Genomic DNA, 56,075 nt, shown 5'->3' on the forward strand with positions numbered 1-56,075 from the left:
GGGATTGCGGCATCCCGCTCTTGCCGGGGATCATGCCCCTGGTCAGCGAACGCAATGCCCTCTACCTGCACAACGAGGTGCCGGGCATCACCGTCCCGGACGCGATCCGCGCCCGCATGAAGGGTCTGGAGAAGGAGGCCGGCGCCCGGGAAGGGCTGGCCATTGCCAAGGAGTTCATCGACGCCACCTTCACCGCCGCCGGAGGCTACTACCTGATCCCCCCCTTCGGAAAATGCGAACTGGCCCTGGAGTTGATCGATTACATTCACGCACGGGAAAGGGAACAGGGATGATACACATGTTCAAGGCGGGGCTGCTCCTGGTGTACTGCCTGATGATAGCGGCCTGCAGCGTACCGAACGCGACCATCCGCGAGGAGTTCGAAAAAAGCATGAAGGCTTACAACAAGATGCTGCGCTGGCATGAGATCGAGGGGGCCGGCATGGTCTACATGGCGCCCGAGTTGCGTGATGGCTTCATGAAAGCCGCCGCCGACATCAAAAAACGGGACGTCACCATCACCGATTTCCGCATCCTGACCTCCGAATGCCTCCCGGACAAGGGAACCGGCGAGGTCGTGGCCGAATTCGACTACTACATCCTCCCCTCCAACCGCATCAAGACCCAGAGCTACCGGCAGGATTGGGCCTATCGCGACATCAACAAGCAGAAGAGCTGGAAGGTGAAGAGCGGCCTGCCGCCTTTTGAGTGAGAGACGATTTTCGCTGTTGTACCCCGGTGATGCCATGGGACGCCTTGCCGCACAAATAAGCGCTTTCTGCGCCTACCTGGAAACGGAGCGCAACGTTTCGCCCCATACCCTGGCCGCCTATCGCCGCGACCTGGAGCAGTTGGCGGCCTTTGCGGCCAAGGAACGGGGCGACGACGTCTCCGCCGGGGAGGTGGACCATCTGTTGCTGCGGCGCTACCTGGCCCTGCTCGGCAAAACGGCCAAGAAGAGTTCCATCGGCAGGAAGCTGGCCGCCGTGCGGACCTTTTTCCGCTTCCTGCTGCGCCGGGGGGAGATCGACAAGAATCCGGCCGAATTGACCGCCACGCCCAAGAGGGAACAACGCCTGCCGTTTCATCTGGATATCGACCAGGCCACCGCCCTGATGGAGGCCCCCACGGCAGACGAGAAGTACGTCCTCCGGGACCGGGCCATCCTGGAGCTGCTCTATTCCAGCGGCTTGCGCGTTTCCGAGCTGACCGGCCTGGACATCGGCGATCTCGACCAGGCCTCCGGCATGGTACGGGTGATGGGCAAGGGGGGCAAGGAGCGCATCGTGCCGGTGGGAAGCCGCGCCATTCAGGCCATCGGGGAGTATCTGGCCCAGCGCGGGGAACTGGCCGGAAGCGGGGCGCTCTTCCTCAACACCCGCGGCCAGCGCATCAACCGCCGCAGCGTGACGCGCATCGTCGATACCCACGTCGGGCGCGTGGCCGCCTTCAAACACATCTCGCCCCACACCCTGCGGCACACCTTCGCCACCCACATGCTTGAGGGAGGAGCCGACCTCAGGGCGATCCAGGAACTTTTGGGCCACGCCTCCCTCTCCACCACCCAGAAATATACCCACGTCGGCATCGACCGCCTGATGGAGGTCTACGACAAGGCTCATCCCAAAGCAAAGAGCCCCGGCTAACCTCCGCCTGGCGGCGGTACGCCCTTCGAGCTCCCCGCACGACAAAAAAACGGGGGGCGAAATCCCGCCCCCCGCTACTGTTTCAGTGCTGCCCGGCAACCGTTAGCCGAGCGCCACCTCGATCCGGTCCCCTTCCCCCACCTTCAGCTTCTTTTCGATGCCCGGCCCGACGATGATCGCCCCGTCGTACTGTTGGCCCATGTCGCTCATGACCATGACCGGGAAGGTCCCGCTTGTGCCTGCAGCCTCATTAACCAGCTTCAGTTTTTTGAACGATGCCTTGTAGAAATCGCCGATATATTTGGAGGTAGGCTGACTGATGGCGATCATGCCGAGCGAATCGAAACTGCTGCTGGCCTCCTTGCTTGCAAGGTGGCTGACGCGCAGCTTGAGGATATCGGCGGCGGCGCCCTGATCCACCGGGCTCCCGTTCTGCCGTCCCGGCGCCCCGGCCTCCTTCTGCTCCGGCAGGAGCGATTCCAGTTTCTTGGCAGCAAGGTTGAGGGTGATGAGCAGGACCTGGAGATTGATATTCTTGGCGCACAAAAGGCAGAGCATGGCACCGGGGGAGCCCTTCACCAGTATGCGGCCATCGGCGTAGCGCAGGTCAATGATATCGAGGGTCTGCTCGACCTGTAGTCCGTAGGTGCACTCCACCGCCAGGGTTCCTGCCTTTTTGAGGGAGTCGGCATCGATCAATGAGGGAAAAGCGTGCGCAAGGACCTCGCCCCTGTTGCTGAAGACGGCGCTGCCGATAACCCCTTCGACGCTGTTGATATACTGCAAAATATCCTGCATGATGCCAAACTCCTACTTGCCGGGGATCAATACCGCTTTGATTTCTCTCTCCACACCGTCCAGGTTGGATTCCGGTTTGACGGCGATGCTGAGATAGTGTTGCTTGGAATCGTACATCAGCAGGTGATATTGTTTGGTTTGGACGGCCGCTGCCTTGATCTCTCCCAGCCCCATGAGTTCGCCGAAACGGTTGCCGGCGGTGGCCAGAAAGAGCCCCTTGGCGGCCAGGGCCACGGCTTCGATGCTGTTGTCCTGGAGCGGGTTGCCGTCTTTGTCCAGCAACACCGCGTAGGTCACCGCCTCGATATCCTGGAGCCGTGCCGCGACCTTGCTCATGGTCCGCCGCGGCGCCACGGCCGGGGCGGATTCACCGCTGGATTCGGGTGCTCCGGCGTTTTCTTCATCCATGCGGCGCAGGGCTTCAAGAAGCAGGAAATCGGTGCGGTAGTGGATCGTGCAGACGTTGGAGGTCATTTCGGGGCGGATGTTGAAGGTGCCGCCGGGCCACTTGATGATCCGGTAGATGGCTTCTTCGCCGCTCTCTGCCCCCAATTCGGCATGGATGATCTCACCATCCGCAAAATAGATGGCCCCTTTTTGCTCGCCATATTCGACCGTGATGCAGCCGGTGTACTTGTTGTGCCCCTTGAGCTGGATGACGTCCGTGAGGGAAAGACCCGCCACGGAGCCCTGGAAACCGTTTATCGTATCAGCCATCGCTACCGCCCCGGGAGTGAAATTATTTCATGGTGGTGACAGGCAGGTAAATCGGGTTATTTAAAACATAACTGCGTGACAAGTTCAAGCAGCAAATAGCCGGGAAACATGAAAAAACCCCGCCGGCTGTGCCGGCGGGGTCGTTTGCGGGAATGGAGTCGCTGCTATTCGCAGAGATCGACCTTCATGTCCCAGTTCTTGATTTTCATGGTGCCGTTCTTTTCCAGATTGAGATGCATCTTGAAGGCGCGATCCCACAACTGGGGCTCATGCCCGACTTTGCGCCTGAGGCAGTCGGCCTTGGCCATTTCAAAGTACTCGGTGAGGATCGGCTTGTAATCCGGATGGGCGCACTTGTCGATGATGACCTTGGCCCGGTCCCGCGGGCAGAGGCCGCGCAGGTCGGCCAGTCCCTGTTCGGTAACCACGCAGTCCAGGTCATGTTCCGTATGGTCGATGTGGGAGCAGTGCGGCACCACGCAGGAAATGCCGGTCGGATCGGTCTTGCTCGGACGGCTCGACGGGGTATGCATCATCTTGAGGAAACCGTTGCGCAGGAAGTCGCCGGAACCGCCCAGGCCGTTGATCATGCGGGTACCGCCGACCAGGGTCGAGTTGGCATGGGCATAGATGTCGATCTCCACCGGCGTGTTCATGGCGATGACCCCCAGGCGCCGGATCGGCTCCGGTGCGTTGGAGATGGAGAGCGGCCGCAGGGTGATCTTGTCGAAATACTTGTCCATGTTCTCGAAGAACTTCGGGAACCCGGGTGTTGCCGAGAGGGAGAGCGAACAGGAGGAGGCGTGGTCCAGCTTGCCCGAATCGAACAGGTCGAGCATGGTATCCTGGAGAACCTCGGTATAGACGGACAGGTTATAGAAAGGACCCTTGGCCAAGCCGCCGATTACGGCGTTGGCGATGGAACCGACACCCGACTGGATCGGCAGCAGGTTGTCCGGCAGACGCCCCATCTTGACCTCGTGGGTGAAGAAATCGATGATGTGGTTGGCGATGGCCTCGGAGGTATCGTCCTGCTCGGCAAAGGCGCGCCCCTGGTCGCGGAGTTTCGATTCCACCACGGCCACGACCTTCTTCGGATCGCAGGGGATCGAGGTGGCGCCGATACGGGAGCCGGCCTTGGTGATGTTCAGCACCTGGCGGTTCGGGGGAGTGCCGCAGGAAACCAGGTCGTGAATCCCTTCGAATGAGGGCTCTCCGGTGTTGACCTCGATGATGATCTTGTCGCAGATCATCAGGATCTCCGGGATGACGCCGCAGGAGGAGGTGGGAACCAGGCTGCCGTCCTCGGTGATGGCCGAGACCTCGATGATGGCCAGGTCGAGCTTGCCGCTCTCGGTGTCCTTGGTGTAGAAGCCGTATCCCAAGTCCTGGGCAAACAGGGAGAGGTGCTTGTCGCCCATGCGGATGCGCCCCTCGTTGATGCCGGCGGCGATGTTCTTGCCGGTCTGATACGGCCAGCGGCGGTCGATCATGTCGAGGGAAGCCCAGCGGTCCTCGGTTTCAGCCCCTACCGAGGCGCCGATGAACAGGTTGAATTTCCATTTTCCCTGGAGATTGTTCTTTTCCACATGGTCGGCCACGGCAATGGGGACCACCTTCGGGTAGCCTGCGGGGGTAAAGCCGGACCACCCCAGGTTCATGCCCGGCTTGAAGAACTGAATGGTCTCTTCGGCCGTCATGACCTTGCTCAGAAGCGACTTGTGACGCACGCGATCTTGTAAAGTACCGTACTCGGACATTTTTACCTCCTGTTTGCATTTAGTGTCTACAGCCCCATAGCGTTCTGAAAAATACCACCACCAACGTCATGCGGTAATCTTATTAAAAATAATGATTATAGGCAATTGCAGCAAAAACAGCAGTGTTAGTCTGAGTAGAACTGGATTTTACTATTGCAAGAATGTTTAGTCAAGTTAAAATGTATACAACTTTCCCGACGCCACTGCGCAATGGCCGCGCAACCCCGGCACGACACACGGATCGGGAGGTTGCGCGACCGGTCAATCCTGGTAGTCGACGGCGACGATGGAGGAGCACACCGATCTCATATGGGGGAGCACTTCTCCGGCATGGTAGGGGTGGATCTGGTAGGCCTGCATGTCGTCCAGGGAATCGAACTTCGTCACGAGGGCGATGTCATAGGAGCGTTCCGAACGAATGATATCGATGCCGGCCTCCAGGTGGCGCAATTGGGGGATTTTGCCCCGCATGCTGAGCAGCTTTGCCTGGGTAACGGCAAGATTCTCGGGGCTCGCATCGGACAGTTTGAAAAAAATGATATGGGTGATCATGGCTCGGCAGCTCCTTGGCTGATGGCTGGTGGTGGCCTCGAAGGAATGTTATCCGTATACCGCGCCGCGCTTCCCGTGTCAATGGCGCCATCGCACGCATCCGCGCCGCAGTTGCGGATCGCCGGTGCTGTGCTACAGTTGATGCCAGACAGACCATTTCGAGGCTGCGGAGGTCGCCATGCCGGAAAAACTCTTGATACCATCCGTGGAAATGAGGCTCGGCTCTTTGCTTGAGTTCAACCGCAAGCGTGACATGGAGGCATCGTCCCCCGCCAGGCACAAAGTGCGGCAGACCATTACCATCTCGCGGGAATTCGGCTGCGAGGCATACCCCATGGCGGAACGCCTGCGGGAGATCATGGAGAAGAAACAGGGTGAGCCGTGGGTGTTGCTGGACAAAGGGCTGCTCGACGAGGTTGCCCGGGACCATAACCTGTCCGCCAGCGTGTTGAGCAGCCTGGGGGAGAAGAGTCGATTCCTGGACGAAATCCTGGCCACGTTCTCTTCACGCTGGAAAAGCGAGAAGGACCATTTCCGGGTGCTGTGCCGCCATGTGCTTTCCCTGGCGGAGCAGGGCAACATGATTATCGTCGGCCGGGGCAGTTCGATTGTCACCCAGCCGCTGAAGAACTGTTTCCATTTCCGCCTGTTCGCCTCCCCGGGGTTCAAGGTGCGCTCCATAACGCGCCGGATGGGGGTTGAAGCCGAAGAGGCCGAAAGGATCATCGCCAAACAGCAGAGACAGCGGGATAACTTCATCCGCGATTTTCTGGACCGGGATGCCCACGACCTGGGCTTTTACCACCTGGTGTTCAATAACGACAAGAACAACGTGGAAACCATGGCCCGCACCATTGCGGAGTATCTGGCGGCCCAGTAGCGGCACCAAGGTGGAGAGGGGTGGCGCAAGAAATGACGAGGGGTGCCGGAAAGCACCCCTCGTCGCACGTGCGGGTTGTTGAGAGGAACGCCACTTCGGGGAGAACGGTCCAGGGGGACGGGTCACGCCGCGGCGGGAGCTTCCGGCAGGGGGCGGAGAAAGACCACAAAGGCACCGCTTCCGCCCATCTCGCGCGGTGCTGGCGCAAATTCAAGAACCGTCTCGCGCCCGGCGTCCCGCAGCCAGGATGCGACCGCCTGCTGGAGCACCGGTTCGGCCGGTGAGTTGTTCCCCTTGCCGGTAATGACCAGGGCGGCTTTCTGCCCCTTGCGGCGCGCCGTGTTCAAAAAACGGGGCAGCGCCGCCAGGGCCTCTTCGCGGGTCAGCCCGTGCAGATCGAGTTGATGGGTTACGGCAATAACCCCTTGTTTCACCTGGCGCAGACGATTGCCCGATAACGGCTTCAACTCTTCATCCGCGGGCAGGGAATCGGCAAATTTCGTTTCCAGCTTCAAACGGCCGATCTCTTGCAAAAACAGTTCGGCTGCTTCCCGGTCGGCGCCGGAGGTGCGGGGGGGTGGCGGCGGGACCTGCGTGCGGGCGCCGGTCCGGGCCGTCGCGGGCGTTGCCGCGTCCACCGGCGGCGCGGCCAGCGTCTTCACGCCGGCCATGGCACGCCGGAACAACTCAGCCTCCCCATCGTCGGCCGGGACGGCGGAGACCGGGCGTTCGCGCCCCGTCCCGGCTTTGGCGGGACCGCCTCCCCGGGTGCGCACAACCTTTACATCGGCCATGGCCCGCAGGAACAGCTCGTCCGCCTCCTCGACCGACTGCGCTTCATGGTGGGTCGGCTGGGGAGGAGGCACCACGGCAGGGGCAGGCTCCTTCGGGGAGAGAGCCACCTCTTTCAAGGCAGCAAACGGGGTGGCGCGAAACTGGGCGACCGCTGCCGGTTTTTCGTGGCGCCGCTTCTTGCCCATCAGTCCCTCGCCACCAGGGTGATTTCTATGCGACGGTTCTTGGCGCGCCCCTCCCTGGTCGCGTTGTCGGCCACCGGCTTATACTCGGAAAAGGCTGCCGCGGAGAGGCTGGCCGGGTCGAGGCCCTGCTGCTGCAGGTATTTGGCGACGTTGATGGCGCGGGCCGCGGAGAGTTCCCAGTTCGAGGGAAACTGGGCCGACCGGATCGGCACGTTGTCGGTATGCCCCTCGATGCGGATCGACTTGTCCTTGACCTCTTTCAGGGTCGGGATCATCTTGAGCAGAATGGTGATGCCGTCCGGCTTGACATCGGCCCTGCCGGAATCGAACAGGATGGCGGCCTCCATGTTGACGGTCAATTTCCCCTTCAATTCCGAGATGGTCACCTGCCCCTGGGCGATCTCGCTCTTCATGTTCTCCAGCAGATGCTCGTAGGTGCTGCTGACCTCCTTGACCTTCTCCTCCTTGGCCTTCTGAAGGGTGGCGATCTCGCCCTTGAGCCGCCCGTTTTCCCCTTCCAGATCGGCTATCTTCTGACGCAGGTCGCTGATATTCCTGGAAAGGGTGTCGGATTTGGCTTTGAGCACCTGTTCCAGTTCATGCTTGTCCTTGGTGAGCGCCTGCCGCTCCTGCGCAAGCCCGGCAGCCTCGGCCTTCAGTTTGTCGAACTCGGCCTTCAACGTGCTGTTGTCCGAACTGAGCTGCCCGTATTTTTGTTTCAGGTCGCCAAGCTCGCCCGCCAGCCCCTTGGCCTCGTTTTCCTTCAGTTGATACGTGCCTTGGGAAACACAGCCATTCAACACCAGGGCCATCAGACCTGCCACTGCCAGATAGATGATTCGTCTCAGCACACGCGACCTCCTTGGGGTGTTTCTGCGCCGCCCCACTGTTTTGGGCGGAGCTTTTCTCGATTTTATACTTCTCGGCAGGTTTTGCAATTATGATTTTGCGCGGAGGATCGCACAGGAAGCGGGAGTATGCAGGGATTATCGGCGCTACCGGCCGGCGGTTTTTTTGCTGAGAGAGTTGAAGATCATGTCCAGCACCGTTTTCTGCCGGGCCTCGAACTTGTTGAGCACCGCCAGGCAGGTACCCATGGGGCAGAGGTCGTGAAGAAAGTCGGCATCACGTCCGGAGAGGATCACCACCCGATTTTTGTCCATCCCCGCCTGGGTGGCGAACGAAAGCAGTTTCAAGCCGTCCATGGCCGGCATTTCCAGGTCGATCAGCAACAGGTCATACCCGCCGGCCCTGATGGAGTTCAGGGCCGTTACCGGGCTGTTGCAGATATCCACCCGCAAAAGAGGATAGGCGCCATGTATGTACCCGGCCAGGAACTCGGTGAAGGCCTGGTCGTCATCGATCAGTAATATTCTACCCATAGTTTTACAATATAGTCGATTTTACCGTGCCCATGAAGTAAAAAAACGCGGGGGCCGCAGGACGCTACTTGATGACGCGCGTGGCATTGCTCAAGACCGTGAAGGGGAGATTGATCCCCAAATCCTGAGCAGCGCGCATGTTGATGAGCAGCTCGATACGGCGGGGCGAGATCAGGGAAAGATGGCTCTGCCGGGCACCCTCCAGAATACGGGTGGCGATATCGGCCGCCAGGTGCCCCTGCTCTTCCGGGTGGATTTCCAGGGAGATGAGTGCGCCCCTCTCGGCGGCGCCGGGCATGGTGGAGAGCACCGGGATGTTGCGTGCCCTGGCACGGGCGACGATCTTGCCGAACTGGCGGGAAACGATGCCGCTTTCCGTGGCGAAGATGACATCGGAATGGTCGAGCAGGGAAGGAAGGGCCGCTTCCAACGCAGCGGATGAGCCAACGTTCGCCTCCGCCACGACCATGTCGTACTGGGGCGCAATTCTCCTGATTTCCTCAAACTGCCTCTGCGAGCCGTTCTCACGAGAGTTGTAGACGACGCCTACCCGCCGGTACGGCTTGATGTGTTCCCGGCTGTCCTTGAGGGTCTTTATCAGCGTGACCAGCGGCACCCGCGAACTGACGCCGCACATCCCCCGATGCGGTCCGTCGGAGACGAATATATCGACGGAAACCACCGGAATCCCGTCCGATTCCCTCATGGCCACGAATGCCGCCGGCGCCCCGTACGCTACGATCAAATCGGGACGGTAGGCATTGAATTTCCTGATCGTATTGGACCAGGAGAGCGGATCGGGGTTCGGCACCTGCAGAATGATCTCCACGTTGGCCGAGGTATAGCCCAAAGAGGCCAGGGATTTGATAAACGCCTGGTGCGCCTCGCGATAACGGGGTTGGTCGCTGCTCATGATAGCGGCGATGACCTTGCCGGCGGCGCGGCAATCCGGAGGCCAGCACCAGCACGACAGAAAGAGGATCATCAGCGTTATGGAGAGAATTCGTTGACGCATACCGTCCGCTACCACCGTGAAGTCAACGACACCATGGTCGTATGGACCGAGCCGTCGTAGAGAGCGTCGCCGGAGTTGTAATTCCGGTAACTGTAGTTCATCGAGCAACCGACATGCTTGCCGATGCGCCAGTCGGCCCGGGCCGTTACGCCGGTTTCCACCGTATCCAGCCGGGTCAGGGCGCCGATGCCCGCGGTATTGTAGCTGCCCGTCACGTTTGCGAGGGTGAATGTCCTGACCGGGACATCGAATCGGGACGCCGAACGTACCTGCTGAATGCCAACGGAGAGATCCAGCGGCTCCGCCACGGCATACACGGCGTCGATGCCGTACACATGCGCCGTTGACCGGTAGGTGGCCGCCACGAACGGGTCCGGGTCCACAACGATATTGGAAAACAGCATCGACTGGTCCGTCACGGCTTCCAAGTATGAATAGTTGGCGGTGATGGTCAGGCGCTCCACAGGGGTGAACCACAGACTCGTATTCGCCGAATAGGAGCGCTTCTCCCGGGGGAGGGTATAGCTGGCGACCGGTGCCGGCGTCGCGGTGGAGGCAGCGCTTTCGCTCTCTTCATAGGTGGTGATGAAGCTGGCGGTGGCCCCCCAGGCGCCGTTCTTCGTATAGGTGGCAAACAACTCGCCCTTGTGGCTTTCCGACGCGGAGACCTTCCATTCCGGGTTATCCGCCGTGCGGTAGGTGTAGGTGGCATTCATCCTGAACCCGGGGAGCGGCCTCCAGGAGACCGTGGCCAGGGCGGTATGGGTCTGGCGGTATTCGTTGTGGACTGCCGCCGGATCGCTGGGCGAGAGGTCGCTGTTGGGCACGTTGTCGCGGGATTCCAGCACGGCGCGGTACTCCAGGCGGTACGTCACCTGCTGGTTGGGCCGGAATGTGCCGGAAAGGATAACGGTATCCTTGGCCGAGTCGATGCCGGGCCGCACCGCCAGCGCCCCCGATGCGGTCGAATAGGGGTAGGAAACCGTCGAGGGCGATTGCCGGTCGTTTTGCAGCCGCCGGTATTTCAGGGCGAAGGACAACTCCTTGAACGGCGTGTAGGTCAGGTCTCCCGCCACCGAATGGAGTGTTTGGGACGGTTTCGACGCGGGGCGCGCATCCCCCCGGTCGGCATCGTTTTCCCGCTGGGTCAGGACATAGGCGGCCGTCCCCACCAGGCCGCCGCTCATGTCGGTATAGAGCCTGACCGTGTGGGACGTCACCCGGCTGTCGGAGACGACGTTGGTCGCCTGGGTGCCCGGCGTGAGCGCCCCGTTACCGGTTACGGCAAAGGGATAGCGGGTGTCCGGGGCCTGGTTCGAAAAGTCCCGGATGCGGAATCCGTAGGCTATGTCGAAGAACCCCAGGTGGGCGTCGGCGCCGACGCTCCCCTCCCGCGTGATCTGGTTGACCTGCCGATTGAGGGAGACGACCCTGTTCTGCGGATCGCTGAAATAGTAGTCGGCAAAACGGAGTTGATCGGTTCCCCAGCGGCTCAACTCCCAGTACCCCAGGTTGATGTGGATGGGGTTGTTGCCCAGCTTGATGCGGTTTTCCACCTGGGAAATGCCGGTGCGCATGCCATAGCCGTCGGCGGGGGGGGACGCCTGGGCTGTCGCGTATTGGCCGGTGGCTGACCGGGGAAGCTGTTCCGTCAGCAGGTTATGCCAGAAGGCCTCGGTTTCCAGGTGCAGGCGATAATAGCCGCCATAGTCGAGAAACAGGTTGGCGCGATAATCGTCCTCGTGGAGCATGAGGGCCTCTCCCGACAACTTGAGGCTGGAGCCGAGCGTACCGGCGGAGAGCCCGCCCGCTACGCCGGATTTCAGACGTGTGTAGGGAGCCGCCGCGGCGCCTGCGCCGTCGGGGGTGATAAACTGGTATCCCGCCTGGAGGTGGGCGAAACGATGGGCTTCGGTTTCCTGCTCCGGCAGGGGTTCATGATTTTCCGCCCCGGCATCGGAGGTGGCGCCGTCGGAGGCAAAGGCCGGCAGCGCCAGAAACATCAGGCCCGAACAGACAATCAGCGGTGCAAACAGCATCGTTTGGCGAGAGCGGCTCGACATGGCTTACTTCCTCAATGTTCCGTACCCGCGGTTGTCGGGGGTATCGGAGCCGTGGACAGCTGAATGACAGTCGGTGCACCGGTTGGAAAAGAGCGATTTCATGGATGAGTCGCCGTTCATGACGCTGCGGTGGCCCGGATTGTGACACTGAATGCAGAGAAACGGCATGGCCGCCGAGAGCAGCCGGCGATTGACCGAACCGTGGGGCACATGGCAATTGGTGCAGGTCTCGGTGACATCCCCATGTTCGTAGACGAACGGGCCGCTCTTCTCCATGTGGCAGCGGGTGCAGAGGTCGCGCTGCGTGCTTCCCTTCAACAACTTGGGTTGGCTCGAACCGTGGGGGTCGTGGCAGTCGAAGCAGCCCATCTTCTTTTCCCGCACCGGGTGGTGCGAAAACAGGCTGAATTGGGCCTTCACGTCGGGATGACAGCCGTAGCAGAGTTCGGCCATTTTATCGTGGCTGACCTTCTGCTGCGGTCCCTCATGCAACTGATGGCAGGAAAAGCAACTCAGATCGTTCAGGGCATGGGTGCTGGAATGCCAGTGGGCCAAGGCCGGGGTCGAGGCGGCGGAGTGGCATTTCAGGCAGATCAGGGACTGGGCTTGGGGGGGGAGCTTTTTCAGGTCGAGCAGGGTGGAAACGTCGCATTTGTCCCCCTTTTCGCCGTGGAGTCGCTTGGTTTCCTCGATGTTGGCGATGGCCAGGCTCCCCGGCCCGTGACACGACTCGCAGTTGACCAGGGGCAATCCGGTTTCAGGCTTGATCTGCTCACCGTGCACGCTCCGCTTGAAATCGCTGGTAATCTTGTCATGCTTGTGGCACTTGGCGACGCAGTTATCCGTCCCCACGTAGTCGGCATCCAGGCGGCCGACGATCATCTTCTCATACTCGGCGACCGGCAGGAGCGGATGTGACTGTTTCATCCCGGCGCAGCCGGCACCCAGCAACGACGCCAGGATCAGGGCTGCCGGGACGATGCCCGCACGCACAACAACTCTGCCGCAAGGTATGTTCATCAATGGTCTCCTTCGCACTTCCGGACGGCAATCACCCCCCCTGAATACCCTTGGTGGTGGTACGGATGAAACGCTGCACGATCGGATTAGCGCTGTTCCGTATCTGGTCCGGCACGCCGATTTCAATGATCTCGCCCCGGTGCATCATGGCGATGCGGTCGGACAGGTACAAGGCGAAATTCAGGTCATGAGTGACGATAATTGTCGTATTACCGGTCTTTTTTCTCAGGGAGAGGATCGTCTCCGCCAACTCGTCGGTCGTCACCGGGTCCAACTCGGCGGTCGGTTCATCGTAGAGGACCAGATCCGGCTCCATTGCCAGAGAACGCGCGATGGCGACCCTCTTCCGCATGCCGCCCGACAACTCCGAGGTATTCAGCCCTTCCGTGCCTTCCAGCCCCACAATGGCCAGTTTCTCGGTAATAAGCTCACGGATGCGGGCCTCGGGGCAGATACGGTGCTCACGCAGCCAGAGCCCCACATTCTCGGCAACGGTCAGCGAGTTGAACAGGGCCGACGACTGGAACACCATGCTGCTGCGAAACGTCTGGGGCAGCGGCCGGCCATTGTCGAACACCGGCTGGTCGTTGAAGTAGATTTGGCCGCTGTCGGGCGTTTCCAGGCGTATAATGTGCCTCAGCAGGATACTCTTGCCGGTGCCGGAGGGACCGATAATCGAGAAGGTCTCTCCCGGCGCGATATCGAGATCGATATCCTTAAGGACATGATTGCTGCCAAAGGACTTATTCAGCTTTTCAATTCGAACGGCGATGCCGTGTATGGACATGGAGGACTCTCAAAAAAATTTAAATGCAGTATACGTGCCCACCGGATCAGAACAGGTACTTCGACCGGTTGGTAAAATACCCTCGATGCTTATAAATAAAGGCTGTCAGCAGTAGTATGGCCACCATGACCGACAGATTGTCAACCGCCACTCCACGTGTATCGATCGGTCGACCGAGCGCCTTTTCCAGTTCTCCCGCGGAAATACCCACCAGATTGATCAGCGTATTCACCACTTCGAACGTGTTGTATCCGATCAGCAGGTACCAGGTCAGGGTCTGCCGCTTCATCAGACCGAGGAAGAGATAGAGGCAGATCAGGCTGTCCGCGAATACCAGCACTTCCGCCGCACGCCCCCGGTAGATGGTCCCCAGCAGCGGAAAGGGCTGCCCGAAGGTGGACACGGTCAACATGAAGAAGAACAGATACAGCCCCCCCAGGAGGACAATACCCAGGGGGCGCCGTTCTTCGCTATCGTTGTCGATCTCTTCCATGAACACCTCGGCAAGCTGCCGCTATGTGGCCTTGTCCCGCTTATTGCTCCGCCGCATGTCGCTCAAGACCACGCAGACGAAGATGACAATCAGGATAAATCCTATGAAAATCCAATCGGCGATGCTGAATCCGAATAACATTACGCGCTCCTCCTGAATGCCTCTGCCGCCTCGTTCATCATGCCCATCTCCTGGTAACAGGTTCCCAGCAGGTAATAGACCTCGCCCATGGGGAACTGCTCGACAAACGAGGGGTCTGCCAGCACATCTTCAATAATGGCGGCCGCCTCCTCAGTGCGCCCGGCTTGGCGCTCCTCCAATGCCGCCGACAGGGCCGTCAGATAATCCAGAGGCGGGACCAGCGGGAGCTTGCCGGCCAGAATCCCGGCGATACGCGCCTCAAGCCGCGCCCGTTCAGCCGCCGCCAACCCGGCCAGCGCCTCGCCCCAGACTTCGGCCGCCTGATCGTAGCGCCCGAGGATGTAGAGCGCCTCGCCGTATTCATAAGCGATATGGCCGTCGGAGGGGGCCAGCGCCATGGCCTTCTTCAGATGTTTTTCCGCCCCGTACCAACTATCCACGGCCTGACGCAGCGCGGCCAGGCGCGATCCCTTGTCGGCGTAGGTCCGGGCGATCTCCGCCTGCAGGCCGGCATTGGTGGAGTCGAGCAGGGCAAGAATCTTGAGGGACGTGATCTTGCGATCCAGATAGGGGGTATCCACCTCCTTGGCGTCCAGCATGACGACCTGCCCCCCCAGCTCGGAAACGATATGGGGATAGGCCTCCTTCAGTACGGCGGCATACTCGGCCGCATGGACGCATTCCGGGTCGAGTCGCAGCGCCTGGTAGATGCCCCGGCCCACCATGTCATAGTCGGGCGCCCGTTCCCGTACCGCTGCAAGATCCTCGTCCAGAAGCGGGATAGGGGGCTTGCCGTCCCAAGGAATAGCCACCCGGCCGTCGCGCCCCCTGAGCGTATAACCGGCAGGAGGCGTAACGTAGCCGATGCCCGAGAGGGATGTGGTTGTTGAAACTTCCGCGCTGTTCATCTGACTCCTCGCTCCCTCCCGGGAAAGGTATCTATGCCGGCATCAACGCCGATCACCTTGTAGATCTGCACCTCATCCCACGGCTCGTCCAGAACGCCGTCGTGGATGGCCCAACTCCGTCCCCGCACCGTGCGCTCCATGCCCGGCATGCGGAAGGGGGTGGAACCGTCCATCCGGGCATGATAGCGACCGCCGGGTTGAAACTCCCGGTCGATCTCCAACATCAGGCGTGTGCCCCGCAGATAGTCGAAACCGTATTTTTCATAGCGGATGGCATTGTCGTAGCTCAGCGGTTCGGCCACGATCATCTCCATCCCCAGGGCATCGGTGAACCGCTCCAGGAGCGGAAAGAACTCGGCGAACAGGCGCAGCCCGCGGCGGGTCTGGTTGGGAAACAGCCCGTCCTCCATGGCGCGCAACTCTTCGGGCAGATTCCGTCCGCGGGAGGCAAACCAGTTCCTCCTGCCGCTTTCGTCCACATCCACATCATATCGGGGCGCTGCCGGATCGCAGATGATACAGAAGGAGAGCTCCATCTGGTGGTACTGGGTATCGGCCAGTTCGAGGAAGAATGTTGTATCCGCATCATCCGGCCGGGCGCGGACCTCGATACGCAGGAGCGCAAGCCCAGCGGGCGCAATGATGGTGGTCAGGCGCTCCCCTGCCGTGGTATGGAGCCCATCGGCGGCCAATCCCAACAGCCCGCGCAGGCGCAACGGCACCAGCGAAGCGTACAACACCTCTTTTTCCAGGTCGTCCAGCCGGTTGATGGCCAGCAGCGACCGCAACGGCCGACCGGCTGCATCCAGCAACTGGCTATTTCCCGGAAGTTTTGCCATAGGTTCCAATTATACCAGGAAAGATGGCCGCCCTGATCCGCGCAATGCTCTTTTCCACCGCATCCAGGGCCAAGTTGCGCTCATACTCCTCGGACCAGTGCATGGCGTCCAGCAGGACCCGGTGGGGATACCCCAGCGGCTCGATCTTTCGCACAAAGGCCGCCGGCAGGCGGGGGTTGAGCTCGACGCCGTTCATAACCGCCCAGGCGATGGTCCAGGCCCGGGCCGTGTTCATCAGGTCGTAGCCGCCTCCGCCCAGTGCAACCCAGGGAATCCTGAGCGCCTTGAGCTTGCGCATGATATAGCCGTAGCTGTGGGTCGTGATCTCAAGCTGGGTCAGCGGATCGGTGCGAAACGCGTCGGCGCCGATCTGGGTGACGATGACATCCGGGTCATAGGCGGCCATCAGCGGATAGGCCACTTCATCGAAGGCCTTCATGTAGAGGGCATCGTCGGTGTGGGCAAGCAGCGGCACGTTCACCGAATAGCCCCGCCCCCGCCCCGTGCCGGTTTCGTTCTCGAAGCCGGTCCCGGGAAAGAAATAGATGCCGCTCTCGTGCAGCGAGATGGTAAGGACCCGGTCGCTGTCGTAGAACCCTTCCTGCACCCCGTCGCCGTGGTGGGCGTCGATATCCAGATAGACAACCCGCCGTCCCCGGGCCACCAGCCAGTTGATGGCGAGCACGGCATCGTTCACGTAGGAGAAGCCCGAGGCCTTGGCCCGATGGGCGTGGTGCCAGCCGCCGGCCAGGTTGAAGGCGATGTCGAACCCCTCTTCCTCCACCAGGCGGGCCGCCTCGAAGGTCGCACCGGCCCCCAATGCCGCGCAATCGTACAGCCCCTTGAAGACGGGACAGTCGGCATCGCCCAGGCCGAAGCGGAAATCGGCCCGCGGTTCGTCGGAGGTACTGAACTCCTTGAGGCGCGCCAGGTATTCGGGGGCGTGGAAGCTCAACGCCAGTTCATCGTCGATCGGCCCGCAGCCGCGGATTTCCATGCCCGGCAGTTTCAGCAGACCGTAAGACTCCATCAGGTCCCGTACGACACGGTAGCGCTGCAACTTGAACGGATGGTCATCCCCGTAGCTGAAGTTTCCGAACAGCGGCGAATATATCAGGGCGGTGCGGGTGGCCGACACGGCGTCTCCTCTGCGACATGACACGCAAGACCCCGGTATAATGCCCTATTTTTTAGCATTCGTCTATGGGGAAAGCCGAATAAATCCGGCTTAATCTGGATACCTCTGCAACGCGGCCCCGCTGACGCGCGTCAGCCCACAAGCCTCGCGCACCTCGCGGCAAAGGAATCACAAAAAAAGCCGCACTGGGAATGGCGGCTCGTAATGGCTGTAGAGATTGTGCGCTGTCGGACGCCTAGAAGTGAAACGTGATCTTGGTTTTGGGGACCACACCGCGCTCGCGTTTGAACATGCAGGTTGGAGAGCAATAGAGGAGTGCATCGGGGAGAATCTCTCCGGCCATTATCTCCGTCAGATAGCCTTTGCTGTCTACCCTGACGGAATAAATGCCATTGCCGTCGGCTTTGACGGTACTTCCGCAATGGCTGCAGTGTTCCTCTGTGAACGCCATGGTGGCGTAAATTATGTCACCAATCAAAACCGTGTGTCAAGCACGTAATACAGTAAAAAATAGCACTAATTTCAATGCGCCTTCATCCAGAAACGTCTCATCTCGAGCCACACCGGCACCATAGGACGCCAGCCCGACCATGCCCGCACGTTGACCATAAACAGCCCCACGGCCCCCAACCCCATGACCCCGGCGGCGTAGAACACGGCCGTCAGCCCCAGGGTGGTCTGTAACCCCGCACCCAAGAGCGGGCCCGAGACGAAGCCCAGGTTCAGCACCGCGTTGCAGGTCCCCACCGTTACCCCCATGCCGTGGCGGCTCCCCTCCTCCACCAACAGCGCCGTGCTGGCAGGCTGGGACAGGACGCTGAACAGGCCGATACCCAAACCCAGGGCCATGATCTGGGAGAACCCCGCCGCCACCGGGATCAGGAAGTAGAGGAACGAAACGACGGTGCCCCCGGCAACCACCAGGGAGGTGCGCGGCGCCCGGTCCGAGAGCATCCCCATGGGGCGCAGCAGCAGGGTCATCACCAGGGTGGAGGAAGCCATGACCATGCCGGCACGGGTGCCGTTCAGCCCAAGCCGGGACGTGAGCATGATGGGGAGGAAGGCGCCCAGGAGCGAGATGCCGCAGGCCCGGCCGAAGATGAAGGCCAGAAGCCCCCGCAGGGAGTTGTGGCGGGTGACGTTCAGGAGGTCCCTGAGGCGTTCCGTTTCATACTGTTTCGCTTGCCCGGAAACATTCTTGTGGCCGGGGATGCAGACTAATGCCACGGCCAGGGCCAGGAGGCACAGGAACGTGAGGGTAACGAAGATCCCCCGGAAGCCCCATTGGTCCTTGAGCATGCCCCCCACGATGGGGCCAGCGCTCAGGGCGCCGTAGAAGGAGATGTCGAAGGTCCCCATGACCGTGGCCCGTTTCTTGTCCGAGGCGCATTCGCTCACCAGGGAGACCACCACCGGGCGGAACATGGCGCAGCCGATCCCCTGGAGCAGACGCAGGAGGGTGATGAGGGGGAGGCTGGCGGTGAAGAGGTAGCAGACCGAGACGAAGAGGTAGAGGCCGATGCTGACGGCGGCGATCCTCCTGCGGCCGATGCGGTCGGCCCAGGCGCCCATGAAGGGGCTGAGGATGATCTTGGAGAGGGAGTAGAAGACGAGCGGCAGGCCCAGGAGCAGGCCCCTTGCCCCCAGGCTGAAGACGTAGAGGGAGAAGAAGGCGTCGGCGATGCCGAAGCCCAGGGTGATGGCGAAGTTGATCAGGAACAGCCCCCGGAACAGGGTGCGGGTTTCCATGGTTTCTCCTTTAGGCAGCCAGGTATGCCTCGAAGGCCCGGTCCTGGACATGGATATGCTCCAGCCAGAGCAGACGGATATCCGCCAACTCGCCGGGCAGCACATTCAGACCCGTACCGTAGCGGCGGGCCAACTCGGCGGTGTTGCCGCAGAGAAACTGGTGGTGCAGGCGATGCCGGGTGGTCTGGGGGAAGCCCACCAATTCCATGTAGCCGTTCTCCGAGCCGATGTGCTCCATCACGACCTCCTGGAGCCGGTCCAACGCCCGGGTGAGGTCGACGCCCGGTTTCTCCCGAACCAGCGCGATCATGGCGTCCAGCTGGCCGATGATGCTCCGGTAGCGGCTGTCGCAGGCGAGTCTTCTCTCGGTGGAGCCGTGCGGGACGACCGGCATGTCGTGCCCGATGGTGGTGCATTGTCCGTAGGTATGCAGTTCCATACTTCGTGTCCTTTGGTTGCAAGGGTGGAAAGAAGGCCCGTGGAGGAAGGAGGGAGAACTCCACGGGCTTCCAAACCATCCCCAAAGTCCGTCGGATCTTTGGGGACGGTCATATTGACCGGCTCGTCCCGGCTCAGAAGTAATAGTAGAGCGCCAGACGGTAGATGTTGGCTTTGCCCAGTTCACTGTTGGCCCCGGTCGGCTTGACATTGTACCGGGTGGAGGCGAACTCGTACTCCGTAGCCACCCTGACCGCCGCATTCAGGTCATAGGCGAGGTTGGCGTAGATGAGCTGATTATATCTTTCCCCCGCGGCGCTGGCGGTTTTACCCAGACTGTCGTAGTCCATGGACTGGCGTCGGCCATAACCGGCCGTTACCCCCATATCCTGCAACGGATAGAAGATCAACTGGCCATAGACACCGAAACCACGGGCGGCGCTCATGTTCGGCAGGGTGCCGGTGGTCGAGGCTCCGGTTGCCTGCTGATCCCCCAAACCTGCGGCTATATAGGCTTGTGTCTCGAGGGATAGGGTCATGGCCCGGTTCTTACCGTTTGCCGACTTGAGAAGCGGCACAAAGCCGTAAATGCCGTAGCCGTAAACATTGATCGCCTTATTGCCTGTCACCTTCTGGGTGCCGGCTTCACCGAAAAGTGTAACCTGCAACGGCTGTAGCGCCTTGCCGCCGATGCCCGGGGCAACCCCCAACGCCTTGCTTTCGTAAATGAGGCGGCCAGCGGCGTTCACGGCAGGTCCATAACTATTAGGCGTTAATGTGCTGTATTCCTGTTGCGGATTTTGCAGCCCCAACATCAGGCTTAGCTTGTTATCCTGGTTCTTGGCAAGGTCCTGAGTTACGCGAAGTTGGGCGACCCGCGGGCAGTTCGGCGTGCCGGTGAAACCATTGACTGAAAAATCCACCGTATTAGCCGCGGCAGGCCCAAAGATGTCCCAGGTCTGGCCGAACAGGATGTGGGTGGTGTCCCAGTCCAGGGTGCCGTAGGCGTGGCGGATGCGTAGCGTACCGGTTTCGTTGTTTACCGATGAGCCGCCGCCATAAAAATCCACCTCCACGAGCGACCCGGTCTTTGCGCCGAAGGCGTCGGGCCCTTTAGCCCTGAACCACAGTCTGGACTCACGGGCGGTAAAGGTCGATTCATCCTTTTGGGCGCTGGCCGTCCCGCCTGCCGGCATTTGCGGGATCAGCTTTGGGGAGTTCAATTTTACCGAGTTATAGGCGTAATCGAGTTTGACGTAACCGCCGATGGAGAGGTCGAACTTGCTCTTGACCGGCTCGTCGGCCATAGCGGGAGAAGCCAGAAGAAGCGCCACGGCGCTCAGTCCCCAGAAAATCTTCATATGTTTTTCTCCTTTGAATAGGTATGTAACGCTTGGGAAAACAGACAACCTGCCACACGATGCCACGGAGGGCCGCCGAATGCGGTGAACGGCCGCACTACTGGTGAGGGACCTGTTCCGCCCCCTGTTTTAGTGACCGACTGAGACCGTCCGCAACCTCCCCCGCCACCTTTTTCAACAGCTCACCGCCCCGGGCTGGCCCATCCTCCACATACCTTTTTGGCACCCATATGGTGGCCGGGGCGTTGGCGTACCTGGTATAATCCGGGTTGCTGATCTCCACGTAATCGCCGGAGGCCACGTCAGTCTGCCGGTTGACGGCGCAGGCTGCCAAGAAGACACTAAGACACACTACGGGCACGAAGAAACGCATCTGCCGTTACCTACCTTGTTTGTGGGGTGTTGGAACAAAAGTCACGGGGCGTGATGCAGGGGCGGTATCCCACCCCTGCCTGAAAGAAACCATCACGCAGCGTGGTGCAAATTTCGACGATCGGCTTTGCCTAAGGCGTCTTCACATCGATTTTATGGCACCAGTTGCAATGCATCTTTTCTGCGGGTTTTTTATGTACACTATGGCAAATGGTACAGCGCACCGGGCCCTGGTGTGAGTCATGAATAGACATTTTCCTGATACGTCCGCTTTCCCGGTACTCTTTTTCCACGCTTTCCCCATGGGCATCAAGCTTGCCGCGATACGTGCCGTCGCCGGAGTCGTGACAACGGAGACAGGCGCTCGACGGTACAAACGCCGAGGGGGCGGCTGTACCGTGGCAATCCGCGCAGGTCAGGTTGTTTTCCTTATGCTTCAGCGTGGCTACGATCTCCTTTGCGGAAGCAGTTATCCAGGTCCCGGTGAGCAGGGCGGCCACTACAACCAATATCATCGATGCGGTAATAGTCTTTTTCATATATATTCTCCGTTATTTAGATAGCTTGGTTTTCACGATATGTTCCGCAGCCAGTTTTCCGGAAACAAGGGCGAAGCCGCTCGCCGATCCCTCCAACAGGAGGTCGTAGCTACTGTCGTACAGGCCGCCCATATCCTGACCCGTTACGTAGAGGCCCGGTATCACCGCCCCATTCGTATTTATCGCCTGCATGTTGTCGTTGATTTTCACGCCGCCCAGAGTCAGGAAGAACGCCCGTATCCCCTTGAGCGCATAGTACGGACCGGTGGAACTGAACTTGAAAAGGTGCTCCGGCTTGCGGCCGAAATCGGGGTCCTTTTTCAGGCCGGCATAACTATTGATCTTGCTCACGGTGGCCTTCAAAGCCTCCGGGTCAACCTTTATCTTGGCGGCCAACTCTTCCAGCGTGTCGGCTTTGAATGCGTAACCTTCCTTAATTCCTTTTTCCAAACCTTCATTCAGCGCCGTCATCTTCTGCCCAACCTGGACTATCGCGTTGAATGGCGTATAAGGCCCCTCGCTCACCAAACGATTTTTCATATGCTCGTCGAAGATGTTGTACATCAAGCCGCCGTTAGCCGTCATTGCGTTATAGACATCGGTAAAAGCCGACCCGGCAGACTCATTGTAAAAACGCTGTCCCGACTTGTTGATCCAGAGAAAGGGCTGGGACAGGGCACATCTCATTTGTTTCAGGTGGTCGGCGCCATTAAACTGATAGATCGGAGGTTCGTTATCCAGATAGGGGCTGTTCCCGGCAAGTGTGCCCATGCCGTCCAGCTTGGCTCCAACCTGGACGGCCATATTGATGCCGTCTCCGGTACGGCCGTCGATGAGCGGTCCGCGATACATCACACGCTCCAGCATTCCCTCCGCGTTGATATCGGCCACATACTTCTTCAACATCTCCTTGTTGCTTTCGAATCCGCCGGTCGCCAGAATGACTCCGCCTTTTGCGTTGACGACATAAGTCTTGCCGTCCACAGACTGTGCGACAACGCCGGTGACTTTCCCGCTATTGTCCGTCAGGAGGTTTTTTACCGTCGTTTCGGTGTAAAGCGTTCCACCCTTGGCGACAAAATTCTTATAAAGCTTCTTCACAACCGCCGCCGCGCCGCCGGTGTACAGGTGCCATGTGCCGAGGCTCTTTTCCGGCGGATACATGGTTTTGATCCCTCTGAAAGTGATGCCCTGATCTTCGATCCAGTCGATGGTCCGCCCCGAGTTGGCAATCAGGGTATGCAAGACAGAGGCGTTTACACGCCAATGGTGAAACTCCACACCTTTAGCAAACACCTCATCCACGGTCTTGGTATAGCCCAGCTTTTTTTGCAGGCGGGTGCCCACCCCAAGCGAACCTTCCGGGTAGTTCCCCGCACCGCCTACCCCTGGGAGCTTTTCAAAGATCACTACCTTCGCACCCTTTTCTACTGCCGTCAGCCCGGCAGACAGGCCCGAAAGGCCGCCACCGACGACAACGATATCCGTGTCCAGAACCTCAGTTGCCTTGGCGTTTGACGCAAATAGTATTGCTATCGCCGACAGCACAAACCACTTACACGACCATCTCATAAGCTACCCCCATTCCATATTAGTAGTAACTGCGTATATTATTATCTTTAAATTTTGTAATTAACATTGTCATTGTTTATTTTTCATTTAATATATCTTGTGATACATGCTTACATAAATAAATTAGGACTATATATCCTGTGATATATGTAATTACTATTTTAATTATTTTATTACTAGTAATATAGTGTATATAACATGCGTATATATCGCGTGATATATACGAGACTGTATTTGACATACTTATCTCCGTGTTATATTATAATTTACACATGATTTAGAGGGACAAGCGTTCGCGACATGCCACAACAGGAGGCAGTTTTTAGGGAGAGAGCATGAGAATCAGGCATACAGCATTCCCGTGGATACGCTCCAAGGCGGACCGCGAGATCCAGCAGATTTTTTTGGATCAGGGCAAACCAAGACGTTTCAGCAAGGGCGCCTGCATCATCCCCGCCGGTGAATTCTATCCTCATATCGCCATCGTCATGAGCGGCATGTTGAGCAAATCATTCGAGGTGCGGGAAAGTTCCAAGGATCAGGCCATGAGCATCATCCTGCCTGGGGCTACACTGGGGGACTCGTTCTTCATGTCGTGCAGAGCCTCCAACTTGGCGGTGCACGCCCTGCGCGAGTCTGCAATTGTCGAACTCAGTCACGAGTTCATAGAAAAGAAGATGGGCTCCGATCCGGCTTTCTTTAGAAAGATGATGAACCACCTTATGCTGGACATGGAATCGGACCTGGAAGGCTTGGCCACGCTCATCGCCCGCAGCCACGAGGAGTGTCTCAAGGTCCTGATGAAAATTCTTGTGGTCCGCGATATGGTCCAACCGGACGGAGAGTGGTATCAACTGCCGATATACTTAAGCCATAGTGAAATGAGCAGAATCATCTACACCACGCCGCTCACCGTGAACCGTTTTCTTCTTGCGTGGAAAAAGGAGGGGCTTTACTTCAGGAGGGGCAACCACCGATTTTTCAACTATCGATTGTTTGAAAATATCTACGACTGGAAGCATGGTGAAGTGACATGACGAACCTAAGCCGGCATCGGCTTTTACCACAGGCACACACCGGTTGCGCCCCATCCGCTTCATGTAACTACGACCGTGAAGCCGACATCGGGATTTCCAACGAGGCCGCAGGCCTTCCGTAGTCTACCCATCGCCCGAACAACAGGAACGGTCACCCATGTTACTCGCTTTTGCCGGCATTGCAGTTCTCATGCTGTTACTCATGATTACGCTGCTCAAGGTCAACCCGTTTATCACCCTTATAATCGTATCCACTTTTCTCGGTTTGGCGACCGGCATGCCTTTGAACAAGGTTGCCTGCTCCATTCAGACCGGAATGGGCTCGACGCTCGGCTTTATTGCCATTGTTTTAGGGCTTGGAACGATGCTGGGTAAAATGCTGGAGGAGTCCGGGGGGGCGGAAAGGATTGCGAATACCCTGATCAAGGTATTTGGCGAGAGCAACGTACATTGGGCGATGGTATTTGTCGCATTTATCGTCGGCATCCCGGTATTCTTTCAGGTGGGGTTCGTTCTCCTTATCCCGATTGTCTTCACCATCGCCAAGGAGACCAAGCTGTCACTGTTGAAGGTCGGTCTTCCGCTGGTGGCCGGCCTGTCGGTTGTACACGGGCTGATTCCGCCGCACCCGGCCGTCATGGCAACAGTGGATATCTGCAAGGCAAATGTGGGCAAGACGATTTTATACGGGGTGGTGGTGGGGCTACCGACAGCAATTATCGGCGGGCCGCTGTTTGCAAATTTCATTTCAGGCAGAATGCCCCATTTGGGGGTGCCGAAACAATTTGCCAGCCAGGTGAGGACCAACCGGGCCGATTATGAAATGCCGGGATTCGGGGTCACCCTATTCACTATACTGCTGCCGGTATTTCTGATGCTCGTGGGAACCTATGCAACTCTGCTGTTGGACAAAGCAGCGCCCTGGTATGCTTTCTGCTTATTTGTCGGCAACCCTTTCATAGCGCTCCTGCTGACCCTTTTGCTATCATTCTTCACCTTCGGCCTCAACCGCAACTTTACACTGAAACGGATCGGGAAGTTCTGCGACCAAGCCATGCCGCCCATGGCCGGCATACTGCTGGTTATCGGCGGCGGCGGCGCCTTCAACAGGGTGATGCTGGACAGCGGCGTCAACGCCGAGATTGCCAAGACGGCCTCGGCACTGCACCTGAGCCCCATTGTGCTGGCCTGGAGCGTTGCGGCGATCATCCGGGTCGCCACCGGGTCGCCCACCGTATCCATGATGGCGGCCGCCGGTATTGTGGCGCCCATGCTCTCGAATCACCCTGCTGTTGCGCCGGAAACGATCGTTTTGGCGCTCGGGTCCGGCGCATTAATACTTTCACATGTCAATTGTGCAGGTTTTTGGATCGTCAAAGAATACTTCGGCATGTCCGTGACGGAGACATTGAAAACATGGACTGTTTTGGAAACAATTCTTGGCGTTTGCGGGTTGCTGTTCACCTTGCTTCTTGCCAATGTCGTATAGATGATTTCATATATCTGCGTCATGAACCTGCAGGCCGGGCTGGTATTGCGGCTTAGCCTGTTTAGTGCATGCCCTCCCTTGCCGAAACCTGTGCCATAAACAGCCCCACGGCCCCCAACCCCATGACCTCGGCCACAGCTTTCGTGAGTTCCACGTTATAGCCTGCCGGCTTGCCGTCCTTGTCGATGAATTCGTACGGGGGCAGGTCCCACCCGCCGCCGACGATAATGACCGAGGCCTTCCGTTTACCGACATCGGCACCGGCGGAAAAGGGAGCACAGATGGCAAGGATCACCCCCGCAACGGCAAAGAGCGCCCACAACCGGATCAGGGCCGGCATAGGGCGGCTGCGGCGTTCATGATGTCCTTCGGAATGTCGCATCATAGAGGGTTTTCTCAACGAGAGATTTGGACTGCGCCCGACAGGTAACGACATAGTCCGGCAATCAACAACTTCTAATTATTTTGGAATAATCGTCTCTAAAAGGCAAGCGCTCTCATTGCATCGAGTAATGGGCAGTTGATATATGGCGTGGACAGCTTTGAGGAGCGGGATGATCCGTCTCGGCGGCAGGGAAAACGGCCTGAAAAACACGAGGGCCTACGAACCATATCGTATGCCCTCGGTATATCTGGTGGAGCTGAACGGGATCGAACCGTCGACCTATGCGTTGCGAACGCATCGCTCTCCCAACTGAGCTACAGCCCCAGATTGCATGAATTTATTGTGCTTCCACCTGCGGCAGGGTGACGGTGAACACCGCGCCCTTGCCTTCGTTTCTCGCTTCGATACTACCGCCGTGATTCTGCAGGATGCGGTTGACTATGGCAAGTCCCAAGCCCGTGCCATGGGGTTTGGTGGTAAAAAACGGAGTGAAAATCTTCGGCAGCATGTCGGCCGGCATGCCTCCACCCGAGTCCTGTATGCTAACCAATATGCATTTTTTGTCAAGGGATACTTTTTTGAGCGTCACCTGGAGCGAGCCTCCGTCAGGCATCGCTTCGCAGGCGTTCAGCATGAGATTCAGAAAAACCTGCTTGAGTTGATGCGCATCGCCAAGGATCGGCCAGGGGCCGTCTTCAAAGGAAGTGGCGAGCGAGACGCACTGGTCCTCAAGGGTCGTGGTGCAGCCGGCAAAACAATCCCTCAGGATATCGCCCGCATCGCAGACGCTGTAGCAGATGGTCGGCTTGCGGGAGAAAGCCAGGATGTCGGCCAGCATCCGCTCCAGCCGGCCGATCTCCTTCACGATGGTGTCGGCGTAGCGATGTTCGCGGGAAGTGCCGGGAAGCCCCTTGACCAGCCGCCCGGCAAAGCCGCCGATGGTTATGAGCGGATTTTTGAGTTCGTGGGCCAAGTTGGCCGCCATCTCGCCGATGGCCGCCAGGCGTTCGCCGTGGACGAGCCGTTCCCGGGCATCACGCAGGTTGGAGTGGGCCGCCTCGATGCGGTTATAGAGCATGGAATTCTCAACCGCCATGCCGGCCTGGTTGGCGATGAGTTGCAGAAAATGCAGGTCGTCGCGGCCGATCTCCTTGTTTGAAGAGGGGTTGTCCACGACGATGATCCCCAGGGCTTTGTCCCGGGCGATGAGGGGGGCGACGGCAAAGGCCGCGATGCCGAGACGGTGGACGAAATCGCAGGTTTCGCAGACCGGACAGTCATCCTCCCCCAGGGCGTAGAGGCGGTGTTCGTGGATGACGCGCCGGATAATGGTGCAATTCGCGTTGGCCTCGATGCGGGTGGAGCGGACATGTTGCGAAAAGGCGTCGTCACGCTGGTGGATAATGGCGTCATCGTCGATATCCCAGCGGCTGCTGAGGGCATCTTTCCCTCCAACCACCCTCAGCCCCTCGGCGGTATCCCGGGTGACGCCGAGCATCCCCTGCAACACACCCGATTTCTCGTTGCGCAGGAACAGCATCGCCCGCTCGAAGAGCCTGGTGCTGTCGGAGGTGAGAGCGGTGAGGATGAGATGGGTCAGTTTGTTGAGGCGAATGGTGGACAGCATGGTATTGCTGAACTGATAGAGGATCGTCAGTTCGACGAGTTGCTTGTGGGATGCTGCCTGTTTGGGAGGGGTGCGGGCTTCCATATCGTACACCTGCCGCAGGGTATGCGGGGATTGCCGAGAGCCTATTGACGCCGTTCTTTTTCTTCCTCTTCCATTTTGCAGTTGATGCAGAGCGTTGTCACCGGTCGCGCCTTGAGACGCGCTTCGCTGATTTCTTCGCCGCACTCCTCGCAGATGCCGAATTCGCCGGCATCGATGCGCTCCAGGGCGTCCTTGATCTTGTTGATCAGCTTGCGCTCCCGGTCACGGATGCGCAGTTCGAAGTTTCGGTCCGACTCCTGGGTGGCGCGGTCGGTGGGATCAGGAAAGTTGGCCGCATCGGAGGTCATCTCCGTAACCGTCTTGTCCGCCTCGCCGAGCAGAGATTTCATCTCTTCGATCAGAACATTTCTGAAGTATTCAATCTTTTCCGCTTCCATGGCCTGCTCCTGAATTCATATAAATGTACAGATTTTATAGGTTACCGCGGTGCAAGTCCAGAAAAAAATAGCCGCGGGCCGGGCCGGACGCTATTCCAGGACATGGTTCATGGCTTCTTCAACCGACGAAACCCCCACGAGCTTCATCTTTCCCTTCTTGAGCCTTTTCAGGTTGCCGGCCGGGAGGACGGCGGTCCGGAAGCCGAGCTTTTCCGCCTCGGCGATGCGCTGCTCCGGCTGGGTTACGGCCCGCACCTCTCCGGCCAGCCCCACCTCACCCAGGACAACGGTCTGGGGTGCGATCACCTTGTCCAGGTGGCTGGAGGCCACCGCCATGATCATGGCCAGATCGGCGGCCGGCTCGTTGAGGCGCACCCCCCCGGCGGCATTGAGAAAGATATCCTGCCCGGCCAGATGCAGCCCGACTTTCTTTTCCAGCACCGCCACCAACAGCGCCAGGCGGTTGTGGTCGACCCCGATGGTGGTGCGGCGGGGAACACCGTAGGACGACTGGCTCACCAGCGCCTGAAGCTCCACCAGGAGCGGCCGGCTCCCCTCCAGGGAGGTGGTGACCACGGAACCGGCGACCCCGAGGGGGCGTTCGGCAAGAAAGAGCTCCGAGGGGTTGTCCACGCAGCACAACCCTTCCTGCTTCATCTCGAACACGCCGATCTCGTTGGTGGAGCCGAAACGGTTCTTGACCGCCCGCAGGATGCGGAAGGGGTGGCTGCCGTCCCCTTCGAAGTACAGCACCGTGTCCACCATGTGTTCAAGCACCCGCGGCCCGGCGATGGCGCCGTCCTTGGTGACATGCCCCACCAGAAAGGCCGGGATGTTGTGCCCCTTGGCCAAGAGCATCAGCTTGCCGGCCGATTCCCTGACCTGGCTGACGCTGCCGGGGGCGGATTCCAGGGAGGAGGTCCAGACCGTCTGGATGGAGTCGATCACCAGCGCCTGCGGCTTGAGGGCCGCGGCATGGGCAATGATGGCCTCCAGCGAGTTTTCCGCCAGGACCAGGAGCCCCTGGCGGGAGACCCCCAGCCGTTCCCCCCGCAGCCGGGTCTGGGAGGCGGACTCCTCGCCGGACACGTACAGCACCTGGCCGCCGCCGGCCGCCAGGTTGTTCATGGCCTGGAGCAGCAGGGTCGACTTGCCGATGCCGGGGTCGCCGCCGATCAACACCAGGGAGCCGGGAACGATGCCGCCGCCCAGCACCCGGTCCAGCTCGACGATGCCGCAGCTTATGCGCGTCTCCGACTGGGACGGCACATCGCAGATCGGCACCGGACGGGAGGCGCCGCCCGCCGGCAGAGTGTGGGCCGGCTTGGCGGCCGCCTCTTCGGCCATGCTGTTCCAGGCGCCGCAGTCGGGGCATTTCCCCAGCCATTTTGGTGACTGGCAGCCGCACTTCTGGCAGGCAAAAACGGTTTTCTGTTTCACGTTCCATCCCCCGATGTTTGATTATGAACGATGTGATCCGGTCGATCTCGCCGCCTGGCTCACGATGTAGCCGGCGCAAAGGTCTGCATTAGGTTTGACAAAAACCCGCAATAATCCGTATAGTATTGCACATTACCCCGGTAATCCACAAGGAACCGCGCATGCACGTCATCACTCCCTCATCGCCACCCGCTGTCCTGCACGCCCTGGGCAACGTCAGCCGGGCGTTGCGCGCATGGCAGTTCTACCCCAAGGGGCACCCCAGCCGCAAGAACAGCATCCTCCAGGCGCACCTTTCCCTCCAGCGCGCCCTGGACGGCAACGACCTTTCCCTGCTGTGCGGGCGCGGCGGATTCAGCCTGCCAAACGGAGAGCCGCTCCAGGACGGCACGCACATAGCCGCTTCCCTCTCCTTCGAGCTTTTTGCCCGGCGCGCGCAAAAAATCACCTTTCTCGGCGACCTCTTCCAGGAAGACCTGCTGGACTTCATCAGGGTCGTCTCCCTGTCCCCCGACGCCATCCAGGAAGCCGGCGGCCTGGAGAGGGTCATGGGCGAGCACGGCATCCGCACCATCTGGGCCAACGAATTCGATCTCGCGGCCATTGGGGGCAAGCGCCGCGATATCGAGTCCCGGGGGGTGGTTCCGCCGGGGCTTGACGAGATCGAAGGCGCGGACCTGGCATTGCCGGTCATGCCGGAACCTTCCGTCCCTTCAGCCGGAGACGCCGACCCGGGGCAGGCGCTACACGCCCTCCTGAGCCGCCTGAGCACGACCGTTGACGAAGACATCTACCCCATGCTCGCCCGCCAGGGCATTATCTGCTGCGAGACGCTCATGGCCCGCCACGAACCGACCGCGGTACTCCCCCTGGCGGAGCTGTTCGCACAGCATGCCGCAGATCCGGGGCGTGGGAAAAAGATCATGGCGATTGCACGCTTCGGACTTGAGCAGCTTGCCGCACAGGAGGAGTTCCTCGAGTTTGTCCTTGAGAGCCTGGGCGCCGTCAACGGGGTTTCCCCCCGGGGCGCCCTGGCTCTCGTGGCCGCCGGCGGCCAGGCGGCCCTCAATCGCGCCGTGGAAAAGATGGCCCTGACCGACAATCCGGCCGTACGCAAGAAGCTGATCCAATTGCTGGGGCGCCAGGGGGAATCCGCCGTTGCATCCATCCTGCCCATGCTGAACGACAATCGCTGGTATGTCGTCAGGAACCTGGCCGCTATCCTGGGCGATATCGGCAGCCGGGCAGCGGTCCCCGAGTTGGAGAGATGCCTGCGGCACTCCGACGGCAGGGTTGCCAAGGAGACCATACGCAGCCTGGCAAAAATCGGCGGGCGGCGGGCGGAAGCGGCCGTCATCGCCATACTGCGCAGCACTGATGCGGCGTTGTGGCCCCAGGCGATCGCCTCCATCGGCGGCATGAAGAGCCGCAAGGCCCTTGCCGTGCTGTTGCAGATCGTCTGCGACGACGACCGGTTCCTGCAAAACCTCCCCCTGAAATGCGATGCCCTGGCGGCAATCGCCATGATCGGCGACCGGCAGGCAACCCCCCGCCTCGTGCGGCTCCTGGAAAGCAGGCATCTGCTCGCGCGGAGCCGTTGGACCCAGTTCAAGGTCGCCATTGCCGCTACCCTGGCCAGGCTGGACGACGGCCGCGCCCTGCCGGCCCTGAAGAAGAAGGCCCGCGGCTCGGGAGAGCTGGCCCGCGCCTGCACCGAAGCGCTCGGCGCCATCGGACGGGCAAAGGACTGACTATGGAGGAGCTGGACAAACAACTCGCCTTGCGGATGATCACCCTCTTTTCCGGGGCGGTCAAAGGCATCGCCTTCTACCCCGAATCCCATCCCGCCATCCGTCGGCCCCTGCTCGAACTGGACAGACTTTTCGGCACCGCACTGGCCCAAGCCGGGGAGATTGCCTGGGGGGTCATCGACGGCGTCATGTTCTTCGGGAAACATCTCTTCATCACCCCCTCAACCGCCGTCGCCGATCTGACCAACCGGATGATGGAAAAGGAGATCGACCGGATCGTCATGGGGAGCGGACTTACCTTTGACGAACTCCAGGGGTTCGTGCGCCTCCTTGCCGGCACCCCGGCAGGATTCGACGAGCTCTGCGCCCGCATGAAGCAGAAGGAGATACGCCACATCCTGGTGGTGCGCCGGAAGGACACCCCCCTGCCGGAGGACAGGGACGATGAGGATGGAGAGGGCTACGCCCTGGCGACCTACGGCCAGGCCCTGGGAGCGATCAGGGGCGTCTGCCGCGATATCGAGCAGGGGCGGATTCCCAGCAGCGCCCCGGTGATCGGCGTGGTGGACCGGCTGGTCGGCATCACCATGCGCGACCCCTCCACCCTCCTGGGGCTTGCCATGATCAAGGACTACGACAACTATACCTTCAACCACTGCGTCAACGTGGGGGTGCTGGCCATGTCCCTGGGGGCCGCCATCGGCATGGATGCGGACGGCGTCAAGGAGGTCGGCATCGCCGGGCAGTTGCACGACATCGGCAAAACCATGATCCCGAAGGAGATCGTCAACAAGCCGGGCAAGTTATCCAGCGCGGAATTCCATGAGATGAAGCGCCACTCGGAACTGGGCGCCAAGATCATCCGCGAGATGGAAGGGCTCAGCCCCCGGGTCGGCCAGGCCGTGCTGGGACACCACCTGCACTACAACCGCAACGGTTATCCCGAATGGGCCCGCGGGTTCGACTACGGCCGGATGATCGACATCATCGCCATCGCCGACACCTACGACGCCATCACCACCCTGCGGGTCTACCAGCACCCCATCACCCCCCGGGCCGCCCTCGGGGTGATGCAGGAACTGATGGGGACCATCCTGGACGGCGATCTGGTGACCCGCTTCGTGGAGATGATGGGCAAGTACCCGGTGGGGACGCTGGTACGCCTGGACACCAACGAGATAGCGCTCATCCACCGCCCCAACCCGCTGGATGAAGAGGCGCCGGTGGTCAGAATAGTGTTCGCGCAGGACGGCGGCCGCCTTCCCCAGCCCCGGGAGCAGCGTCTGGTTGAACGTGACGGCTCGAGCTATGCCAGGATTGTGGCGGTGGTGGACCCGCTCCTGAAGAGCATCGATGTGGGGAGCCTGATCAATCGCGGGCATTACTGATGGTGGATACCGCCAGGCCGTTATTTTCCGTTGCCTGGCGCCGGGAAGGAGAGGAACTCCAGCGGGAGCAGGCTCAGGGCCGTAGCGGCGGCCTGGCGGGTGGAGGCGTGGGGCGAGGCGAGGAGCGCCGTGATGCGCCCCTCGGACGAAAGGTCGTTGAGCTTGGCCAGGGCCAGGGCGGCCTCGGCTTCAAGGGCGCCATCCGTCGCTTCCAGAAACGGACGCAGCCGTTCGTACAAAACCGGCGAGGGGAGAAACCGGGCCACGGCCCCTATCGCCCGCGCCCGGATGGCGCCATTCTCATCATCGAGACGCTCCAGCAGCACCGGCAGCGTGGACGGAACGGCCAGGCGGCCGAGCGCCTCCACGGCTGCGGAACGGATGTCGGCCTCCGGCCGGCCGGCGCAATAGACCAGCGGAGCGACCACCCGGTCGCCGCCGATCTCGCCCAGGGCATGGATGGCGGCGACCCGCGCGCCCATATCTCCGGTTTTCAGGGCATGGAGTACCTCGTCGATGCCGCCGGTGGCCTCCAACCGTTCGATCGCCGTGGCAACGGCATCCCGCACGTCCGGGTCCTCGTCCTTCAGAAGCGGCCGCAACGCATCGATTCTCGTCCGAGCAATCTCGTTCATGACTGAATTTGTAGCAGATCAAGGCCCCCGGCACAACCCCCTTCTTCCGATATATCTTGTCCATGGGTAAATGGTTTGGTATAATAAAGGACAAATTTTATCAAGAATAGGAATTTGCGACAGCGCCGTCGTGGTTCACTGAAGAAACGACGAAAAGGAGACCTACCACTATGCTGGGAACCGTTGAAATCAAACCGGGACTTTACTGGATCGGGTCGGAAGACCCGGACCTGCGCATCTTTGACGACCTCTTCCCCACCGAGCACGGCACCACCTACAACTCCTACCTCCTCAAGGGGAGCGAGAAGATCGCCATCATCGATACGGTCAAGGGCAAACGGGCCGACGAGTTCATGGACAAGATCAAATCCCTGGTCGATCCCAAAAGCATCGACTACATCATCGTCAACCACGCCGAGCCCGACCATTCCGGGTCGGTCTCCTACCTGTTGGAGCACTGCCCGCAGGCCACGGTGGTATCCACCACTGCCGCCAAGACCTTCCTCGGCAACCTGATACACAAGCCGTTCGCCTCCCAGGTCGTCAAGGACGGCGACACCATCGACCTGGGCGGCCGTAGGTTGCGTTTCATCATGGCCCCCTTCCTGCACTGGCCCGACACCATGTTCACCCGCCTGGAGGAGGACAACGTCCTCTTCACCTGCGACGCCTTCGGCGCCCATTATTGCAGTCCGGGGCACCTCTTCAACGACGAGGTCGAAGACCTCTCCTCGGCCCGCCGGTTCTACTACGACTGCCTCATGCGCCCTTTCAAGGACAAGGTCCTCTCCGCGGTGGAGAAGATCCGCCACGACGTGATCGACATGATCTGCCCGAGCCACGGACCGATCATCAGGCAGGACCCGTGGAAGGCCATCGAGCAGTTCGAAAGCTGGAGCAAGCCGACGGCCCTGGTGAAAAAGATCTTCATCCTCTACCTGTCGCCCCACGGCAACACGGAAAAGATGGCCACGGCGGTGGCCGACGGGGCCAAGGCCAACGGCGTGGAGGTCATCAGTTATCACATCAGCCATTTGGGTGCCGATGAGGTGCGCAACATCATGGAAGAGGCCGAGGCCCTCATCTTCGGCATCCCCACCATCAACCGCGACATCCCCAAGCCGATGTGGGACGTGTTGGCCTACCTCAGCACCGTCAAGCTCAAGAGCAGCCTGGCGGCGGTCTTCGGCAGCTACGGCTGGAGCGGCGAGGCGTGCAAGATGGCCGAGGAGCGGTTGAAGGGGATCGGTTTCAAGCTGGTGAGCGAATCGGTCCGCGCCCCTTTCAACCCCAGGGAAGACGCCCTGGAACAGTGCCGGGCCCTGGGCCGGGCCGTTGCCGAGGCGGTGCAAGCGAAAAACTGACACACAGCTTGTGGTATGGATAAACTAAAAGGGCGCACCGCCAACAGACGGTGCGCCCTTTGTCATTGCCGCATCTTCTCACACCCCCTGGAGCGCCCTCAGCCGCGCCAGCAGTCCATCCACACCAATCGGCGCGTCCTGTCCGGCCCGTTCCAACAGCGGCCCCACGGCCTGCTCCGGCGGGACGCGGGGCCAGGCGCTGTCGCTTAAGTGATGCAGCAGGCGCATGGTGCGGAAGGCGTCGAACCAGCCGTGAAAGGCGGTCATCAGCCTCTTTTCGTCGGGGGTGTGCCGCAGCAGGTTGTCCCAGGCCGCGCCAAAGCCGGCCTGTTCCAGAAAACCGGCCAGATGGGGCGAAATCCCGACCGACCGGCGCAGCAGTTCGGCGCCGTCCGCCCCGCCATGCCCCCCCACGCACGCCAGCCATTCCCCCAGAATCCCGAAAAGCACCGGCTGGTAAAAGAGCAGCCGCTCCCCGCCGGACGCGAGCATATCCCCCACGGCGCGGCCGGTACCGAAGGGGACCCGATGGGAAGCGCGGGGCGAGGGGTGGACGATGGTGCCGGCCAAGGGCGCAACCCCGGCCACCTTGTGCACCTGCCGGAGAAAGTAGAAATCCTCGCCTGCCAGGCGGCGGTTCATCCCCCCGCTGGCGACGTAGGCCGATGCCCGGCATGCCATGGCGCTCCCCACGGTATGAAAGGCATAGGGGGAACCGGCCTGTTCCAGCCCCAGCACATAGGTTCGCAGGAATAATTCGTAGCGGTCGATGGCCCCCTGTCCGGCCGGATCGTCGGCCGGGCGATGGCGATAAGGGATGCTTGCCCCTCCGGCACCGGCATCACGAAAGTGCCGGATGATGGCCGCCAGATAGTCGGGCTGGACGATGGTATCGGCGTCGAGGCAGACCAGGAGCGGATCGCCCCCGGCAAAATCCAAATGCCCCAAGGCCAGGTCCAGACCGATTTTGCGCGCCAGCCCCACCCCCTGTTTCGGCGGCAGTTCGTTGCCCGGCGAGGCGGCATCCACCCAGTGCAGATGCTCCAACCCGTACTCCCGTTTCCAGGCGGGCAACGCCTCCAGGGTGGCCCGATTGTCGGCCACATCCTCGGGGGGAGCGTCGCTGCGCTGGTTGACCACCACCAGGATCAGGAAACCGGAGCGGGCATCGGGCGGGTTGGCGGCAAGGGAGTTGAGCATCAGGGGGAGGTTGCGGCGCTCCGCCAGAGCGGGGATGACCACGGCGCCCGTAAACGGCCCGGCGGGCGGGCCTTGGATCTGCCAGGGGGCGGCGACGCCACGGCTGCGCAGGTAGGCGGCGATGGGGGGTGGGAACAGGCGGGACATGCTGCGGGACGTCAGCGCTCACCCCAGCGCTTGAAGAGCTCGTTGGGGATGTCCAACTGGTCCAGGACCTTGCCCACCACGAAGTTCACCAGGTCGTCGATGGTTGCCGGTTGGTGGTAGAAGGCCGGCATGGCCGGGATGATGCGGACCCCGGCGCGGGCCAGCTTGAGCATGTTCTCCAGATGGATCTCCGAGAGCGGCGTCTCCCGCGGGACCAGCAGCAGGGGGCGGCGCTCCTTGAGCATCACGTCCGCCGCCCGCTCGATCAGATTGCCGGAGGTGCCGCAGGCGATGCGCGCCAGGGTGCCCATGCTGCACGGCGCCACGACCATGGCCGCCGGCGCGGCGGAACCGCTGGCGGCGCAGGCCAAGAGGTCGTCGGCCGCCACCACCTCCACCCCCAGCTTCACCCCGAGATGGGCGCAGAGCCGTGCGGTGGCGGTGGAGGGGGCGTCCCCCAGGTCCAGGCCGGTCTCCTCGCGGCAGACCAGTTGCCCGCTCTCGCTGGCCGCCACGGTGAGCAAAAAGCCCCGCTTGAGGAGTTCCTCCATCAGGCGGATGCCGTAGATCGAGCCTGACGCCCCGGTCAGGGCGACGAGCACCCTCTTCTGCGCGGTCATGGCCACTTCACCAGCAGGTCGGCTGCCGTGAAGGCCAGGATGGCGATGCTGATATAGCCGTTCATGTTGAAAAAGGCCGCGTCCAGTTTGTCCAGGTTACCGCCCTTGAGCAGCAGGTGCTCGTACAGCAGCATGGCACTGGCAACCAGGATGCCGACCAGGAACAGTACCCCCAGGTGCATGGTGACGAACAGCACAAGGAGCAGTCCCAGCATCACCAGGTGGAACAGGCGTGCCGCCCAGAGCGATCCTTCCACCCCCAGCACCACCGGGATGGAGTGCAGCCCGGCGGCGCGGTCGAACTCCAGGTCCTGGAGGGCGTAGAGGATGTCGAAACCGGCCACCCAGAAGAGCACGACACCCCCCAGGATCAGGGCGGGGGTATCGATGTTGCCGCGAATGGCGACCCAGGCCCCCATGGGGGCCGCTGCCAGGCAGATTCCCAGCACCACGTGGGCCAGGGCGGTAAAGCGCTTGCAAAAGGAGTAGAGCACCAGAAAGAAGATGGCCACGGGGGCCAGCTTCAGGCAGAGCGGGTTGAGCATCGTGGCGGCAAAGAGCAGCAGCAGCGTGGCCGCGACGATGAAGACCAGGGTTGCCCCCTTGCCGATCAGCCCGGCCGGGATGGCGCGGTTGGCGGTACGGGGGTTTTTGGCGTCGATCTCGGCATCGATGAGGCGGTTCAATCCCATGGCCGCCGTGCGGGCGCCGGCCATGGCCAGGATGATCCAGAGGACCTGGCGACCGCTGGGAAGGCCGTTCGCCGCCAGGAGCGCCCCGGTCAGGGCAAAGGGGAGCGCAAAGACGGTGTGGGAAAATTTGATCATCTCCAGAAAGACGGTGATCTTACGCATGAGTCTTGTTTCCGTTGCCATAGCTATCATTCCGAATAACCTTCCTAAAAATAGTCTGCCACAGAGACACAGAGGAAAATCTAAAAACTTATTTACAGGATGAAATCTTCATGATGTTGTTTGCAACCTGATTTTAGGTTGTATCCCTTTTATCCTGTTCACCCATGTAAGATTGATTCTCTTTTTGTCGTTCTCTGTGTCTCCGTGTCTCTGTGGCGGATTTTGTCTGAGCTTTGGATTCTAAAACCCGTATTCCCGCCACCGCCGCGCCACCTGCTCCGCTATGGCCCCATCCGTGACGACCGGCGGACGGGGCGCGCGGCTGCCGGTGGCATCCAATGCCAGCCGCGTGCCGCTCTCGTCGCGGATCAGGTCGAGGCCATCATCCACCAGATTGATGCCGCGCCAGACCGCACGGGAGAGGTCCGCCGGAACGCCGTCCGCAGCGACAAAGAGCAGCAGGCGGGCAGCCCTGAACCAGGGGGTCTGCCAGAGCAGGCCGGCAATCTCCCTTACCATGCCGGGGCGCGGGTTTTCAAGGGAAATGATGGCGCTCTGACGGAAGACCCATTCCCGGGGAAAACGGATATCGGCCACCGCCGGCGCCAAGCGGCGCACAAAGGCGACGAGCAGCCGTTCCCAGGCCGCGGCCATCCAGCAGTCCTCCATGGGGGGCGGCCCCACCAGGGTTGCCGGGACAACGGCATCCGCCCGGAGGCTGATGGCGGTCACCCGCACCAGGGGGACCGGCGCAGCGGGCGCATAGAAGCCGGTATGGTTGCCGAAGGGCCCCTCCATGACCGTCTCAAACGGGTCGGCATGCCCCTCGATCACCACCTCGCACCCGACCGGAACCCGAAGGGGGACGCTTCGGCAGGCGGCCAGCTCAAGGGGGGCGTCCCGCAGGAAGCCGGCAAAGGTCATCTCGTCCAGATCGCCCGGCAACGGCAGCATGGCGCTGAAGAGCGCCGCCGGGGGGCCGCCCAGGGCGATCGCCACCGGCATCGGCTCGCCCCGGCGGCGGTAAGCCTCGAAATGCCGCGCCGCGCCGCTCCCCGGATACCAGCGCACGGCCAGTTCCCGGGGCCCGCGCACTTGGCAGCGGTACATGCCGCAGTTGGGGCCGGTGCCGTCCGGGGCAACGGTGAACACCTGGGGCAGGGTGATGTAGCGCCCATGCCCCTCGCCGGCGCCATCCCCCGGCCAGCTTTGGAGAAAGGGGAACCCGCCCAGGTCGGGTGCCGCCATGGTCATGAGGTCGGGGTCCTGCCCGGCAGCCGGCGCGAAACGGGAGAACTCCGGCAGGGCGGCGATCCGGCGGTCGAGACCGGCGACATCCCGTTCCGGCAGCGGAGCGAGCAGCGCCGCCATGCGCTCCGCCAGCCGGTCGAGACGGTCCACCCCCAGGGCCAGGCAGACCCGCCGCAGGGAGCCGAACAGGTTGGTGGCAACGGGGCGGCCGCTCCCTTTCGGGCGCAGGAAGAGGAGCGCCCGGCCGCCGCCCGGCTGTTTGCAGACCCGGTCGGTAATGGCGGCGATCTCCAGGATTGGGTCGGTCCCGGCCTCGATGCGGCTCAGTTCCCCCTGCTCTTCCAGGAGGGCGAGGAACTGGCGAAGGTTTTGGATCGGTGCGGTCATTTCCACTGCTCCGGCGATGTTGGGCTCAAGGGGAGTGCGGCACGGGCTTGGGGAAGCGGTGCAGGCCAATTCGCCTACCGGGGCTTGATCAGCCGGGTCGGGGCCACATCCCCCAGGGAGAGTTCCCGTAACAGCCCCTGGGTCAGGAACGCTTCGGCCTCTTCCAGCGCGGCCGGGGTGGAGGGGACATGCCCCAGCTTGCCTCCCGCCATCATGCCGTGCCCGCCGGCCGCCCCCCTTCCCGCCACCAGCCGCATGATCACCTCGCCCGCATTGAGGAGGCTGTCGGTCGTACGAAGGGAGAGGATCACCTCATCGTTGTAATGCCCCATGCTCAGCACGGTCTCGACCCCCTCCAGCCTGACCAGATAGTCGGCCACCTCCGCCACCATTTCGGGAAAGCAGATGGCCATCAGGTTAACCACCAGCAGTTTCCCGTAGAGCATCGTATTTTCGAGACCGCTGTGGATTGCCAGGAAGTACTCCACCGGCAGCTTGGGGTGGGTTATCTCATACAGAATCCGCTTGTTCGCCACCGGGAAGAGGCGGAGGTACGCGTCCCGGTCGGGCCGGTTCGCCTCCCGCCCCAGGTCCTGGGTCTCGGATTTGATCGCGTAGAAGAGGGCCGTGGCCAGTTTCGTACCGATGGTGATGTTTTGCGCCACCAGATACTCGTAGAGGATTGTGGCGGTAACGCCGTAATCGTCGCGGATATCCACCCAGCGGCACGCTCTGCTCGCTTCGCGCAGAGGGTGATGATCGATGAGGATATCCACCCGGCAGTCCGGGGGAAAGGAGTTGTTTCCCGTGCCCGGCTGGGTGTCCAGCATGCAGACCGCGCTGACCTCCCCCATATCGATTGTGCTGAGGGGGTGGAGCGTCATCTCCAGCTCCGTTGCCATGGCGATGTTTTCGCTGCGCCCGATCATGCCGGAAAAGGTGATGACCGCATCCCGGCTCAGTTTCATGGCCAGCAGGTGGCGGAGCGCCATGGCCGAGGCCAGGCAATCGGGGTCCGGGTTGTCGTGGATGACGATGATGGTCTTTCCCCGGCCCTGCAACCATTCCAGCATCCTGTCGGAATGTTCCTTGGAGCGCTGGAGGCATTCCGGCACGCAGTTGTCAGTCGTCGTCATGGAGCTTCCCCTTCAAGCGGTTTGTACGTACCTATCATACCAAACCCGTGGCAAAGCGCCATGCTCCCATGCCCTGAGGGGAAAAATCGCTTTCCGGAGTACGATGGGAATGGGTGGCGTGTCGGGAAGAGGAGAAGATTCAACCAATCCGTCAAAGCCCTACAGCATCGATCCCGCGCCGTCCGGGGCCGGCTCCTCCGGGGAGCAGGAATCGCCGTCAGGGGCCTCCTCGTCCGGTTGCGCAGCGTCCTCCGTATCCCGTGCCGTGGCTGCCGCTACGGCGGCCAACACCTCTTTGAAGTCGACAACCTTGCCGGCTTCCGGGGTCATGGAGAAGTGCGGCGCATTGTAGCCGTCAAACGTGCTGACCGTTTCAACGCCGATCCGGTACTCCCCCTTCGTATCGGCGACACTCAGCCGGGTCGCCCAGTAACCGATGTGGCCCGTATGCCCGATGCCCACATCATTGGTCATCGCCAGGACCAATGTGTCGGCAAGTCCGTCCAGCATCTGCCTGTCCGTGAGCGTAAGCAGTTGCGCATGCTCTTTCTCGTTGATGATCCCTTCCCGAAACAAGGCCTGGGCGACGCCGCCGATAAGGTCCGCAACCACGGCAACGGCATCGCCATGGCCCAACGTCACCCGAATATGCCGTGTCACCCCGGCTTTCTTATCCTGCCCGGTAAGCGGCTGGTCGCTGAAACTGGAGTCGTTCAGCGTGGTAACGGCCTTCAGGAGTACGGTTTTGAAAACATCGTTGAACAGATCCATACTCTTTGCGCTGAGGCGATTGCCGCCGATCAGCTTTGCAAGCTCCGGGGTGCTTGCCGCACCTTCCTGCAGCAACTCGCCGATGTTTATCTTTATCAGCTTGCCCCTGGTTTCAGGGGCCCGGGGAGCGACAACATCGAGGACCGTATTCAAAAGCGACGTACCCACATAGATCGTTTGGGCGTTGTAATCAAACAACAGGGGCAATTTTATGGAAACGTCCACGTTGTCCTTGTTGTAGTGCAAATCGTACAGCACCTCCGATTTTTTGGCCGTCATATCGATCGCGCCGTCCATATTCACGGAAAAGCCCCGGACGATATCGAGACCCGTCCCCAGATACTTTACCCCCTTGGCGTTTGCGGCGGTTTCCTCATCCTGTTTCGGCAGGGAGAGCTCGGAGACCCTGCTTTTCGAGCTGTAGTTGAACCCGGTCGCATCGAGACTCTTTTTCACCGCCCGGGTAAGTTCTTCATGGGGGGACAGGCTCGTGGCGCAACCGCTGATGCAGATAACCATCGTACCGAGAACCGCCATAATCATCCGCTTCATGGTTTCTCGCTCCTTGTGCCTGGTAACGGTAGTAAACACACACGACAATTGTGGACCACCATACGCAATTCCCGGGCAATCCACAAGAGTTCCCGGCAGGCCGTGCCTGCGCACCGCCCCGCCAGCCGCCTCATCCCTGTCCCCGCGCCTTCACGATCCCTTCGGCAGCCCTGATCCCGCTGGCCCAGGCCCCGGTTATGCCGCGGGAGGTGCCGGCGCCGTCCCCGACCATGTAGAGATGGGGGCTGACCCGGAAATGGGGGTCGACGAAGGAGGGCTTGTTGGCGTACATCTTGATCTCGGGGTAGTACATGATGGTGCTGGGGTGCAGGACCCCGGGGACGATGGTGTCGAGCTTCTTCAGGGCCGCCCAGATGTGGCGCATGATCTTGGCCGGGACCGCCAGCCCCAGGTCGCCGGCGGTTACCGGGCAGGTGGGACGGAAGGAGTAGAGGTCGTCGTTGAAGGTCTCGGCCGAGGAGCGTTTTCCCATCCTGAAATCACCCACCCGCTGCATGAGCGGCCGGCCGCCGCCGATCTCGTGGGCCAACCGGCCGAGAAAGAGGGCCATCTGCTGGCCGCTGCGGACCGGGTCCTTCAGCCCGATGGTCTTCAGGAGCGCGAAATTGACCAGATCGTTGCCGCTCTTCCGTTCGGACAGGGCATGGCCGTTGACGAGGCTGAAGTCCTCGTAGCGCTCCAGCACCACCCGGGCGTGCCCCGAGTTGGTGCAGAAGGTCCGCACCCGTTCGGGAAAGTAGAACTTGGGGTCGTAATAGTCCCTGACGATGGGGTAGTTTGCCAGCCGCGTCTCGACGCGGATGCCCACATCCACGATGTTGTCGATGTAGGGGATGGCAAGTTGCTCCATGACGCGTTGCAGAAAGCCGAACCCCTTTCTGCCCGGCGCCATGATCACCGTACCCGCCCGGACCCGCTCCGCACCGTCGATGGTCAGCTCCGCCCCGTGGTCCGCCTCCCGCACGTCGGTCACCTCGCGCCTCAGCAGGATGTGGACCCCGCGGCCGGCGAGTTCGGCCATCAGGCGCTGGATGAGAAACGTGCTTTGGTCGGTGCCCACATGGGCCTGGCGGATGTCGTAGAGGGTCACCCCGATCCGTTCGGCGCGCCTGCGGTAGGTCTCCAGATTATGGCGCTCCTTGAAGGTCGGCTGGAGCTTCTCCTCCACGAGCGGCAGGAGCCGGTCAGCCTCCTCCCTGGTCCAGTACTCTTCGGCAAAGCCGATGGGAAAGGAGTAGTTCTGCTTGCAGTCGTTCAAAAGGCCGCCGGAGCAGATCGCTTCCTTGTCGATCATCAGGATGGAGATGGCGGGGAGCCGGTCGGTGAGATGAAAGGCGGCCCCGAGGGCTGCCGGGCCGGTGCCGATGATGACGATGTCGTACTGGTCGGATGCCATGGACGGACCTCCGGAAACCATCGTTGGGAACGTCACTCGCCGAAACGGTTGCGGAAATATTCCTCGCCGCGGCGCCGGCGGACGGCCAGGCGGTAGAGTTCTTCGTACCTGAGTGCCGCGGTCTCCCAGGTGAAGCGCTTCTTCATGCCGTTTTTCCTGAGGGCCGCCACCCCCTTGGGGTTGTTGAAAAAGGTCCAGGTCGCCCAGCCGATGGTGTCGAACAGCGCAGCGGCGGTATGGTTGCGGAACTTGAAGCCGTCGCCGGTCAGGGCCTCTTCGTCGAAGTTCTCCACGCTGTCCTCCAGGCCGCCGGTGGCGCGCACCACGGGCGGCGTGCCGTAGGCCAGGGAGTACATCTGGTTCAGGCCGCACGGCTCGAACGACGAGGGCATGACGAAGAAATCGGCCCCCGCCTCCACCTTGTGGGCCAACTCCTCGCTGTAGCCGATGTAACAGGCGAATTTGTCCGGATGGGCGGCGGCCACGTCGCCGAAAAAAAAGTGCGCCCACGGCTCGCCGTTGCCGACCATGACGAACTGCACATCCATCTCCAGGATGCGGTGGATGGCTTCGGCGATCAGGTCGGTCCCCTTCTGCCTGACCATGCGGGAGACCACGCCGAACAGCGGCACGTCTGCACGCAGGGGCAGCCCCATGCGCTCTTGCAGGTCGCGTTTGCAGGCGGCCTTACCCTTTTTCACGGTCCGGGCCGTGTAGGTGGCGGCGATGCAGTGGTCGGTGGCCGGGTCCCACTCCTCGTAATCCACGCCGTTCAGGATGCCGTACAGGTCGGCCGCCCGCTCCCGCACCACCCCCTCCAGCCCCCAGCCGTACTCCGCCGTCTGGATCTCCCGGGCATACCCCTCGCTGACCGTGGCGAGGAGCGTGGCGTGGTAGATTCCCCCCTTGAGCAGGTTGACCTGGTCGTCCTTTTCCAGCTCCAGGTAATTGAAATGTTTCCAGCCGACGCCGAGCACCTCCATCAGGCCGGGATAGTAGTTGCCCTGGTGTTGCATGTTGTGGATGGAGAGGAGCGAGGCGGAGTTGCCCACGTAACGGTCGTGCAGGTAGGAGGTGTTGAGCAGGAGGGGGATGGCGCCGGTGTGCCAGTCGTGGGCGTGGATCACGTCCGGCGCCCAGTCGAGCATCTTGCACAGTTCCAGGGTGGCCTTGGAGAGGAAGACGAAGCGGTTGTCGTTGTCCTGATACCCCTGGCCGTCCTGCTGGTAGAGCCCGGCACGGCCGTAGAACTGCTCGTGCTCCAGGAAATAGATCGGGACCTCGCTCCCCGGCAGCTTGCCCTCGTAGACGCCGCAGTACATGCGGCCGATGATGCCCATGGGCACCACCAGGGTGCCCGGCAGCAGCTTGAGGCCGTACTTTTCCCGGTTGACGGCATAGTAGCGCGGGATGACCACGCGCACATCGTGCCCCAGGCGGGCCAGGTACTTGGGCAGGGCGCCGACCACATCCCCCAGCCCCCCCTCCTTGGCAAATGGTGCGGCCTCGGAGGCGGAGAAGAGGATGGAGAGCTTGTCGGAGGAAGGCTTCACAATGGCTCCGGGAGACGGACGTAATTGCAGCCGGGGGGCGCACGGAGAACATCACCGGCATGGCCGGGTCTCCGTGGCCCCTGCGACCGCTATGGGCGTTCTACTTGGGCACGTTTTCCCAGTCGGCCAGGAATTTCTTGATGCCGGCGTCGGTCAGGGGGTGCTTGGCAAGCTGCATGATGACCGAGTAGGGGATCGTGGCGATGTCGGCGCCGATCAGGGCCGAATTGAGGACATGGATCGGGTTGCGCACGCTGGCCACGATGATCTCGGCGGTATAGCCGTAGTTGTCGAAGATGGTGCGGATCTCTTCGATGATCCCCATGCCATCCTGGGAGATGTCGTCCAGCCGGCCGACGAAGGGGGAAACGTAGGTGGCGCCGGCCTTGGCGGCCAACAGCGCCTGCATGGGGGAGAAGATCAGGGTCACGTTGATCTTGACCCCCTTTTCCGACAGGGCCTTGGTGGCCTTGAGCCCTTCCGGCGTCATGGGCACCTTGACCACGATGTTCTTGTGAATCTTGACCAGTTCCTTGGCTTCCTTGATCATGCCGGGGGCGTCCAGGGAGATGACCTCGGCCGAGATCGGGCCGTCCACGATGGAGACGATCTCCTTGATGACATCCTTGAACTTGCGCCCCGACTTGGCGATCAGGGAAGGGTTGGTGGTAACGCCGTCCACCAGACCCAGGTCGTGGGCCGCGCGAATCTCTTTGACGTCGGCTGTATCGATGAAAAACTTCATGTGTTCCTCCGTTTATTGTGGTTTATGGTCAAGCTGTTCGCGGAATTTTTCCAGGCAGTTCATGGAGCAGAAGTAGTGGCGCTCGCCTTCGAGCCTGCCCACCACGGCATCGTCCTCGGAAACATAGACGCCGCAGACCGGGTCGCGATGGGTCACCGCAGCCTCCCGCTTTTCCGGCGTCTTGGTTTTCGTTTCTTTCCCTTTTGTCAGCGCCACGACGACACGGTAGCCGACATAGATCAGAAGGCCCCAGATCAAGAGTCTGATCACGTTATTTTCTCCGGTTGTAGTTTCGTCACGCTCTCATCGGAGCGCAGCGTTTTCAGCAGGTGGGCAACGGTCTGTCCCAGGACCGGGTGTACCAGCCCCGGAGCAAGGTTGCAGAGCGGTTCCAAAACAAAACGCCGCTCTGCCATGCGCGGGTGCGGGACGATCAGCCCCTCCTCCTCCACGATCATCGAACCGTAGAGCAACAGGTCGAGGTCCATGGGCCGCGGCCCCCATTGAACGGTCCGTACCCGGCCGAAGACCTCGCTTTCGATATGCAGCAGTCGTTCCAACAGTTCGCGGGGGGAGAGTTCGGTAGCAAGCCTGAGGACACCATTGTAGAAAGAAGGCTGGTCAATGCCCCCGACGGGGGATGTCTCGTAGAACGCGGACAGGCCGGTAACACGGCAGCCGGGCAGTTTGCCGACCTCGGCCACCGCCCGCAGCAGGTTGAGCTCGCGGTCCCCCATATTTGAACCAAGGGCGATATAGGCGTCTGTCTCCACTGGATGATTAAAGCATAACCTGTCGACGGCGTCAACCGCGCCGATGGGGCTCCGGGAATCACGGCGCCATGGCCTTTGCAAAACCGTCACCTCCCTCCGCCCCTGGCCAACGGCCTGGACGACGGGCCGTTTAATGCGCCGGTCTTCCGGAATTCATTGCGAGCACCTCGGCCGCATCCTCGTCGTAGTCCTCCGGCCTGGTCGTGTCATCCAGGCGTTTCATGCCAAAGGCGTCGCAGAGCGGCGTCAGAGCGACCGAAACCAGCAGGTTGAGCGCCAGGGCGAAAACGCCGGCATAGGCGGAGACCGCCAGAGTGCCGACATGTATCGTATAGATCGAGGATTTGAAGCCGGAAGCGGCCACCATGGCCGTTCCCGTAACCATGCCCGTGGCCCAGCCCGCCAGCAGGGCGCGATGGTGCAGCCAGCGGGTGAACAGGCCGAAGATGATCGCCGGAAACGTCTCGAGAATCCATATTCCTCCCAGCAGTTGCAGCAGGATGGCGTACTGGAGCGGCAGAAAGATGATGAACGCCAGCGCGCCGACCTTCACCACCAGGGAGACGATTTTCGCCATCTGGGCCTCCTGTTGCAGGCTGCAGTCCGGGTTGATATATTCCCGGTAGACATTGCGCGTGAACGTGTTGGCCGCGGCGATGGACATGATCGCCGCCGGTACCAGGGCACCGATGGCGATGGCCGCGAAGCAGAACCCCGCAAACCAGGAGGGAAAGATTTTAAGAAACAGTTGCGGCACCGCATCGTTCGGCGTCGCCGGTTTTATGCCGGCGGCCAGCGCCATCAGCCCGAGAAGCGCGATCAGGCCGAGCAGGAACGTGTAGGCCGGCAGCAGTACGGCGTTGCGCTTGATCACGTGGCCGCTGGAGGAGCTGAGAATGCTGGTCACGGTGTGGGGGTAGACAAAGGCGGCCAGTGCCGAACCGAATGCCAGCGTCGCATAGGGACTGAAACCGGCAGGCGGCAGGATGAGATACCCCGGCGGCTTTTTGGCGGCCAGGGCTTCGCCCGCCGCCCGGAAGACTTCCCCGTATCCGCCCAGCACCGTTGGGATTGCCGTTACGGCGACGATGACCATGATGTAGATCATCACATCCTTGACGAACGCGATGAGCGCCGGTGCGCGCAAGCCGCTGGTGTAGGTGTACAGCGCCAGGATCGTGAAGGCGATGATGAGCGGCAACTCGCGCATCAGGCCGGTCCCCATGATGCCCATCGCCCTGATCACCACCTGGATGCCCACCAGTTGCAGCGCAATGTAGGGCATGGTGGCAAGCATGCCGGTGACGGCCACCGCCAGCGCCAGCCCGCTCGACCCGTACCGTCCCCGGACGAAATCGGCCGGCGTGATGAATCCGTGCCGTTTGGCCACCGCCCACAGGCGCGGCATGGTGAGAAAGACAAAGGGATAGACGATGACCGTATAGGGGAGGGCGAAAAAGCCTGCCGCGCCGACGCCGAACACCAGCGCCGGCACCGCGATTACCGTATAGGCGGTGTAAAAATCGCCCCCCACCACGAACCAGGTGACGAAGGTCCCGAATCGCCGCCCCGCCAGCCCCCATTCGTCGAGCAGGTTCAGGTTGCCCCGCCGCCACCGCGCGGCCACAAACCCGACCACCGTTACGAGCAGGAAGAAAGACGTGAAAACCGTCAGCGCAGTCCAGTTGATCATGACGCTACCTCCTTCGCGTGGCCAGATAGGCAACGCCGGTCAAGAGCGCGCTGATCGGCACCCATACAAACTGGTACCAGTAGAAAAACGGGAGACCCCATAACGCCGGCTCCATCCGCGTGTACCACGGCGGCCAGAGCAGGCCGACGTAGGGGAGCGCCAGCAGCAGATACCACACCCTCCGTCGTTTTACCCGTTGTACGCCATGCGCCGCGGAATGACCCTCTGCTTCCGCCCCAATGATCCTGGGCTCCGCTACGGACCTGGCATGAAGGCCGTACATGCGATCATCCCCTTTCCCCTCCTTCGGGCGATTATGTTCTCTGTACAAATAATATCATATTTATCCTGTTTATTTAAGCGCAACCCATGGGGCACGGCGACCGGGGAGGGGTGGGCACGGCGGCGTCACGTGTTCGGGTTTCGATCACAGTATTCTCTTGCCGAGCAGCGATGCGGCCAGTTCGACCGCGAGAGCGGCGGTCTGGTTGCGCTGATCGAGGATCGGGTTGATCTCCACGACGTCCAGGGCGCGTACCCGTTCCGAGTCGGCCAGGACCTCCATCAGCAACTGGGCCTCCCGGTAGCTGAGGCCGCCCGGCGAGGTGGTGCCGACGCCGGGGCAGACCTGGGGGTCGAGGCAGTCCATATCGAGGCTGACGTGCAGCCGCTCCCGGTGCTCAAGGCGCTCCAGCGCCTCGCGGGTAACGGCGCCGACCCCCCTCTCGTCGATGTCGCGCATGGTGTAGACCGTGATGCCGCTCGCCCTCAGGCGCGTCCGTTCCTCCGGATCCAGGTCGCGGATGCCGATCATGACCACGTCGGCCGGCTCCAGCTTGGGGCCGGGGCGGCCCACATCGACCAGTTCCCGGTACCCCTCCCCCAGCAGCGCGGCCAGGGCCATGCCATGGATGTTTCCGGTCAGGGTCGTTGCAGGGGTGTTGAAATCGGCGTGGGCATCGATCCAGATCAGCCCTGCCGGCGCGTTATGGGTGACCCCGCCGATGGAGCCGATGGCCAGGGTATGGTCCCCGCCGATGAACAACGGAACCGCCCCCTCCTCCACGGCCCGGCGGCCGGCCTCATAGGCGGCCCGGCAGATCTGGCTGATTGCGGGCAGGTAGTGGTGTTGCCGCTCCTCGGACAGGGTTTCCCGGATCGGGACGGCAATGTTGCCGGTGTCCCGGATGTGATACCCCAGTGCCGCCAGCCGGGAGGCCAGGCCGGCATAGCGCATGGCGCCCGGCCCCATGTCGACCCCGCGGTGGGTCTGGCCCAGGTCGATCGGGACGCCGATGATCTGAATGGTCGCGCTCATTGCGTCTCCTCCCGGCGGCTGCCGTTCCCGTTCATTTCAAGTTGTGCCACAGATTGACCATGAAATCCTGGGCATTGGTCAGGATGGCAACCGCCTGCTGCGACCCCCGGTTGGCCAGTTTGTCGGTGCTGAATTCCGTCATGTCGACCACATAGAAGAAGACCGGGCGCACCACGTCCTCCGCGGTGACGTGGTAGCCGGGGACCATGTTGCCGAAGGCGATGGTATGGAGCTGGGTCGCCAGGGCGATCACCGTGGTTGCCCGGCGGGCGTGGACCCGCATGGCATCCTGGGCCAGGCAGGCATCGGAGATGACGCCGGGCAGCGGTCCGTCGTCCCGGATGGAACCGGCCAGCACGTAGGGAACGCCCCGCCGCTCGCAGGCGGGGATGATGCCGTCGGGCAGCCCCAGTTCCCGGATGGCCCGGGGGATCGAACCGTGCAGGCGCACTTCGTTGATGATGTCCAGGTGGTTGTAGTGGCCGTGGGGCTGTAACACCTGGGTATAGATGTCCTGGCCGAGGCCGGTACGGAAACGGGCCGCCTCCAGGTCGTGGGTGGCCAGGGCGTTGCCCGCCAGCAGGGCATGGCAGTAGCCGTGCTCAACCATGAACTCCATCGCGTCGCGGCTGTCCTTGTCGAAGGCGACCGCCGGGCCGAGTACCCATACGATGTGGCCGTGCGCGCGGTCATGGCGCAACACCGCGTAGAGTTCGTCGTAAGAGCGGGAAAAGGGCGTTTCCCTGGTGCCGCGGGTACGGAAGGCGAACTTGCCGGCAACGGCCGCGGGCGACGGAAAGCCTGTCGAATGCACATAGATGCCCTCCTCGCCGTCTTCGCTTCTGCCGACCACCACCGGGTCGGCCCGCTTCACCAGTCGGGGTTCCATAACCTGCACCTCCCCGCCCCGCAAGACCATGGCGGCATCCATGCGGCTTTCCCGGGCGAGCAGCCAATCCCCGCCCCCCAGGTGGAGATATTCGGGGTGATTGGACGTGGCGTGGAAACCTCGGGGCAGCACCCCGTCGGCCGGAGCGGGCTCAGTGCGAACCGCCGGCGCAGCGGCCAGGTCGGGCCGGCTGAAATCCGGCGGTGTGTAGGCTGGTATGGCCGACATGACGGCCTCCTGTCTTCCGGCCTCCCCTCGTTACGGGGGTCCCGGATATGAACCTTATGACAAGTAAACAACCGCCGGCAGAGGTTGTCAAGGTGCGCCAGGGTAGCAAATGTTTATGCCCCACCATCATGGGAAAGGTTTATAATTTAATCGAGGAGGGCGCGGGGTTATCTTTGAACAATCGCAGAAGAAGATTCAGACGATGCCCCGTGTGAGGAGAGGAAGTGAGTTCCATGAAACGGCTGGCCGTGAGAATGATGATTGCGGGGTTCGCCTGCGCACTGTCGCTCGTGCCGGTAGCGGGACGCGCGGATGCGGACCGGGCGGCACGGGTAAATGGCGCGCCGCCCATAGGGCAGCAGGTGGTACGGGAAGGCGATTTCGCCGTCAAGGCGGTGGCCGCTCTCGGCATGGGCACGGCGGAAAACGAAGCGGAAGCGGAGAGCCGTCTGGCCGAAATCGGCATCAGCCCCCAAAACGGCTGGATCGCCGATTACCCCATGACCCCGGATATCTGCGGAGAGATTTATAAAGCGGTGCGGGACGCCGCTGACGCTGGCAAGATCGGGCTGAGCGTCGAAAGCGCACTGGAGCGGCTGAACGGTGTCATGGCCCAGGCGGGCCTGTCGGCCACAGCCTCTTCCGAGGGAGCGGGAACGGGCGAATATTCCGGCCCCGCAAACGCGCCCGGCGAGGCGGTCATCAACAACTATTACGACAATGAAGGCCCGCCCATCGTCACCTACTACTCCCCCCCCTACGATTACCTCTACCTGTACGCGTGGGTGCCGTACCCGTTCCGGTGTTACGGCTTCTGGTTCCCCGGCTACTATATCCTGAACGACTTCCACCGGGTCGCCTACGCAGGGCGCCGGGGGGTATTCGTCTCGAACCACTACCGGGATCTGGGCGGCCACCGCTATACGCGCATCGATCCGGTGGCGCGGTTCAGCGGCAGGCCGGCGGCGACAAGCGGTGGGGCGGTGCGGAGTGGGCGGCCGCCTGCCGGGGTCTCCCGGGGGAGCCGGGGGACGGGCGGCAACGGCAGAACCCCGTACCTGACGCCCAACAGCAGGTTCAGCGCCCCGGCTTCCCGCGGCGGCGGGGCGTACGGCACGCCGTCATACCGGGGCCGCGGAGCGTTCAATGCGCCGGGAGCGGTTCCCCGTACGGCGATCTCCCAGCAGAGAAGCATCTATCGGGGCACCAGCGTAGCCGCTTATTCGGGCATGGGAACCAGATTCAGCAGCGCACCGATGACCCAGAGCAGGTTCTCGGGCGAACCCTTCAGGGGAAGCGGAATGGTGGGGACAAGCTTCCGTGGCAACGGATTTTCGGGAGGCGGATTCTCCGCCCGAGGTCGCCGCTAGCGCCTGTGCGGCGAACCGCACAGGACACCCACTTCGGGAAGGGGATTTCCCCACCAAGGGGTGGGGAGGGTGGGCCTATTTGTTGAAAGTGGCCAGGATATACTCCGCTATGGCCCGGGCATCCTCGTCCGAAAGGGTGGCCGGGTCGAATTTCAGCATGCCGGGGCCGGGGTTCCTCATGAGCCTGACGATGTCGTCCGGGGTGAGGATGCCGTTTCGCCTCAGATCCGCTCGGGAGAGGGTCTTTACCGGGTTGACCTCATTGCCGCCATCGGCATGGCAGGCACCGCAGTTTCGCAGAAATGCCGCTTCGCCCCTCGCGAGGGCCATATCCCCGCAGTGGACGGACAAGGGGGGCAGGAGTGCCGCCCCCACCACCAACGCCGCAACGAACCATCCCTTGGCATTCTCCATCCCGCGTTCCCCCCTGCGTGCACCGGTCCGTCAGACAACCGAGATGTCCAGGTCCGACTCCCAGGTGCCGTGGAGGTTGCAGTGCTGCGACGCAACCAGGGTGACCTTTCCGGCCGGGGCCGCTTCCTTGGGGACGACGACGGTGAACGTAACCCTTGGGCTCAGGAATCCCTTGGGCTGGAGCTCTATGCGACCGGCCGGCTCGTTGCCGATGGCAAGGGCGATGTATTCGATCCAATGGGCCGGCCCCATGACATGCAGTTTTTCGCCAACCGAGACCTCGACGGTAAACGGTTCCCCCGCTTTTACCGAAGCGGGTGCCGAAATGGCCGGGGCATGGGATTTTTCCAGGGGGGTCTTCTTGGCCGGGTCCTTCACCCGGTTGGTCCCCTCGAAAAGCGCCTGGTCAACCTTGGTGGGGAAATAGCGCTCCGCCGCCGCCAGGGTGGAACCGATGCCGGTGGCGATCGAGCCGATGGCCGTTGCCTTCAGAAACGTGCGTCTGTCCATGGGGTATTCTCCTTTCGAATGGTGCCGGCTACGCCCCTGTTCCGCACGAGGCGGCGCTGGAGCCGCTGATCACCGTGGCGCTTTTTCCGTGCGCCATCACCACACCATGATACCAAAGGTTCCCGGTTGCGCAACGGGCCGAGTCGGCGGAGAGGATGTTTTTTCGCCCCGGCATTCATTTCACCTCCACGTCCCTGATCCCGCTCGGCCGCCAAGCCGGGGAGATGACACGGGAGACCCCCGATTTTTCGGCGGGGAGGAGGGTGCCGAAGGTAACGGCCAGGGAGCCGAAGCGCTGGTTGAGATCGTCCACCGCCCGGGCGGCTGCCAGCCTTTTGCGCTCGTCCTCGAAGAGCGGCAACTGCTCGGATTGGTGTTTCAGGTTCGTGAGCCGCACCCCCAGCAACCTGACCGGCCGCTCAAGCTCCACGCCGTCCAGGATCGACAGGGCCGCCCGGTAGATGTCGCCGCTCAGGCTGATGTAGCCGGGAAGCGTCGCCTGCCTGCCGAAACTGGTAAAAAAATCGGCGTAGCGCACGTACAGGCCGACGGTTTTGCCGGCCACGCTGTACCTGCGCGCCCGGCTGCCGACCATGTCGGAGAGTTGCAGCAGGAAACGGAGGATGTCGTCCCGCTCCTCGATGTCCCGTTCCAGGGTCATGCTGTGGCTGACCGATTTGACCTCATCCTCTTCCCCGCAGGGGATGACCGCCGAGTCGTCCCGGCCCAGCCCCATCTGTTTGAGATGGGCGCCGACGACCCCGAACTTCCGGGTCAACCGGGTTTCGTCGCACCGCCCCAGGTCGCCGCAGGTATAGATGCCCATGAGGTTGAGATGGCGCTGCATCTTCTTGCCGATGCCGCACAGCGCCCCGATGGGCAGACGTTCCATGACCCTCGGTACGTCCGCCGGGACGATGACCGTCAACCCGTCCGGCTTGCGCATGTCGCTGGCCAGCTTGGCGAGCAGCTTGTTGGGGGCGATGCCGACGGAGCAGGTGATGCCGAGGTCCTCCCGGATGCGGGCCTTGATCTGACGGGCGATGTTCTCACCGGTGCCGAAGATCGAAAGGGAGCGGGTCACATCCATGAAGGCCTCGTCGATGGAAAACACCTCGACCTCGGGGGTATAATCCTGCATCATCGCCATGATCCGCCGGGAGGTTTCGGTGTACTTCCGGTTGTTGCCGGTGACGACGATCAGCTGCGGGCAGCAGCGCTTCGCCTCCCACACCGCCATGCCGGTCTTCACGCCGCAGGCCCGGGCCTCGTAGGAGGATGTGGTCACGACCGTGCGGTGACCGGCGCCGGTGACGGCAATCGGCTTGCCCCGCAGATCGGGGTTGGCCTGCTGCTCCACCGAGGCGAAGAAGGCGTCCATATCGATATGGAGAATGGTTCTAGGTTTCATGGTTGTGTACCGGAACGCTCCGAGGCGGCCAAAGGTTATCCCATGCGGCGGTAGATGCCGATGACCTTGCCGACGATGCTCACCTCTCCGTCGCCGGGACGGAGGATAATGGCCTTCATGTTGGGGTTGGCCGGCTGGAGGCGGATGCAGTCATGCTCGCGGTAAAACCATTTCAGGGTGGCCTCGCCGTCCACCATGGCCACCACGGTGTCCCGGTTCTCCGCTATGGGCTGGGGGTGTACCAGCGCCAGGTCGCCGTCGAAGATGCCGGCCGTAATCATGGAATCGCCGCTGACCCGGAGGAAAAAGCAGCCGGCACCCTTGATCTCGTTCCGGTCAACGGCAAAATACCCCTGGATATCCTCGATGGCGGGGGACAGGTTGCCGGCCCGCACCGTTCCGACAATGGGAAGCGACTGCATCCCGCCCGCGAACCCGGCCAGGGCGATACCCCGGGAGCCTTCGTCCCGCCTGAGGCACCCCTTCCGTTCCAGGGCGGCCAGGTGTTTGGCCACGGGCAGCGTCCCGCTGACCCCCAGGTGGCGGGCGATCTCCCGCTGGGTGGGCGGGTAGCCGCTATCGTCGATGTGCGAAGCAATAAAATCCAATACTTGCCTCTGGCGGCCGGTCAGTTCCTCCATGGCGCCCCCTTATGGTATTCATATGAATACCATAAGGGATGGCAAATCGGATGTCAAGTGTGCCCGGTTGCGAAATTTTTTTCGCCGGGCTTGCGATAACTGAGTCATTTAGTGTATGTTTCTGAACTATTACTCAGATGAGAGGCAAACATGACCAAAGCGGACATCGTGGAGAACGTATCCAGAACGTGCGGATTCGCCAAAAAGGAATCCTACGATCTGGTTGAATCGGTTTTCAGCATCGTCAAGGCTACCCTGGAAACCGGTCAGGAGGTCAAGATCTCGGGCTTCGGCAAGTTTGAGGTCAAACAGAAGAACGCCCGGCGCGGCCGGAACCCCCAGACCGGAGAATCGATCATACTCGACCCCCGGAGGGTGCTCACCTTCAAGCCGAGCAACCTGCTGCGGGCGGCAATCAACGGCGATACGGGGCAGGAGTCGGCGTGAAACGGGTACAACTCGGCGCCACCGGCATCGGCATCTTTCCGCTCATCTACGGGACACTCCCCCTGGGGCCCCTCCAGGCCGGCATTGCCCCCCGCGAGGGAGGCAGGCTCATCCGCCATGCCCTTGAGCGGGGAGTCACCATGCTCGACACGGCCGCGCTCTACGGGACCTATCCCCATATCCGGGAAGGGCTCGACGGCTGGCGGGGCGAGGTGACCATCGCGACCAAGACCCATGCCGCCGACGCAGCCACCGCCCGCGCACATGTGGAACAGGCCCTGCGGGAACTGGGCAGGGAACGGCTCGATATCGTGCATATCCACGGCGCCCGGGTGGCCGACCCCTTCACGGAACGGGCCGAGGTGCTGGAAGCGCTCCTCACCATGAAGCAGGAGGGGAAGATCGCCCATGTGGGATTCTCCTCCCACTATATCGAGGCCTTCCGCAAGGCCGTTTCCCACCCGGAGTTCGAGGTGGTCCACCCCCTGATCAACAAAAACGGCATGGGCATCCTGGATGGAACCGCCGCAGAGATGGCCTTGGCCATCGCCGCCTGCGCCCGTTCCGGCCAGGGGGTCTACGCCATGAAGGCGCTGGCGGGGGGCAACCTGATCGCCGAGGCGCGCCAAAGCATGGCCTTCGTGGCTGGTCTCGAAGGCGTCCACGGGGTCGCCGTCGGCATGCTTTCCGAACAGGAGATCGACGCCAACGTCGCCTTCTTCGAGCGCGAGGTGATGGATGAGGCGGTCTGGCAGGGGCTGGAAAGCCGGCGCCGCAAGTTGTTGATCATGGAGCGGTTCTGCAAGGGATGCGGCAAATGCGTCGAGATCTGCGGCAGCAAGGCGCTGTCGCTGGTGGAGGGCAAGGCGGTGGTGGACGAGGCGGCCTGCGTGCTGTGCGGCTACTGCGGTTCCGGCTGCCCCGAGTTCTTCATCCGGGTGGTCTGAACGAAACCCTGGATCCTGAGGACCTCCCGGATTCAGGAAACTACAGAGCCATG

The 56,075-nt window shown here is 61.7% G+C and carries 58 protein-coding genes and 1 tRNA gene (1 of these 59 running past the window's edge); 12 read left to right on the forward strand and 47 right to left on the reverse strand.

Annotation, left to right across the window (positions count from 1 at the left end):
- The 3 genes in view from F6V30_RS02545 to xerC are tightly spaced (at most 34 nt apart) and all read left to right on the forward strand, a layout consistent with a single transcriptional unit that may run on beyond the window.
- A protein-coding gene (locus F6V30_RS02545; protein ID WP_151154935.1) for a bifunctional homocysteine S-methyltransferase/methylenetetrahydrofolate reductase crosses the window boundary here: on the forward strand, window positions 1-293 show its 3' end. 1,540 nt of this gene lie to the left of the window's left edge; only the last 293 of its 1,833 coding nucleotides appear in the window; the start codon falls outside the window, past its left edge; the stop codon is at window positions 291-293.
- On the forward strand, window positions 290-712 hold the full coding sequence (locus F6V30_RS02550; RefSeq protein WP_151154936.1) for a hypothetical protein: 423 nt from the start codon (window positions 290-292) through the stop codon (window positions 710-712). The genes F6V30_RS02545 and F6V30_RS02550 overlap by 4 nt, the downstream gene beginning before the upstream one ends.
- Window positions 713-746: 34 nt before the next feature.
- Window positions 747-1,646 carry a tyrosine recombinase XerC gene (xerC, locus tag F6V30_RS02555; RefSeq protein ID WP_151154937.1) on the forward strand — a complete coding sequence of 300 codons (900 nt, stop codon included), beginning with the start codon at window positions 747-749 and terminating at the stop codon, window positions 1,644-1,646.
- Between the two features lie 102 nt (window positions 1,647-1,748).
- Here xerC and F6V30_RS02560 read toward each other — a convergent pair whose 3' ends face one another.
- The 4 genes from F6V30_RS02560 to F6V30_RS02575 form a co-directional block, all read right to left on the reverse strand.
- Entirely contained in the window at window positions 1,749-2,444 is a 696-nt protein-coding gene (locus F6V30_RS02560) for a roadblock/LC7 domain-containing protein (RefSeq protein ID WP_151154938.1), read from the reverse strand.
- A gap of 12 nt (window positions 2,445-2,456) precedes the next feature.
- Window positions 2,457-3,161 (reverse strand): DUF4388 domain-containing protein, encoded by a 705-nt coding sequence (locus tag F6V30_RS02565; protein WP_151154939.1) that lies wholly within the window; start codon window positions 3,159-3,161, stop codon window positions 2,457-2,459.
- A gap of 164 nt (window positions 3,162-3,325) precedes the next feature.
- Window positions 3,326-4,921, reverse strand: coding sequence for an acetyl-CoA hydrolase/transferase C-terminal domain-containing protein (locus F6V30_RS02570; RefSeq protein WP_151154940.1), 1,596 nt, complete (start codon window positions 4,919-4,921; stop codon window positions 3,326-3,328).
- Between the two features lie 261 nt (window positions 4,922-5,182).
- Window positions 5,183-5,473 carry a Dabb family protein gene (locus F6V30_RS02575; RefSeq protein ID WP_151154941.1) on the reverse strand — a complete coding sequence of 97 codons (291 nt, stop codon included), beginning with the start codon at window positions 5,471-5,473 and terminating at the stop codon, window positions 5,183-5,185.
- 178 nt (window positions 5,474-5,651) lie between these two features.
- Between F6V30_RS02575 and F6V30_RS02580 the strand changes: the two genes are divergently transcribed.
- Window positions 5,652-6,353 (forward strand): cytidylate kinase-like family protein, encoded by a 702-nt coding sequence (locus F6V30_RS02580; RefSeq protein WP_151154942.1) that lies wholly within the window; start codon window positions 5,652-5,654, stop codon window positions 6,351-6,353.
- A gap of 122 nt (window positions 6,354-6,475) precedes the next feature.
- On the opposite strand, the gene F6V30_RS02585 is transcribed toward F6V30_RS02580, so the two are convergent.
- The 17 genes from F6V30_RS02585 to F6V30_RS02670 form a co-directional block, all read right to left on the reverse strand.
- A complete protein-coding gene (locus F6V30_RS02585; protein ID WP_246163148.1) occupies window positions 6,476-7,333 on the reverse strand; it encodes a Smr/MutS family protein in 858 nt (285 codons plus the stop codon).
- The gene (locus F6V30_RS02590; RefSeq protein WP_149307710.1) at window positions 7,333-8,184 is read right to left on the reverse strand and encodes an OmpA/MotB family protein; all 852 of its coding nucleotides are present in this window, start codon (window positions 8,182-8,184) and stop codon (window positions 7,333-7,335) included. Before F6V30_RS02590 ends, F6V30_RS02585 begins: the two co-directional genes overlap by 1 nt.
- 144 nt (window positions 8,185-8,328) lie before the next feature.
- Window positions 8,329-8,715, reverse strand: a complete 387-nt coding sequence (locus F6V30_RS02595; protein ID WP_151154943.1) for a response regulator — start codon at window positions 8,713-8,715, stop codon at window positions 8,329-8,331.
- Between the two features lie 64 nt (window positions 8,716-8,779).
- Window positions 8,780-9,730, reverse strand: coding sequence for an ABC transporter substrate-binding protein (locus F6V30_RS02600; RefSeq protein WP_191965553.1), 951 nt, complete (start codon window positions 9,728-9,730; stop codon window positions 8,780-8,782).
- Between the two features lie 8 nt (window positions 9,731-9,738).
- On the reverse strand, window positions 9,739-11,793 hold the full coding sequence (locus tag F6V30_RS02605) for a porin family protein (protein WP_151154944.1): 2,055 nt from the start codon (window positions 11,791-11,793) through the stop codon (window positions 9,739-9,741).
- 3 nt (window positions 11,794-11,796) lie between these two features.
- The gene (locus F6V30_RS02610) at window positions 11,797-12,813 is read right to left on the reverse strand and encodes a DmsE family decaheme c-type cytochrome (protein ID WP_151154945.1); all 1,017 of its coding nucleotides are present in this window, start codon (window positions 12,811-12,813) and stop codon (window positions 11,797-11,799) included.
- Window positions 12,814-12,844: 31 nt separating this feature from the next.
- Window positions 12,845-13,600: an ABC transporter ATP-binding protein gene (locus F6V30_RS02615; RefSeq protein ID WP_151154946.1), complete on the reverse strand. Its 756-nt coding sequence runs from the start codon at window positions 13,598-13,600 to the stop codon at window positions 12,845-12,847.
- Window positions 13,601-13,646: 46 nt separating this feature from the next.
- Window positions 13,647-14,093, reverse strand: a complete 447-nt coding sequence (locus tag F6V30_RS02620) for a hypothetical protein (RefSeq protein ID WP_151154947.1) — start codon at window positions 14,091-14,093, stop codon at window positions 13,647-13,649.
- Window positions 14,094-14,233: 140 nt separating this feature from the next.
- On the reverse strand, window positions 14,234-15,142 hold the full coding sequence (locus F6V30_RS02625; protein WP_151154948.1) for a tetratricopeptide repeat protein: 909 nt from the start codon (window positions 15,140-15,142) through the stop codon (window positions 14,234-14,236).
- Entirely contained in the window at window positions 15,139-15,981 is an 843-nt protein-coding gene (locus F6V30_RS02630; protein ID WP_151154949.1) for a hypothetical protein, read from the reverse strand. The genes F6V30_RS02625 and F6V30_RS02630 overlap by 4 nt, the downstream gene beginning before the upstream one ends.
- On the reverse strand, window positions 15,959-17,119 hold the full coding sequence (locus tag F6V30_RS02635; protein WP_151154950.1) for an acetoin utilization protein AcuC: 1,161 nt from the start codon (window positions 17,117-17,119) through the stop codon (window positions 15,959-15,961). The genes F6V30_RS02630 and F6V30_RS02635 overlap by 23 nt, the downstream gene beginning before the upstream one ends.
- Window positions 17,120-17,641: 522 nt before the next feature.
- Window positions 17,642-18,868 (reverse strand): MFS transporter, encoded by a 1,227-nt coding sequence (locus F6V30_RS02645; RefSeq protein WP_151154952.1) that lies wholly within the window; start codon window positions 18,866-18,868, stop codon window positions 17,642-17,644.
- Between the two features lie 10 nt (window positions 18,869-18,878).
- On the reverse strand, window positions 18,879-19,307 hold the full coding sequence (locus F6V30_RS02650) for a hemerythrin domain-containing protein (RefSeq protein ID WP_151154953.1): 429 nt from the start codon (window positions 19,305-19,307) through the stop codon (window positions 18,879-18,881).
- Window positions 19,308-19,440: 133 nt separating this feature from the next.
- Complete coding sequence (locus F6V30_RS02655) at window positions 19,441-20,667, reverse strand: hypothetical protein (protein ID WP_151154954.1); 1,227 nt, start codon at window positions 20,665-20,667, stop codon at window positions 19,441-19,443.
- A 97-nt stretch (window positions 20,668-20,764) separates the two neighbouring features.
- Entirely contained in the window at window positions 20,765-21,001 is a 237-nt protein-coding gene (locus tag F6V30_RS02660; RefSeq protein ID WP_151154955.1) for a hypothetical protein, read from the reverse strand.
- A gap of 169 nt (window positions 21,002-21,170) precedes the next feature.
- Window positions 21,171-21,578 carry a cytochrome c3 family protein gene (locus F6V30_RS02665; RefSeq protein ID WP_151154956.1) on the reverse strand — a complete coding sequence of 136 codons (408 nt, stop codon included), beginning with the start codon at window positions 21,576-21,578 and terminating at the stop codon, window positions 21,171-21,173.
- A gap of 12 nt (window positions 21,579-21,590) precedes the next feature.
- Window positions 21,591-23,150, reverse strand: a complete 1,560-nt coding sequence (locus F6V30_RS02670; RefSeq protein ID WP_151154957.1) for an FAD-dependent oxidoreductase — start codon at window positions 23,148-23,150, stop codon at window positions 21,591-21,593.
- 335 nt (window positions 23,151-23,485) lie between these two features.
- Here F6V30_RS02670 and F6V30_RS02675 point away from each other — a divergent pair, with 335 nt between their 5' ends.
- Together F6V30_RS02675 and F6V30_RS02680 are read left to right on the forward strand one after the other, a co-directional pair.
- Complete coding sequence (locus tag F6V30_RS02675; RefSeq protein WP_151154958.1) at window positions 23,486-24,187, forward strand: Crp/Fnr family transcriptional regulator; 702 nt, start codon at window positions 23,486-23,488, stop codon at window positions 24,185-24,187.
- A gap of 157 nt (window positions 24,188-24,344) precedes the next feature.
- Entirely contained in the window at window positions 24,345-25,676 is a 1,332-nt protein-coding gene (locus F6V30_RS02680) for a GntT/GntP/DsdX family permease (RefSeq protein ID WP_151154959.1), read from the forward strand.
- Window positions 25,677-25,737: 61 nt separating this feature from the next.
- Here F6V30_RS02680 and F6V30_RS02685 read toward each other — a convergent pair whose 3' ends face one another.
- The 5 genes from F6V30_RS02685 to radA form a co-directional block, all read right to left on the reverse strand.
- Window positions 25,738-26,061, reverse strand: a complete 324-nt coding sequence (locus tag F6V30_RS02685) for a transporter substrate-binding domain-containing protein (RefSeq protein ID WP_151154960.1) — start codon at window positions 26,059-26,061, stop codon at window positions 25,738-25,740.
- 248 nt (window positions 26,062-26,309) lie between these two features.
- Window positions 26,310-26,385 (reverse strand) — tRNA-Ala (locus F6V30_RS02690).
- A gap of 13 nt (window positions 26,386-26,398) precedes the next feature.
- Complete coding sequence (locus tag F6V30_RS02695; protein WP_151154961.1) at window positions 26,399-27,772, reverse strand: GAF domain-containing sensor histidine kinase; 1,374 nt, start codon at window positions 27,770-27,772, stop codon at window positions 26,399-26,401.
- Between the two features lie 41 nt (window positions 27,773-27,813).
- Window positions 27,814-28,170 (reverse strand): RNA polymerase-binding protein DksA, encoded by a 357-nt coding sequence (gene dksA, locus F6V30_RS02700; protein WP_151128983.1) that lies wholly within the window; start codon window positions 28,168-28,170, stop codon window positions 27,814-27,816.
- A 90-nt stretch (window positions 28,171-28,260) separates the two neighbouring features.
- Window positions 28,261-29,610, reverse strand: coding sequence for a DNA repair protein RadA (radA, locus tag F6V30_RS02705; RefSeq protein WP_151154962.1), 1,350 nt, complete (start codon window positions 29,608-29,610; stop codon window positions 28,261-28,263).
- Window positions 29,611-29,771: 161 nt separating this feature from the next.
- On the opposite strand from radA, the gene F6V30_RS02710 reads away from it, so the two are divergent.
- Both F6V30_RS02710 and F6V30_RS02715 read left to right on the forward strand, forming a co-directional pair.
- Window positions 29,772-31,361, forward strand: a complete 1,590-nt coding sequence (locus F6V30_RS02710) for a HEAT repeat domain-containing protein (RefSeq protein ID WP_151154963.1) — start codon at window positions 29,772-29,774, stop codon at window positions 31,359-31,361.
- A 2-nt stretch (window positions 31,362-31,363) separates the two neighbouring features.
- On the forward strand, window positions 31,364-32,749 hold the full coding sequence (locus tag F6V30_RS02715; protein ID WP_151154964.1) for an HD-GYP domain-containing protein: 1,386 nt from the start codon (window positions 31,364-31,366) through the stop codon (window positions 32,747-32,749).
- Between the two features lie 20 nt (window positions 32,750-32,769).
- Here F6V30_RS02715 and F6V30_RS02720 read toward each other — a convergent pair whose 3' ends face one another.
- The gene (locus F6V30_RS02720; RefSeq protein WP_151154965.1) at window positions 32,770-33,384 is read right to left on the reverse strand and encodes a HEAT repeat domain-containing protein; all 615 of its coding nucleotides are present in this window, start codon (window positions 33,382-33,384) and stop codon (window positions 32,770-32,772) included.
- A 170-nt stretch (window positions 33,385-33,554) separates the two neighbouring features.
- On the opposite strand from F6V30_RS02720, the gene F6V30_RS02725 reads away from it, so the two are divergent.
- A complete protein-coding gene (locus F6V30_RS02725; RefSeq protein WP_151154966.1) occupies window positions 33,555-34,748 on the forward strand; it encodes an FprA family A-type flavoprotein in 1,194 nt (397 codons plus the stop codon).
- 78 nt (window positions 34,749-34,826) lie between these two features.
- On the opposite strand, the gene F6V30_RS02730 is transcribed toward F6V30_RS02725, so the two are convergent.
- The 15 genes from F6V30_RS02730 to F6V30_RS02800 all read right to left on the reverse strand — a co-directional run bounded on the left by F6V30_RS02730 (window position 34,827) and on the right by F6V30_RS02800 (window position 50,282).
- Window positions 34,827-36,095 (reverse strand): glycosyltransferase family 2 protein, encoded by a 1,269-nt coding sequence (locus F6V30_RS02730; RefSeq protein WP_151154967.1) that lies wholly within the window; start codon window positions 36,093-36,095, stop codon window positions 34,827-34,829.
- Between the two features lie 11 nt (window positions 36,096-36,106).
- Entirely contained in the window at window positions 36,107-36,715 is a 609-nt protein-coding gene (locus F6V30_RS02735; RefSeq protein WP_151154968.1) for a UbiX family flavin prenyltransferase, read from the reverse strand.
- Window positions 36,712-37,569, reverse strand: a complete 858-nt coding sequence (locus F6V30_RS02740; RefSeq protein ID WP_246163150.1) for a 4-hydroxybenzoate octaprenyltransferase — start codon at window positions 37,567-37,569, stop codon at window positions 36,712-36,714. Before F6V30_RS02740 ends, F6V30_RS02735 begins: the two co-directional genes overlap by 4 nt.
- A 240-nt stretch (window positions 37,570-37,809) precedes the next feature.
- On the reverse strand, window positions 37,810-39,207 hold the full coding sequence (locus F6V30_RS02745) for a UbiD family decarboxylase (protein WP_151154970.1): 1,398 nt from the start codon (window positions 39,205-39,207) through the stop codon (window positions 37,810-37,812).
- Window positions 39,208-39,281: 74 nt separating this feature from the next.
- Window positions 39,282-40,343 (reverse strand): DHH family phosphoesterase, encoded by a 1,062-nt coding sequence (locus tag F6V30_RS02750; RefSeq protein ID WP_151154971.1) that lies wholly within the window; start codon window positions 40,341-40,343, stop codon window positions 39,282-39,284.
- A 159-nt stretch (window positions 40,344-40,502) separates the two neighbouring features.
- Complete coding sequence (locus F6V30_RS02755) at window positions 40,503-41,666, reverse strand: hypothetical protein (protein ID WP_151154972.1); 1,164 nt, start codon at window positions 41,664-41,666, stop codon at window positions 40,503-40,505.
- 130 nt (window positions 41,667-41,796) lie between these two features.
- Window positions 41,797-43,083, reverse strand: a complete 1,287-nt coding sequence (locus tag F6V30_RS02760; RefSeq protein ID WP_151154973.1) for a pyridine nucleotide-disulfide oxidoreductase — start codon at window positions 43,081-43,083, stop codon at window positions 41,797-41,799.
- Window positions 43,084-43,115: 32 nt separating this feature from the next.
- Window positions 43,116-44,636, reverse strand: a complete 1,521-nt coding sequence (locus tag F6V30_RS02765; protein ID WP_151154974.1) for a glycogen synthase — start codon at window positions 44,634-44,636, stop codon at window positions 43,116-43,118.
- Between the two features lie 100 nt (window positions 44,637-44,736).
- A complete protein-coding gene (gene fsa / locus F6V30_RS02770; protein ID WP_151154975.1) occupies window positions 44,737-45,381 on the reverse strand; it encodes a fructose-6-phosphate aldolase in 645 nt (214 codons plus the stop codon).
- 12 nt (window positions 45,382-45,393) lie between these two features.
- Window positions 45,394-45,651: a transcriptional regulator gene (locus F6V30_RS02775; RefSeq protein ID WP_338042756.1), complete on the reverse strand. Its 258-nt coding sequence runs from the start codon at window positions 45,649-45,651 to the stop codon at window positions 45,394-45,396.
- Entirely contained in the window at window positions 45,648-46,235 is a 588-nt protein-coding gene (folK, locus tag F6V30_RS02780; protein ID WP_338042757.1) for a 2-amino-4-hydroxy-6-hydroxymethyldihydropteridine diphosphokinase, read from the reverse strand. Before folK ends, F6V30_RS02775 begins: the two co-directional genes overlap by 4 nt.
- Window positions 46,236-46,284: 49 nt before the next feature.
- Entirely contained in the window at window positions 46,285-47,847 is a 1,563-nt protein-coding gene (gene mctP / locus F6V30_RS02785; RefSeq protein ID WP_191965554.1) for a monocarboxylate uptake permease MctP, read from the reverse strand.
- 4 nt (window positions 47,848-47,851) lie between these two features.
- Window positions 47,852-48,130 carry a DUF3311 domain-containing protein gene (locus F6V30_RS02790; protein ID WP_151154976.1) on the reverse strand — a complete coding sequence of 93 codons (279 nt, stop codon included), beginning with the start codon at window positions 48,128-48,130 and terminating at the stop codon, window positions 47,852-47,854.
- A 144-nt stretch (window positions 48,131-48,274) separates the two neighbouring features.
- Window positions 48,275-49,165, reverse strand: a complete 891-nt coding sequence (gene rocF / locus F6V30_RS02795) for an arginase (protein WP_151154977.1) — start codon at window positions 49,163-49,165, stop codon at window positions 48,275-48,277.
- A gap of 31 nt (window positions 49,166-49,196) precedes the next feature.
- Window positions 49,197-50,282: a putative NPN-dependent ornithine cyclodeaminase gene (locus tag F6V30_RS02800; RefSeq protein WP_151154978.1), complete on the reverse strand. Its 1,086-nt coding sequence runs from the start codon at window positions 50,280-50,282 to the stop codon at window positions 49,197-49,199.
- A 233-nt stretch (window positions 50,283-50,515) separates the two neighbouring features.
- Here F6V30_RS02800 and F6V30_RS02805 point away from each other — a divergent pair, with 233 nt between their 5' ends.
- Window positions 50,516-51,652, forward strand: a complete 1,137-nt coding sequence (locus F6V30_RS02805; RefSeq protein WP_151154979.1) for a hypothetical protein — start codon at window positions 50,516-50,518, stop codon at window positions 51,650-51,652.
- A gap of 75 nt (window positions 51,653-51,727) precedes the next feature.
- Here F6V30_RS02805 and F6V30_RS02810 read toward each other — a convergent pair whose 3' ends face one another.
- Genes F6V30_RS02810 through lexA form a run of 5 tightly spaced genes read right to left on the reverse strand, consistent with a single transcriptional unit; the run spans window position 51,728 to window position 54,628 of the window.
- Window positions 51,728-52,066: a c-type cytochrome gene (locus tag F6V30_RS02810; protein WP_246163152.1), complete on the reverse strand. Its 339-nt coding sequence runs from the start codon at window positions 52,064-52,066 to the stop codon at window positions 51,728-51,730.
- A 30-nt stretch (window positions 52,067-52,096) separates the two neighbouring features.
- Window positions 52,097-52,576 carry a class II SORL domain-containing protein gene (locus F6V30_RS02815; protein ID WP_151154980.1) on the reverse strand — a complete coding sequence of 160 codons (480 nt, stop codon included), beginning with the start codon at window positions 52,574-52,576 and terminating at the stop codon, window positions 52,097-52,099.
- A 28-nt stretch (window positions 52,577-52,604) separates the two neighbouring features.
- Window positions 52,605-52,751, reverse strand: coding sequence for a hypothetical protein (locus F6V30_RS16985; protein ID WP_191965555.1), 147 nt, complete (start codon window positions 52,749-52,751; stop codon window positions 52,605-52,607).
- A complete protein-coding gene (gene dinB, locus F6V30_RS02820) occupies window positions 52,752-53,987 on the reverse strand; it encodes a DNA polymerase IV (RefSeq protein WP_151154981.1) in 1,236 nt (411 codons plus the stop codon).
- A 35-nt stretch (window positions 53,988-54,022) separates the two neighbouring features.
- Complete coding sequence (gene lexA / locus F6V30_RS02825) at window positions 54,023-54,628, reverse strand: transcriptional repressor LexA (RefSeq protein WP_151154982.1); 606 nt, start codon at window positions 54,626-54,628, stop codon at window positions 54,023-54,025.
- Between the two features lie 150 nt (window positions 54,629-54,778).
- Between lexA and F6V30_RS02830 the strand changes: the two genes are divergently transcribed.
- Both F6V30_RS02830 and F6V30_RS02835 read left to right on the forward strand, forming a co-directional pair.
- Window positions 54,779-55,075, forward strand: coding sequence for an integration host factor subunit alpha (locus F6V30_RS02830; RefSeq protein WP_151154983.1), 297 nt, complete (start codon window positions 54,779-54,781; stop codon window positions 55,073-55,075).
- A complete protein-coding gene (locus F6V30_RS02835; RefSeq protein WP_151154984.1) occupies window positions 55,072-56,022 on the forward strand; it encodes an aldo/keto reductase in 951 nt (316 codons plus the stop codon). The genes F6V30_RS02830 and F6V30_RS02835 overlap by 4 nt, the downstream gene beginning before the upstream one ends.
- Window positions 56,023-56,075: the final 53 nt, after the last annotated feature.

The organism is Oryzomonas sagensis (assembly GCF_008802355.1).
GTDB lineage: Bacteria > Desulfobacterota > Desulfuromonadia > Geobacterales > Pseudopelobacteraceae > Oryzomonas > Oryzomonas sagensis.

Coding starts and splice junctions, on each gene's coding strand:
- F6V30_RS02570 (WP_151154940.1), bottom strand. CDS start 4,921: ATGTCCGAGTACGGTACTTTACAAGATCGCGTGCGTCACAAGTCGCTT.
- F6V30_RS02650 (WP_151154953.1), bottom strand. CDS start 19,307: ATGGAACTGCATACCTACGGACAATGCACCACCATCGGGCACGACATG.
- F6V30_RS02830 (WP_151154983.1), top strand. CDS start 54,779: ATGACCAAAGCGGACATCGTGGAGAACGTATCCAGAACGTGCGGATTC.
- F6V30_RS02745 (WP_151154970.1), bottom strand. CDS start 39,207: ATGACCGCACCGATCCAAAACCTTCGCCAGTTCCTCGCCCTCCTGGAA.
- rocF (WP_151154977.1), bottom strand. CDS start 49,165: ATGAGCGCGACCATTCAGATCATCGGCGTCCCGATCGACCTGGGCCAG.
- F6V30_RS02565 (WP_151154939.1), bottom strand. CDS start 3,161: ATGGCTGATACGATAAACGGTTTCCAGGGCTCCGTGGCGGGTCTTTCC.
- fsa (WP_151154975.1), bottom strand. CDS start 45,381: ATGAAGTTTTTCATCGATACAGCCGACGTCAAAGAGATTCGCGCGGCC.
- F6V30_RS02685 (WP_151154960.1), bottom strand. CDS start 26,061: ATGATGCGACATTCCGAAGGACATCATGAACGCCGCAGCCGCCCTATG.
- F6V30_RS02665 (WP_151154956.1), bottom strand. CDS start 21,578: ATGAAAAAGACTATTACCGCATCGATGATATTGGTTGTAGTGGCCGCC.
- lexA (WP_151154982.1), bottom strand. CDS start 54,628: ATGGAGGAACTGACCGGCCGCCAGAGGCAAGTATTGGATTTTATTGCT.
- F6V30_RS02715 (WP_151154964.1), top strand. CDS start 31,364: ATGGAGGAGCTGGACAAACAACTCGCCTTGCGGATGATCACCCTCTTT.
- F6V30_RS02645 (WP_151154952.1), bottom strand. CDS start 18,868: ATGGAAACCCGCACCCTGTTCCGGGGGCTGTTCCTGATCAACTTCGCC.
- F6V30_RS02730 (WP_151154967.1), bottom strand. CDS start 36,095: ATGTCCCGCCTGTTCCCACCCCCCATCGCCGCCTACCTGCGCAGCCGT.
- F6V30_RS02605 (WP_151154944.1), bottom strand. CDS start 11,793: ATGTCGAGCCGCTCTCGCCAAACGATGCTGTTTGCACCGCTGATTGTC.
- F6V30_RS02680 (WP_151154959.1), top strand. CDS start 24,345: ATGTTACTCGCTTTTGCCGGCATTGCAGTTCTCATGCTGTTACTCATG.
- F6V30_RS02620 (WP_151154947.1), bottom strand. CDS start 14,093: ATGGAAGAGATCGACAACGATAGCGAAGAACGGCGCCCCCTGGGTATT.
- dinB (WP_151154981.1), bottom strand. CDS start 53,987: ATGAAACCTAGAACCATTCTCCATATCGATATGGACGCCTTCTTCGCC.
- F6V30_RS02610 (WP_151154945.1), bottom strand. CDS start 12,813: ATGAACATACCTTGCGGCAGAGTTGTTGTGCGTGCGGGCATCGTCCCG.
- F6V30_RS16985 (WP_191965555.1), bottom strand. CDS start 52,751: ATGCCGGGGCGAAAAAACATCCTCTCCGCCGACTCGGCCCGTTGCGCA.
- F6V30_RS02810 (WP_246163152.1), bottom strand. CDS start 52,066: ATGGAGAATGCCAAGGGATGGTTCGTTGCGGCGTTGGTGGTGGGGGCG.
- dksA (WP_151128983.1), bottom strand. CDS start 28,170: ATGGAAGCGGAAAAGATTGAATACTTCAGAAATGTTCTGATCGAAGAG.
- F6V30_RS02670 (WP_151154957.1), bottom strand. CDS start 23,150: ATGAGATGGTCGTGTAAGTGGTTTGTGCTGTCGGCGATAGCAATACTA.
- F6V30_RS02790 (WP_151154976.1), bottom strand. CDS start 48,130: ATGTACGGCCTTCATGCCAGGTCCGTAGCGGAGCCCAGGATCATTGGG.
- mctP (WP_191965554.1), bottom strand. CDS start 47,847: ATGATCAACTGGACTGCGCTGACGGTTTTCACGTCTTTCTTCCTGCTC.
- F6V30_RS02675 (WP_151154958.1), top strand. CDS start 23,486: ATGAGAATCAGGCATACAGCATTCCCGTGGATACGCTCCAAGGCGGAC.
- F6V30_RS02760 (WP_151154973.1), bottom strand. CDS start 43,083: ATGGCATCCGACCAGTACGACATCGTCATCATCGGCACCGGCCCGGCA.
- F6V30_RS02550 (WP_151154936.1), top strand. CDS start 290: ATGATACACATGTTCAAGGCGGGGCTGCTCCTGGTGTACTGCCTGATG.
- F6V30_RS02755 (WP_151154972.1), bottom strand. CDS start 41,666: ATGAAGCGGATGATTATGGCGGTTCTCGGTACGATGGTTATCTGCATC.
- F6V30_RS02725 (WP_151154966.1), top strand. CDS start 33,555: ATGCTGGGAACCGTTGAAATCAAACCGGGACTTTACTGGATCGGGTCG.
- F6V30_RS02595 (WP_151154943.1), bottom strand. CDS start 8,715: ATGGGTAGAATATTACTGATCGATGACGACCAGGCCTTCACCGAGTTC.
- F6V30_RS02625 (WP_151154948.1), bottom strand. CDS start 15,142: ATGAACAGCGCGGAAGTTTCAACAACCACATCCCTCTCGGGCATCGGC.
- F6V30_RS02735 (WP_151154968.1), bottom strand. CDS start 36,715: ATGACCGCGCAGAAGAGGGTGCTCGTCGCCCTGACCGGGGCGTCAGGC.
- F6V30_RS02600 (WP_191965553.1), bottom strand. CDS start 9,730: ATGCGTCAACGAATTCTCTCCATAACGCTGATGATCCTCTTTCTGTCG.
- F6V30_RS02720 (WP_151154965.1), bottom strand. CDS start 33,384: ATGAACGAGATTGCTCGGACGAGAATCGATGCGTTGCGGCCGCTTCTG.
- F6V30_RS02805 (WP_151154979.1), top strand. CDS start 50,516: ATGAAACGGCTGGCCGTGAGAATGATGATTGCGGGGTTCGCCTGCGCA.
- F6V30_RS02575 (WP_151154941.1), bottom strand. CDS start 5,473: ATGATCACCCATATCATTTTTTTCAAACTGTCCGATGCGAGCCCCGAG.
- F6V30_RS02740 (WP_246163150.1), bottom strand. CDS start 37,569: ATGCGTAAGATCACCGTCTTTCTGGAGATGATCAAATTTTCCCACACC.
- F6V30_RS02580 (WP_151154942.1), top strand. CDS start 5,652: ATGCCGGAAAAACTCTTGATACCATCCGTGGAAATGAGGCTCGGCTCT.
- F6V30_RS02800 (WP_151154978.1), bottom strand. CDS start 50,282: ATGTCGGCCATACCAGCCTACACACCGCCGGATTTCAGCCGGCCCGAC.
- F6V30_RS02815 (WP_151154980.1), bottom strand. CDS start 52,576: ATGGACAGACGCACGTTTCTGAAGGCAACGGCCATCGGCTCGATCGCC.
- F6V30_RS02630 (WP_151154949.1), bottom strand. CDS start 15,981: ATGGCAAAACTTCCGGGAAATAGCCAGTTGCTGGATGCAGCCGGTCGG.
- F6V30_RS02695 (WP_151154961.1), bottom strand. CDS start 27,772: ATGGAAGCCCGCACCCCTCCCAAACAGGCAGCATCCCACAAGCAACTC.
- xerC (WP_151154937.1), top strand. CDS start 747: ATGGGACGCCTTGCCGCACAAATAAGCGCTTTCTGCGCCTACCTGGAA.
- F6V30_RS02710 (WP_151154963.1), top strand. CDS start 29,772: ATGCACGTCATCACTCCCTCATCGCCACCCGCTGTCCTGCACGCCCTG.
- F6V30_RS02750 (WP_151154971.1), bottom strand. CDS start 40,343: ATGACGACGACTGACAACTGCGTGCCGGAATGCCTCCAGCGCTCCAAG.
- F6V30_RS02655 (WP_151154954.1), bottom strand. CDS start 20,667: ATGAAGATTTTCTGGGGACTGAGCGCCGTGGCGCTTCTTCTGGCTTCT.
- F6V30_RS02560 (WP_151154938.1), bottom strand. CDS start 2,444: ATGCAGGATATTTTGCAGTATATCAACAGCGTCGAAGGGGTTATCGGC.
- F6V30_RS02585 (WP_246163148.1), bottom strand. CDS start 7,333: ATGGGCAAGAAGCGGCGCCACGAAAAACCGGCAGCGGTCGCCCAGTTT.
- F6V30_RS02615 (WP_151154946.1), bottom strand. CDS start 13,600: ATGTCCATACACGGCATCGCCGTTCGAATTGAAAAGCTGAATAAGTCC.